Origin of the sequence: Bradyrhizobium sp. DOA1, from assembly GCF_001593325.1 — a bacterium.
Classification (GTDB): Bacteria; Pseudomonadota; Alphaproteobacteria; order Rhizobiales; family Xanthobacteraceae; genus Bradyrhizobium.
On the sequence record NZ_JXJM01000001.1, the window covers coordinates 7,424,553 to 7,481,674 of the forward strand.

Sequence of the window (57,122 nt, forward strand, 5' to 3'; positions counted from 1 at the left end):
GGCGGCAAGCTGGGCCTGCTCGGCTGCTTTCGCGTCGGCTGCGGCCCTGGCCTGCGCGTCCTTCTGGGCGCCGAGGGCGGCGAGGCGGTCGCGCTCGGCCTCGGCCTGTTTTGCCTTCGCGATCGCCGCTGCGTGGGCCTGCTCGGCGCCGATCTTCTCGACCTGGAGCTTGGCAAGGCTCGCATAGAAGCCATCGGGATGCTGGGCGAGGAAGGCATCCCATGCCGCCTTGTTGCCGACCTGGAGCGCGAGCTCGTAGTCGCGGCGGATGTCGGCCTGCGGGTTCGCCACCGGCGCCGCTTGTGCCGCAGCCACCTTGACCGGCACCAGCGGCACGTCCTCGCCGCCAAGCGAGCCATAGACGAACGGCTCCTGCTTGTTGCCGGTCGACTTGAGCACGTCGTCACGCACGAAGCCGAAAGCGCGGCGGACATCGAGGCCCGGCGTCGTCAAATGCTTCGACAGAGCAACCGTAAACGGGCTGTTGACGCCGTCGCCGTCCTGCGCCGTGAAACCGGCCTTGGCCGAATAGGCGATCAACGTGTTGGGGCTGGAGGGTTCGACCTGGGCCAGGCCTCGGCCGAAGCTGCGCGAGGCGACGGTGCGCTTCATCCTTTTGCCGAACGGATTGTCGCGGCAGGCATCCAGGATCACCAGGCGGAGCTGCTTTGCCGGATCGACCGCGACCAGGATGCGATCGAGCGAAAGCGCCTCGTCGTACACGTCGGTGTCGCGCTCGAGCTTGGCGTCGACGGGGATCAGATAGTTGGAGCCTTCGACCTCGATGCCGTGACCGGCATAGTAGACCACGGCGATGTCGGCATCCCGGGTCGAATCTGCGAAGTCGCGCAGCACCCGACGCGTCTCCAGCGCCGACAAATCGTGCCGGGAATCGACGACGTCGAAGCCGGCCTCCTTCAGCGTCTTGGCCATCACAGAACCGTCATTGACGGGGTTCGCCAGCGACGGTGCGTGCTGATAGGCCGAGTTGGCGAGCACCAGGGCGACGCGCTTGCCGGCAAGGGCGGGCTGGGCGCCGAGCAGCAACACGACGGCGAGAAGAAGCGGGCAAAGTCTGAGCAGATTGCGCATGACACGACTTCCGAAGGTTCGGGGGCCTTTCGAGCCCATGGGACCGCTTTAGCAGGATCCGCCACCGGCGCTTGTGATGGAGGTCACGAAGGCGACGCCGACGGCTGGACGAAAGGACCCATTATGTTTGTCGCACCAGCCCGGTTGCGGTTCGCCGACAGGGTCGAGCGAACCGGGCTCCCTCAGACAACCCCGATATGCTCCCGATATTGCGGCAGATCGTCCGTAATCTCATGCCAGGGCGCCTTCGAACCCACGAAAATATGGGCGCTTGGCCGGATCGAGGGGGTATCAACCAGGGTTCCCATGGCGACATGGACCCATTGTCCCTCGCGCACACGGGAATAGAGCAGCGAGCCGCACCGGGCACAATGCGCATTATGGGTGGTATCGTCGCCGAAAATCATCCGCTGGTCGCCGCCCCTGATGATGCGGAGCTTGTCCTGCGCGATGCCGGCGAACGGCTTGAACGCCGCGCCGGTCGTGCGACGGCAGTTCGAGCAGTGGCAGTTCATCGCATAGGAGAACTCGTCGGCGATCTCGAAGCGCACGGCGCGGCAATAGCATTCGCCGATCAGGATACGAACGTTCGAATTTTCTGATCCGGTCATGGCGACGCCTTCACGCAAATGGCAGACACACCCATAGCGCATTTTGACGGGCGCGACTAAGTTCGCCCCAAGCCATAATTCACAAGCCATCATGCAAGAGGATGACCTATGAGCCAGAACCGGTCGAGTGTCGAAGCCGTCGTGCAATCCTATTTCGACGGCCTTTACGAGGGCGATGCCGAAAAACTCGGCGCCATCTTCCATCCCTCCGCCGATCTGCGCTGGGTCGAGAAGGGCGAGCTTCAGGTGCTGACCGTGCCGGACTGGCTCGACCGCGTGCGCAAGCGCCCCTCCGGCAAGGCCGAAGGCAAGCCGCGCGAGGATTTCATCGTCACCATCGATCGCTCCGACGACAAGACCGCCTTCATCAAGGTCCGATGCCAGCTGCCGCCGCGCTATTTCACCGACTATCTGGTCGCGATGAAGCTCGCCGACGGCTGGCAGATCGTGTCGAAATCGTATCGGTATGACCTGAGGGAGTGACGAGGCTCGACGTTCGCCCAATATCTGTCGCGCTCGATGTCCATTCTCCGTCATTGCGAGGAGCTCTTGCGACGAAGCAATCCAAATCCCTCCGCGGGGAGACTCTGGATTGCTTCGTCGCTTCGCTCCTCGCAATGACGACGCGAATGCAACATACGCAATATTTCCTGCCTCAACTCCCTGAAAGTCCTCATGCCGCTCGATCGTCGCTCCCTCCTCGCCTCCCTGTGCTGGATGGCCGCCTCCCCCGTGCTGGCCGCGGATGCGCCGCCGGAATTCGAGGCCTATGAACGCGAGAGCGGCGGGCGGATCGGGGTCCATGCGGAAAACCTGGCCAGCGGCGCGAAGCTCGCCTGGCGCGCCGACGAGCGGTTCGTGATGTGCTCGACATTCAAGGCCTCGCTCGCGGCCTGTATGCTGGCGCGGGTCGATCGCGGCGAGGAGCAGCTTGCCGCTATGATCCCTTACCGGGAAGCCGACCTCCTGGAGTATGCGCCGGTGGCCAGACAAAATCTCGCGGCCGGCGCGATGTCTGTCAGCGAGATGTGCAAGGCGATTGTCGAGCTCAGCGACAACACCTGCGCCAATCTGCTGCTGGCGCGGATCGGTGGCCCGGCCGCGCTCACCGCGTTCTGGCGATCGATCGGCGACACCACCTCGCGGCTCGACCACAACGAGCCCGAGCTCAATCGCTCACGGCCCGGAGATCCCCGGGACACCTCGACGCCGGCGGCCATGGCCGGAAATCTGCGGCGCCTGGTGCTGGCTGAAGCATTGTCGCCGGCCTCACGCGCGCAGCTCACCGACTGGATGGTCAATTGCAAGACCGGTGCGAACCGGCTGCGCGGCGGCCTGCCCGCGAGCTGGAAGATCGGCGACAAGACCGGCTACAACGGCAAGGACGCCGCGGGCGACATCGCGGTGGTATGGCCGAAGCCGGACACGCCGATCCTGATCACGGCCTATGTTCAGGGCGGCGCGCCGAGCGCGGCGCAGATCGCGGCCGTGTTCGCGCGAATCGGACGGATGGTGGCCGATCGGCTGGCGTAAGCCGCGCGCATTGACGTTGCAGGCGCTTCCGGGTCAAGACAGACAATCATGGAAGCCAAATTTCAGACTTTTCTCATCCTGCTGGCCGTGCTGGCGGGTGTGGCGCTGGCCGCGCGCCGCTTCAATGTCGCTCCTGCCATCCTGCTGATGCTGGCCGGCGTCGGCCTCGCCTTCGTGCCGGGCATGCCGTCGGTGGAACTGCCGCCGGCGCTGGTGCTGCTGGTGGTGCTGCCACCGCTGATCTACTCGGCAAGCGTCGCGATGAGCTGGCGCGAGTTCAGGAAGAATCTGCGTCCGATCGTGCTGCTCGCAGTCGGCGCCGTAATCTTCACGGCGGCGATGGTGGCGGCCGCGACGCACTATCTGATCGGCCTGCCCTGGACCTTCGCCTTCCTGCTCGGGGCCATCGTCGCCCCACCCGACGTGGTGGCGCCGCTCGCGATCGCGCGCCGGCTGCACATGCCGCGCCGGATCCTGGTGGTGCTCGAGGGCGAAGGGCTCGCCAACGACGCCACCGCGCTGATCCTCTACCGTTTTGCGCTCGCCGCGATCATGGTTGGGCATTTCTCGCTGCCGCTGGCGGCCGGCGAATTCCTACTCATCATCGCCGGCGAGATCGCCTTCGGCATCGGCATCGGCTGGCTGTCCCTGCGTTTCCGCAAATGGTCCGGGGATCCGCAGGTCGAGCTCACGCTGTCGCTGCTCACACCTTACGTCTCCTTTTGGCTGCCCGAGCATGTCGGCGGCTCCGGCGTGATCGCGACGGTCGCTTGCGGTCTCTATGTGAGCTGGAACGGGCCGCTGCTGATCTCCTCGGCGACGCGCCTGCAAGGCATCTTCTTCTGGGATCTCATCATCTATTTGATCGAGGGCATGCTGTTCCTGCTCACCGGCTTCCAGATGCGCGCGCTCTACGAGAAGTCGAAGTCGTTTCCGCTCGACGACATCCTGATCGCGACCGCCGTGGTCCTGATGATCGTCGTCGTCGCGCGCTTCGCCTGGCTCTATCCCGCGACATATCTGCCGCGGATGCTCAGCAAATCGCTGCGCGAGCGCGATCCGTCGCCGCCATGGCAATGGCCGTTCGTGCTCGCCTTCACCGGGGTACGCGGCGCGGTCTCGCTGGCCGCAGCGCTGGCGCTGCCGTTCACGCTGCCCGGTGGTGAGGCCTTCCCGTATCGCGACCTGATCCTGTTCGTCGCCTTCGGCGTCATCTTCGTCACGCTGGTCGGCGTCGGGCTGACACTGCCACCGGTGGTGCGCTGGCTCGGCGTCGCCGAGGCGGGCCGCAACGAGCATGCCGCCGAGCACGAGGCCGAGATCGCGGCGCGCCGACAAGCCCTCGATGCCGCGCTGAGATCGCTGGACGCACTGAGCGCGGAGAAAGAAGTGTCGGACGAGGTGATGCGGCTGCTCCGCGCCCGCCATGAGATCCGCGTCAACCAGCTGCCCGACGCGCTTGATCCCACCCATCACGACGTCTCGGCCGCCGGCACCACGCTGACCCGCGCGCTGATCGTCGCCGAGCGCAAGTTCATCCACGATCTCCTGCGCGACGGCCAGATCACCGACGAGACGCGGCGGCGGATCGAACGCGATCTCGACCTGGAGGAGGCGAGCCTGGCGAACCGAGAGTATCGCGGCGCGCCGCTGTGACCTCCTTTGTCATTGACGAGTGCCAAACCACTACCGCTTCTCGCAAAACTCCCTCATCGCCGCCGCAACGGCTGCCGCAACTGCCTCCTGCCGCTCCGGCGAGTTCATCTCCATCTCCTCGTCGCGGTTGATGATCGAGCCGGCCTCGAGCAGCACTGCGGCGCTCCGCGTCCGCGAGAGCACGACGAGCCCGTCATAACGATAGACGCCGACATCCCTGTCGAGCAGCTGGCGACGGTAGCGGCCCATCACCGGCAGCGTGTATTGGTTCGCGTAGTTCAGGCCCTGCTCCTTCAACTGCCTGCCGATCATCCGCGCCAGCCTCAGGCTGGTGGTGAAGTGCGGATTTCGTTGCGATACGAACAGCGAGTGGCCCGAAAAGCGGTCGCTGAAATAGCTGTATGCGCCGTCGAATTCCCACCTGTCGAGCAACTTGTCCGGCACCGAATCGTGATGCACCGACAGGAACAGATCGGTCCGGCCGTCATTCGCGGCACTGACGCGCTTGAACAGGCTCGCCTTCGCCTTGCCGTCCGTGACCAGCAGGCGGGCTGCGGCAAACCCTTCGGACTTGAGCTTGGCCGTGATCAGACTTGCGAGACGGAGGTTGAAGCCGAACTCCGGATCGTTGCGTGCGCTCAGCGCACCGTAAGAGTCCGGTGTGTGCCCGACATCGACGACGATCTTGAATTTCGGCATCTCGCATTTGGCCGGAGGCGGTGGCTTTGGCCTGGGTCTTGCGAGCTTTCGCGCGGCGGCAGCTTCGGCGAGGTCGGCCAAGGCGAGCGGCGACAGCAGGATCGACGCAACGAGCGATATGATCCAAATTGCGATGTTGCTGCGCGATTGCCCCAACCGCTACCCCGATGCCGCTACCCCGATGCCGCTACCCCGATGCCGCGATCCGCGATTTGCTTTCGGGAAGATTGACGCGGGAATCGGAAGACGTCAACGCAAGGAACGGTCGTAGGGTGGGCAAAGACGCGCTCTTCGCGCGCTGTGCCCACCATCGTGTTGCGTGCGGGGCGAGATAGTGGGCACGCTTCGCTTTGCCCACCCTACGGCGCTACGGCACCGCCTCCTAAACCGGCCGCTCGCCCTTCACCGTCACCCGCGTGCCCGAGCGCGTGTGCGGCCAGTAGTCCCACATCGCGCGATGCTGGGTGCAGCGGTTGTCCCAGAAGGCGATGGCGTTTTCGGTCCAGCGGAAGCGGCACTGGAACAGCGGGTTCTCGGCGTGCTGGTAGAGATAAGCGAGCATCGCATCGCTCTCGTCGCGGGGGACGCCGTTGATGTGGCGCGTGAAGCCGCGGTTGACGTAGAGCGCCTTTCGGCCGGTCACGGGATGCGTGCGCACCACGGGATGCTCGGCATGCGGATAGCTCGGCCGGTCGGCGACGCCATAATTGGCGTAAAGCCCGCGATAGATCGGCTCGCCGTCATGCAGCGCTGTCAACCCGTCGAGATAGGCCTTCATGCGGTCGGACAGCGCCTCATAGGCCGCGTACATGTTGGCGAACAGCGTGTCGCCGCCACGCGGCGGGCACTGCTTGATGTAGAGGATCGAGCCCATCGGCGGCTCGAGATCGCAGGACACGTCGGAATGCCAGCCCTCGCCATTGGCGCGCGGCGAGTTCTTGTCGGCGTAGATCTTCATCAGCGCGGGATCTTCATCCTCATGCGGCGCGGCAGGATGGAAATGCAGTTCGCCGAACTTGCGGCCGAAGGCGAGATGCTGCTGCGGCGTGATGTGCTGGTCGCGGAAGAAGATCACGAGGTTCTCGGCGAGCGCGCGATGGATCTCGTCCATCTGCCGGTTGGAGCGGCTGTCGCCCTCGACCAGCCTGCCGATGTCGACGCCGGAGATTTCCGCGCCGATGATGGGTGTGAGTTTTTCGACCTGAAGCGTCTCGTAAGGCGCACCGTCATCAGCCGTATGGCGATAGCGCGGGCCCTGCTTGCCGGCGAGTGAGCTCATGGCGTGTCTCCCGATCGTTGTTGATTGGGGACATCGTAGCAATGTAGGGCGGGTTAGCGAAGCGTAACCCGCCACTTCGCCCCCGCAAAAGTAAGGCGGGTTACGCTGCGCTAACCCGCCCTACGATTCCGATGTTGAGGAGACGCCTACTCCGCCGCCGTCACCGGCACCTTGGCGCCCTGGCCGTAACGCTGCTCGATGTAGTCGATCACCAACGCCTTGAAGTCGGCGGAGATCGTCGGTCCGCGCAGGGTGCGGAACTTCTTGCCGTCGACGAACACCGGGGCGGCCGGCGCTTCGCCGGTGCCGGGCAGCGAGATGCCGATATTGGCGTGCTTGGATTCGCCGGGGCCGTTGACGATGCAGCCCATCACCGCGACGTTGAGCTCTTCCACGCCGGGATATTTCGTCTTCCAGTTCGGCATCTCGTCGCGGATGAAATCCTGGATCGAGCGGGCCAGTTCCTGGAACGTGGTCGAGGTGGTGCGGCCGCAGCCGGGGCAGGCCGCAACCAGCGGCACGAAGGTGCGGAAGCCCATGGTCTGGAGCAGCTCCTGGCCGACCTGCACCTCACGGGTGCGGTCGCCGCCGGGCTCCGGCGTCAGCGAGATGCGGATGGTGTCGCCGATGCCCTGCTGCAGCAGGATGCCGAGCGCGGCCGACGACGCCACGATGCCCTTCGAGCCCATGCCGGCTTCGGTGAGGCCGAGATGGATGGCGTAGTCGGAACGGGACGCCAGATCCTGGTAGACCGCGATCAGATCCTGCACCGCCGACACCTTGGCCGACAGGATGATGCGATCCTTGGGCATGCCGAGCTCTTCGGCACGCGCGGCCGACAGGAGCGCCGACTGCACCATGGCCTCGCGCGTCACCGCGCGCACGTCGCGCGGGTTGGGCGAGGCAGCGTTCTCGTCCATCAGCTTGGTGAGCAGCTCCTGGTCGAGCGAGCCCCAATTGGCGCCGATGCGCACCGGCTTGTTGTTCTTGTTGGCGATCTCGATGATGTCGGCGAACTGGCTGTCGCGCTTGTCCTTGAAGCCGACATTGCCGGGATTGATGCGGTACTTGGCGAGCGCCTCGGCGCAGGCGGGATAGGCCGCGAGCAGCTTGTGGCCGATATAATGGAAGTCGCCGATCAGGGGCGTGGTGATGCCGCGCTTGGCGAGGCCGTCGCGGATGTGCGGAACGGCGGCTGCGGCCTCCTCGCGGTCCACGGTGATGCGGACCATTTCGGAGCCGGCGCGCGCGAGCGCTGCGACCTGGGCGATGGTGCCGTCGATGTCGGCGGTGTCGGTGTTGGTCATCGACTGCACGACGATCGGTGCTCCGCCACCGACGGCGACGTTGCCGACCTTGACCTGGGTGGTCCGGTGCCGGGGCGCGGGGCCTGCGATCTCGGAATCGAGGGGGTTTTCGAGCTTGTTCATGGGGTCCAAATATCAGGTTTTGGTGACGTTCAGCAATGCATCGCGCGGCGCCGCAGCCGTCGAGCTGGGACGGTTAACGAGAAAAAGCCCAGCAATTACAAGGACCGCGGCGGCCCCAAATGTCAGGCTCAGGGTATCGTGCATGATGAAATAGCTACCGACCACGCCAAACAAAGGGGTGATGAAGGTAAAAGCCGACAATTTGCTGGCCGAATAGGCCTTCACCAGCGCGAACCAAAGCGTGAACGTGGTTCCGACCACCCAGATCGCCTGGAAGGCCATGAGGCCTACGGACAAGGGCGCGGGCGTGTGGGTGATCGATTCGCCGAACAGCCAGGCTGCGAGTCCCAAAATCGGGATCGAGGTCGCGACCTGATAGCCCAGCGCCTTCTCCGGCGCGGCGAAGCGCAGCCGCGTGCCCTTGGCAACCAAGGTCGTCGCCGCCCACAGCGCCGCGCCGCCGACGATCATGAGGTCGCCCAGCAGCACCCTGGCATCGACATCGGGTTGCGGCACGCCGATGGCGAGTGCGACGCCGGCAAAGCTCACCGCGAGCCCCAGCCATTGCGTCCCGCCAAGCCGCTCGCCGAGCACTTGGTACGAACCCAGCGCGACGAAGAACGGCGCGGTGTAGAGAAACACCACCGCCCGCGACGCTGAGGTGAAGCGCAGGCCCTGGAAGATCAGAACGAACTCGATGCCGAACATCAGCCCGGCAATGAGCCCTGCCTTCCAGGTGCCGTCACGTTCGAAGAATTTGACGCCGCGCAGGGTGCCGATGATGAACAGCACCGGCAGCGCGCCCATCGAGCGGATCGTGGCCTGGAGCATCGGCGGGATGTCCGGCAGCACCAGCTTCACCGCGATCTGGTTGAAGCCCCAGGTCAGGCACAGCATCAGCATCAGGGCGATGGCGCCGGCACTGAGGGGACGGCCGGCGGACGGTATGGCTTGTGGTGAGGACATTTCTTCCCGATGACCGGCTTGGTGCCGTTGTTGCTTCAGGCAGCTTTCTGACAATGTGTGCAGACGCCCGTGATCTCCACCACAGACAGTTTCGGCGCAAAACCGGAACTGCGCGCGGCGGCATTGAGGTCCTTGGCGAAGGACGCCGAGGGAATTTCGCCGACGAGGCCACAACGTTCGCAGATCAGGAACGCCACCGCCGAGGTCGCGTCGTGGTCGTGGGCGGCGCAGGCGAGATAGGCGTTGCGGCTCTCGATGCGGTGCACGAGGCCGTTCGCCATCAGGAAATCGAGCGCGCGATAGACCGTGATCGGCGCCGGCCGCGCCATCGACTTGGCGAGTTCGTCGATCACCTCGTAGGCGCCGAGCGGGCGGTGGCTGGAGAGCAGCGCCTCCAGCACCTGACGGCGGATCGGCGTGAATTTCTGCGCGCGCTGCCGACAGACCGCTTCGGCATGCGCCAACGCATCCGCGGTGCAGCGGCCGTGATCGTGGTCAGGCGCGGGAAAAGCAGGCTTTGCCAAGGTCATGCGGCCTCGCTTCTAGCATTTCGGCAAGGGAACCCAAAGCGCGACCCTGCGGATGGCTGCCAGCCATGCTCTCGCTGCGGGACAGCGTCCCGATATTCCGCCGGGCAATAATCATAAGCTTGCTTATTATATTCCTGGCTCATTGGAGACCAAGCTCATGACCCGTGGGTCTGTCGACCAGAACTTCCTGTTCACGCTCGCCGAGCTCTATCGGCTGCTGCGCGTCTACGCCGACAAGGAGGCGTCGCGCTTCGGCATCACGCGGGCACAATGGGCGGTACTGGCCAAGGTCGAGCGCAGCGAGGGCATGAAGCAATCGGAGCTCGCCGAGCTTCTGGAGGTGCAGCCGATCACGCTGACGCGCCTGATCGACAAGCTCTGCGACAACGACTGGATCGAGCGCCGCAACGACGCCTCGGATCGCCGAGTCAAGCGGCTCTACCTGAAGAAGGCCGGCCGGCAGCTGCTGGGACGGATGAGCGGGCTCAGGTCCGAGATCACCGCCAACGCGCTCGACAGCATCAGCCCGGCCGATGCCCACCGTCTCCTCACCCAGTTGGAAACGATCAAGGAGAACGTGCGGAACGCCACCCAAACCAGCGGCGCGGAACAGGCACGCAAGGAGCAGCGCTATGGCTGATCAAGTCCTCAAGTTCCAGCCCGAGCAGAAGACCGAGAGCGGCAAGCCGACGAAGAAAGCTGGCACCGATCCGCGCCGCCGCCTGGTGGCGGGCCTGCGCCGCTATCGCCGCTTCCTGCTTCTCGTCGTCCTGCCTGTTGTCGTCGTCATCGGCGGCCTCACTTTTTATCTGCATGGCGGCCGCTATGTCGGCACCGACAATGCCTATGTCGGTGCACAGAAGGTACTGGTGACGCCCGACATCTCCGGCAAAATCCAGAAGGTGATCGTGAAAGAAGGCCAGACGGTCAAGCGGGGAGACGAGCTGTTCGAGATCGACCCCGTTCCGTTCCGTCATGCCGTCGAAGAAGCCAAAGCGCAACTCGCGCAGGCCCAGACGACCTACGACAATCTCGTTTCCAACATCAAGATCTACGGCGACATGCTCAACCTCGCGCAGCAGGGCATCGATCTGAAGCAGCGCGACGTCGAGCGCAAGCAGGCGCTGGTGAAGAACAATTACGGCTCCCAGCTCGATCTCGACAACGCGTCGAATGCGCTGGTCACCGCCGGCGCACAAGCCCAATACATCAAGCAGCAGCTCTCCAATGCCAAGACGCAGTTGCTCGGCAACCCCGACCTGCCGCTCGAGCAATTCCCGCCCTACGCTCAGGCGAAAGCCAAGCTGGACGATGCTCAGCGCAACCTTGATCATACCGTGCTGCGCGCGCCGATGGATGGCGTGGCCACGCAGGTCGAGCAGATCCAGCTCGGCCGCTATGTCGTCGCAGGTACGCCGGTGTTCTCCATCATCGACATCGCCCATCCCTGGGTCGACGCCAACCCGAAGGAGAGCGACCTCACCTACGTGACCGAAGGACAGCCGGTCACGCTTGAGGTCGATGCGTTCCCGAACCACGTCTTCAAAGGCAAGATCGGCTCGCTCTCGCCTGGTACCGGGGCCCAGTTCGCGATCCTGCCGCCGCAGAACGCCATGGGCAATTTCGTCAAGGTGGTGCAGCGCGTGCCGATCAGGATCTATTTCGACGAGACCGACGAATATGTGCGGAAGCTGAAAGCCGGCATGAGCGTCTATGCCACCATCGACACCGGCCACCAGCGCTCGCTCGCCGGTCTCTTCGGCCTGTCGGCGGCGGCGAACCAGGACAAGGACTGATCCGATGTCCGGCGCCGATGCCAGCCTGATGGTCCCCGGCCTGCGCCGGAACATGGTGACGATCTGCGCCATGACCGCGACCATCATGCAGGCGCTGGACACCACCATCGCCAACGTTGCCCTGCCCTACATGCAAGGCACGCTGTCGGCCTCGCAGGATCAGATCAACTGGGTGCTGACTTCCTACATCGTCGCCGCCGCCATCATGACCGCGCCGGTGGGTTGGATCTCCAACCGCTTCGGCCGCAAGCGCATCTTCATCATCTGCTCGGCCGGCTTCACCTTCGCTTCCGTGCTGTGCGGACTCGCGCAGGACATCAACCAGATGGTGCTATTCCGGTTGCTCCAGGGGGTGTTCGGCGCGGCCCTGGTGCCGCTGTCGCAATCGGTGATGCTGGACTATTACACGCTCCAGGAACGCGCCAAGGCGATGTCGATCTGGGGCATGGGCGTGATGATGGGCCCGATCATGGGGCCCTCGCTCGGCGCCTGGCTGACCGAGACCTATTCCTGGCACTGGGTGTTCTTCGTCAACCTGCCGTTCGGGGCCATTACGGTGCTTGGCCTCATCGTCTTCATGGACGAGACCAACAAGAATCTCAGCCTCAAATTCGACTGGTTCGGCTTCGCCGCGCTGGCGGTCGCCATCGGCGCGCTTCAGCTCGCGCTCGACCGCGGCGAGCAATTGGGCTGGCTCGAATCCAACGAGATCGTCGCGGAGTTCATCGTCTCCGCCGTCGCGTTCTACTTCTTCCTCGCGCACTCCTTCACGACCTCGACGCCGTTCATCCGCTTCGCGCTGTTCCGGGACCGCAACTTCGTCGGCGGCTGCCTGTTCATGATCGTGATGGGGCTCGTGCTGTTCTCGACCATGGCGCTGGCCTCGCCCTACATGCAGAACGTGATCGGCTATCCCATCATCACCGCCGGCCTGCTGCTGGCGACCCGCGGCATCGGCACCTTCTTCGCCATGATGCTGGTCGGCAGGATGATGCGTTACTTCGAGGCACGCACGCTGATCATCGCCGGCTTGACATTGACCGCTGGCTCGCTATTCCAGATGACCGGCTGGACCGACCTGACGCAGGTGCCGGAGATCGTCACCGTCAGCGTCATCCAGGGCTTTGGCTTCGGGCTCGTCTTCGTCCCGCTCTCGACCGTCGCGTTCCTGACGCTGTCGAACGAGCTGCGCACCGACGGCGCTGCGATGCTGACCTTGATGCGCAACGTCGCGAGTTCGGTCGGCATTTCCGTCGTCATCGCCGAGCTGACGCAGGGAACGCGTCGGACCTATGCGATCCTGTCCGAGCACATCAACCCGTTCAACCACGCGCTGCAGATGCCCGACGTCAGCGGCATGATCAATCTGTCCACCGACACCGGCCGCGCCATGGCCGACAGAATGGTCAGCGTGCAGGCGCAGATCATCGCCTTCGCGCATGATTACCAGCTGGTGATGGTCTTCATCCTCTGCACCATCCCGCTCGCCTTGCTGATCGGCTCCACCAAGGCCACGCTGCGCAAGCAGGCGGCCGGGCCGGAGCACGCGGTGATGGAGTAGTCGCAGATGTCATGCCCCGGCTTGACCGGGGCATCCGGTACGCCGTGGCTTTTCCCACGACTATCTCTGGAATACTGGGTCGCCCGGTCAAGCCGGGCGACGACAGCGAGTTTGCAGAGGGTCTACAACAACTCCTCGCAACCGAGATCGTCCACGGCCGCGAACACCCGCTCCAGATTGTTCCACCAGATCACCGGCGGGATGTTGATGCTCCATTGCCAGACCGGTTTGGTGATGTGCCAGAGCACCGATCGACGATAGTCCTGGTCGAGTGTGCCTCGGGTGTAGCCGGCAACACCGTGCTGCATCAGCGTCTGGTGATAATGGTTGAGCAAAGGCCGCTCGAGCGCCTGCCTGCGCTCCGGATACCACTGTGTGGCCATCATGTAGGCGAGGTCATTCGTCGGCACGTTGATGCGCCACTGGTCGAAGTCGAAGATGCGAACGGTATCCGTGACGCCCGAGCGCGGCAGCAGGAAATTCCAGGTATGGGCATCGCCGTGCGCGATGGTTACGTGGCGATGCGAATGGTAGCGTTGCAGTAGCAGCTCCGCCTTCTCGATAAAGCGCCGGTATAGGATACGCCGCTCCTCGCTGAGGCGGTCACCGAGCAGATCGGCGAAGCGATCATAGTGACCCGCGAAAGTATCCATGAGCTTCGCGCTGTCGTTGGGACTCGCCCAGGTACCGACGGTGTCTCCGAGACCGGAGTGGTCCCACCAAGATGCATGCCACCGGGCGAGCGCCGTGACGATCGCCATTGCCTGATCGCGCGAGGGCGGCAATGGCCAGTCGGCGGCGACCTCGTGGCTGTCGGTGAGGTCCTCGAGCAGGAGATGCCAGGCTTGGCTCTCCTCGTCAAAATGGCCATCGTAGCAGCGCGGCACGATTTGCGACGGCATGTTCGGCGCAAGCCGAGTATAGAAGGCCACTTCCTGCCGACCGGAATTGGCCAGCGACTTGGCATAGGATGAATGTGGCATCTTGAGGATGACGGAGTGCGGGGCGCCAGCGGATTCCCCGACATACCGCAGCCCAAGGCGAACGACGTGCGATACGAGGGCCGGATGCTGATGCAGCACCTTCACCTCGCGCACCGCGCCAGCGTCCAGCACGCCGCCTTTGCGCAAGGCAGCCGTCAATCGGGCGGGCTCAACGACATCAGGCAATTGTGGAATCGTCATAACCACGATGCCCCTGTCCCGCGTCATACTGCACGATCACGTTCCCAGGCACGACCGCGGCCCCTGGACCCGCTCAAGCCGCCGCGGTCGAGTCCCGCACCGTCCTCACCACGACCGACCGCAGCTGCTCGAGATTGTCCGACATGCCGGCGATCGCCTGCCTGACCTCCGCCGCGCGCTCATTCACGGAGGCGGCGTCGCGGCTGACATTACCTATCTTGATCGAAACCTCCTGCGCCGCGGACGCCGATTCGGAGATCGACCGCGTGATCTCCCGTGTTGCGGCATCCTGTTGCTCCATCGCAGTAGCGACCGAGGTCGCGACGCCATCGATCTCGACGATGTGTCCGCCCATGGTCTCGACGGCATCGACCGCGGCCTGCGTCGAGGTCTGGATCTCGGCGATTAGCCGCGCGATCTCCTCGGTGGACTTTGCGGTCTGGTCGGACAGGGATTTCACCTCAGCGGCAACCACCGCGAAGCCGCGGCCGGCCTCGCCGGCGCGCGCCGCTTCGATCGTGGCGTTGAGCGCCAGGAGGTTGGTCTGGCCGGCGATGCCGCCGATGAGGTCGGAGACCTCGGCGATCTTCCTGACCGAACCGGCCAATGCCTGGATGGTCGACCGCGCCTGCTCGCGGCCGGCAACCGCAGATTTGGTAACCGTGCTGGTCCGCGCGACCTGGCTCGCGATCTCGCGGATCGAGGCGCTAAGTTCTTCCGCCGCAGCCGAGACGGTCTGCGAGCTGCCGAGGGCCTGGGTGGAGGCTGCAGCAACAGCCTGCGACTGTGCCGAGAGCGAGCTTGCGATCTCGGACAGGCTGGTGGCGGCCCGCTCCACGCCATGGCTCGCCGCGCTCGCGGTGTCGACCGAGCGGCCGGTCTCGCGCTCGACGGTCTCGGCCATCTGCTGCAGGGCGCCGCGCTTGGCCAGCGCAGCTTCCTGCTCCTGTCGCAACTGCTCCTCGCGCAGGCGGGAATTCTCCATCGCCGCCTGCTTGAACACCACAAGCGCACCCGCCATCGAACCGACCTCGTCCCGGCGGTGCGCGAAAGGAATGTCGGCGGCGAGGTCGCCGGTCGCGAGCTTCTGCATCGTGTCCGTCATGCGCACGATCGGGCGCACCACGCCCAGAGCGACGCCGAGCAGGCCCGCGGCAATGAAGGCGAGCACGGCAGCGGCGACGCCGAGGAGGATGTAGAGCATCGAGCTGTCGCGGTCGGCGGCCAGCTTCTCCATCGCGGCATTCTGCTTGTTGGCGTTCTCGACGATGCTGTCGATGACGGCGCGATGCGCGGTGTAGGCCTCCTTCAGCTGCGCATAGGCGCGCTCGGCAGCGGCCGCATCCTTGGCCTTGAGGGCCGGAAGGAGCTGGTCGGACGCCTTCCAGAATTTCTGCACCTCGGCATCGGATTTCGACACCAGCGCGGTCTTCAGATCGGCTGCGAGGCTGGAGGAGACCCAGAATGCCTTGCGCTCGTCGTAATCCTTGCGGAGCTGGACCAGGCGCTCGCCATGGGCGGCAAGCTGGTCCGGCTCGCGCATGGCGAGGGTGGCCTCGAGATAGGCCTCGATGATGTATTCCGGCGGCGGCAGGATATCGGCGATGAGGTCGTTGCCGAGCTTGATGTCGGAATAGAGCGGGCCTCCGACCTTGAGCTCGCGCAGGGTGTAGAGACTGGTGGAGACGACGGCGGTGAAGCCGATGGCGAGAACGATCCCGAACGCAATGATCGCTGAAGACAACGACAGACGAAATTTCATGAAAATAATCCGGTGTGCGTGTCGAAACCGGAGTGACCCTAAACGAATACGGTAAATACGGAATTGCTTCGCGCCGGAATTGTATCGCGCGAACTCCGCACAACTACGGGAATTGAGCGTCAAGCCATCGATTTGGGTCAGCCAGGCTGACGCACAAGCGTGGCGAGAATGCCTGACGCAACGCAGCGCCTGCCGTCAGTGCACGAAATGAGAAACGCGCGCCCGGTGACCAGGCCGCCGGGCGCGCATTGCCTCACACGTCGAAGAACACCGTTTCGTTGTCGCCCTGGAGCCTGAGATCGAGACGGTAAACCGACTTGCCGGCCTCGCACACCGCCGTCAGCGTGGCGCGGCGGTCGGCCGGCACCAGCGCCAGCACAGGATCGGCGGCGTTCCCGGCCTCGTCGCTGAAATAGATGCGAGTGTAGAGATGCCGCAGCATGCCGCGGGCAAAAACCGCGACCAGGATGTGCGGCGCCTGCGGCTTGCCGTCGGGATCCGGCACCGTCCCGGGCTTGATGGTCTCGAACGCGTAATTGCCGTCCTTGTCGGTGCCGCAGCGGGCGAAGCCGCGGAAGCTCGCATTCGGAAGCGCACGCTTGTCCTGGGGGTCGGCGAAGCGTCCCTGCGCATCCGCCTGCCAGATCTCCAGCATGCAATCGGGCACAGCGATACCGTCACCGTCGAACACGCGGCCCTCGATGCGGATACGGCTGCCGGAGACGTCGGGCGTCAAGGTCGAGTTGGTGAACGCATCGTTCCAGGCATATTCGCCGTTCGGCGTCAGGCCGTATTTGAAGAACGGACCGACCGTCTGCGATGGCGTGATGCCGTTGTCCTTTACGTTGTCCTGCACGTTACTTGGTCTCCATGGGGGTGGCATTCTTGCCGCGCAGCACGATGTCGAAGCGGTAGCACAGCGCCCATTCGGGCTGGGTGTTCTCGAGATCGAAGGAGGAGACCATCCGCGCCCGCGCCTTCTCGTCCGGCACCGAGTTGAAGATCGGGTCAAACGGGAACAGCGGGTCGTTTGGGAAATACATCTGCGTCACGAGGCGCGTCACGAAGGAATGGCCGAACACCGACAAATGGATATGCGCCGGACGCCAGGCATTGTGGTGATTGCCCCAGGGATAGGCGCCGGGCTTGATGCTGACGAAGCGGTAGTAGCCGGCGGCATCGCTGACGGTGCGGCCTGCACCGGTGAAGTTCGGATCGAGCGGCGCAGGGTGCTGGTCGCGAACGTGGACGTAGCGGCCGCAGGCATTGGCCTGCCAGATCTCGACCAGCGTATTGGCAACGCCCCGGCCGTCCTCGTCGCGGACATGGCCGTGCACGATAATGCGCTCGCCGATCGGCTCGCCCGCATGCTGGGTGGTGAGGTCGCTGTCGCCCTCGCGCACGGTCTCGTGGCCGTAGACCGGACCGGTCAGCTCCGACAGCGTGTGGCGCATCGGGATCAAGGGCTTGTTCGGCGCACGCTTGATCGAGCTCTTGTAGTCGGGCGACAGCGGCAGCGGATGCGCCTTGTTGCTGTCCACGGGATAGATGAATGTCATTGGCGAACTCCTCCCCGGCCATTGTCGGTCCGGCCGGTCAACGCTTCCGCCAATCATTATAGGATATAACTAATTGGGGGAAGCGGGTTTGGCGCCCCTTTCGGGGCCCGCGTTGGCACGGGAACGCGTTATTTGATTGGCGGACGCGGCAGCACCGCCTCGCCGGCCTCGAGCCGGTAGGTATGGTCGAGCGAATACCAGGGCCCGGTGACCTCGGGCACGCCCGGATGCGGTGTCTCATGCCGCACGAAATTGCCGATCAGCGCCTGCGTTACTCCGAACTGCACGTCGCTGTCGATGTGGGGATCGTTGGGATCATAGACCTGCGAGATCAGCACCTTGAATCCGGGCTTGAAGATCAGGGCATGCAGATGCGCGGGCCGATACGGGTGCCGGCTTTGCGCCTTCAACAGGCGGCCGACCACGCCATCGGTCGGAATGGGATAGCCGACCATCATCACCGAACGGAAGGAGAAGCGTCCATCCGCGCCGGTCGTCAGCTTGCCGCGCAGGTTCATGTCGGCCTGATCGGGGTCCTGGTTTTCATAGAGTCCGACGGGCGAAGCATGCCAGACGTCGACCTCTGCGCCGGCGACCGGATTGCCGCTCTTGTCGACCACACGGCCGTTGACGAACAGCGGCGCACCCGGGGTCTCGGACCGTACAATCGATCCGCCATTCTCGACACGCGGCGAGTTCAAGCGCCAGAACGGTCCGAGCAGCGATTGGTCGGTTTCGGTATTACCCTGATCGCCGTTGTTCAGCAGACAAACCAGCGGCGAGACGCCGAGCGAACCCGCCATCAGCACGACTTCGTTATGCGTGTCGGTCGTCAGCTTGCCGAGCTCGGCGATCACGGCCGTGGCGTCGCGGAATTCCTTCTCGGTCAAGCGAACGTCGCGAACGAAGCCGTGGAGATGCTTGACCAGCGAGATCATGATCTGGCGCATCCGCGGATCGGTGGTCCGTTCCATCACGGCCAGGGCCGCCGTCGTGACGTCCTGCTCGCGCGCGATGATCATGGTCGCCTCCCGATCGCTCGTCATTCCGGGGCAGCCCGACAGGGCTGAACCCGGAATCTCGAGATCCCGGATTCCGCTCTAACGAGCGGCTCCGGGATGACGGTCCACTTCGTGGACCGTCAATTCACCTTCTCGATCGCCACCGCGACGCCCTGGCCGACGCCGACGCACATGGTGGCGAGCGCAAGCTTGCCGCCGCGCTTTTCCATGCCGTGCACGGCGGTGAGCGCGAGACGGGCACCGCTCATGCCGAGGGGATGGCCGAGCGCGATGGCGCCGCCATGCGGATTGACGAAGTCGGCGTCATCGGCGACGCCGAGCTGGCGCATGCAGGCGATGCCCTGCGAGGCGAAGGCCTCGTTCAGCTCGATCAGGTCGAAATCGCTGATCTTCTTGCCGAGCCGCTCCATCAGCTTGCGGGTCGCCGGCACCGGGCCGATGCCCATGATGCGCGGCGGCACGCCGGCCGAGGCAAGACCGAGGATGCGCGCGCGCGGCGTCAGGCCGTGCTTCTTCACGGCTGCTTCCGAGGCCAGGATCATCGCCGCGGCGCCGTCATTGACGCCGGAGGCGTTGCCGGCGGTGACGGTACCAGGATTGCGCACGATCGGCTTCAGTTTTGCCAGACCTTCCAGCGTGGTCTCGGGGCGCGGATGCTCGTCCTTGTCGATGGTAATGGGGCCGGCCTTGCCGCCGGGAATAGTGATCGGCGTGATCTCCTCGGCGAAGTAGCCGGCGGCGATCGCCTTGCCGGCGCGCTGCTGCGAGCGGATCGCGAAGGCATCCTGGTCGGCGCGCGAGACCTGGAATTCCTCGGCGACGTTCTCGCCGGTCTCGGGCATGGCGTCGACGCCATACTGCGCCTTGAGCAGCGGATTGATGAAACGCCAGCCGATCGTGGTGTCGAAGATCTCGGCCGAGCGCGAGAACGCTTCCTGTGCCTTGCCCATCACGAAGGGCGCGCGGGTCATCGACTCGACGCCACCAGCAATTGCGAGCTCGATCTCGCCGGAGCGGATGGCACGCCCGGCCGCACCGACCGCATCGAGGCCGGAGGCGCAGAGCCGGTTCAGGGTCTGGCCGGGAACCGAATCCGGCAAGCCGGCCAGCAGCAGCGCCATGCGCGCGACGTTGCGGTTGTCCTCGCCGGCCTGGTTGGCGCAGCCGAAGAACACTTCATCCACCTGGGCCCAGTCGAGCTGGGGGTGCCTCGCCATCAGCGCCTTGATCGGGGCAGCGGCGAGATCGTCGGCGCGCACCTTGGCGAGCGAGCCGCCGAAACGGCCGATCGGGGTCCGCACGGCATCGCAGATAAAGACGTCACGCATCGTTGTTCTCCCTGATTGCCGCGATCCGGCCCAATTTCTTCAATGTCGGCGGAGTTTTAGGAGGGCGCCCGCGGCAGGTCAATTGACGGTTTCGCGGGTGGCGTATTCGACTGGATGCGATGAAACTCAGCCGTTATTTCGGGGCGACGCCGTCGCGGACCCGGAATGACAGCGGAAGATGTGGCAGCTGCTTCCGCAATGCGGGACAACGTGGAAAACCTTCCCTTCCCGGCCAAAGCGATAGGAGCAGGTGTCGAAATTTTGTAGGTTGCGCCGCCCATGACGATGCAACAGCCGATACAAGCACCGCCCCCCGACGACGTCCCCGCACAGCCGGCTGAAGCCGCCGCGCGCGTGACGCCGATGATGGAACAGTATCTCGAAATCAAGGCGGCGCATCAGGGCCTCCTGCTGTTCTACCGGATGGGCGACTTCTACGAATTGTTCTTCGAGGACGCCGAGATCGCCTCGCGGACGCTCGGCATCGTCCTGACCAAGCGCGGTAAGCATCAGGGCGCCGACATTCCGATGTGCGGCGTGCCGGTCGAGCGCTCCGAGGACTATCTGCATCGCCTGATCTCGGCCGGCCACCGGGTCGCCGTGTGCGAACAGACCGAGGATCCCGCGGCAGCGAAAGCGCGCGGCAACAAGAGCGTGGTGCGCCGCGGCGTGGTGCGGCTGGTCACGCCGGGCACGCTGACCGAGGACACGCTGCTGGATGCGCGTGCCAACAACTATCTGCTCGCGATCGCGCGGGCGCGCTCCTCCGCGGGCGGCGACCGCTTCGGGCTCGCCTGGATCGACATCTCGACCGCCGAATTCATGGTGACGGAAGCGTCCGGCGGCGAGCTCGCCGCGACGCTGGCACGCATCAATCCGAACGAGGCTGTTGTCACCGACGCGCTCTATAACGACAGCGAACTCGGACAGACCCTGCGCGAGCTGCCGGCGGTGACGCCGCTGACCCGCGACGTGTTCGACGGCGCCACTGCCGAGAAACGGCTGTGCGATTATTTCGCGGTCGCGACCATGGACGGGCTGGCGCAGCTGACGCGGCTTGAGGCCACTGCCGCGGCCGCCGCCGTCACCTATGTCGACCGCACCCAGGTCGGCAAGCACCCGCCGCTGTCGCCGCCCGCGCGCGAAGCTTCGGGTGCCACCATGGCGATCGACCCCGCCACCCGCGCTAATCTCGAACTGACCCGGACGCTCGCCGGCGAACGCCGCGGCTCGCTGCTCGACGCCATCGACTGCACGGTGACATCGGCCGGCTCGCGCCTGCTCGCCCAGCGGCTGGCGGCGCCGCTGACGGATGCGCCGGCGATCGCACGGCGGCTCGATGCCGTCGATGCCTTCGTTGCCGATTCCGCGGCGCGCGAGGACATCCGCAGCATCCTGCGCGGCGCGCCCGATATGTCGCGCGCCTTGGCCCGGCTCTCGGTCGGCCGCGGCGGACCGCGAGATCTCGCAGGTTTGCGCGACGGCATCATCGCCGCCGACCAGGCGCTGGCACGGCTTGGCGAACTGGACCAGCCGCCGCAGGAGATCGCGGCGGTGATGGCGGCGCTGCAACGGCCATCGCGCGAGCTCGCTGCGGAATTTGCCCGTGCGCTGGACGAGCAATTGCCGCTGATCAAGCGCGACGGCGGCTTCGTGCGTCAGGGCTATGAGCCCGCGCTCGACGAAGCGCGCAATTTGCGCGACGCCTCGCGCCTGGTGGTAGCCTCGATGCAGGCCCGCTACGCCGACCAGACCGGCGTGAAGGCGCTGAAGATCCGGCACAACAACGTGCTCGGCTATTTCGTCGAGGTCACCGCCCAGCACGGCGACAAGCTGATGTCGGCGCCGCTGAACGCGACCTTCATCCACCGCCAAACGCTGGCAGGACAGGTGCGCTTCACGACGTCGGAGCTCGGCGAGATCGAGGCCAAGATCGCCAATGCCGGCGACCGCGCACTCGGCCTCGAGCTCGAGATCTTCGAGCGGCTCAGCGCCAAGGCGCTCGAGATCAGCGAAGACTTGCGCGCCGCCGCACACGGCTTTGCGCTGCTCGACGTCGCGACCTCGCTCGCCAAGCTTGCGGTCGACGAAAACTATGTGCGCCCCGAGGTCGATGGCTCGCTCGGCTTTGCTATCGAGGCCGGCCGCCATCCGGTCGTGGAGCAGGCCCTCAAGCGCAATGGTGAGCCGTTCATCGCCAATGCCTGCGATCTCTCGCCGGCGCCCGCGCAGAAGTCGGGCCAGCTCTGGCTCCTCACCGGACCCAACATGGCCGGCAAATCGACTTTCCTGCGCCAGAACGCGCTGATCGCGCTGCTGGCGCAGATCGGCAGCTTCGTGCCGGCAAGCCGCGCGCGCATCGGCATCGTCGACCGGCTGTTCTCACGCGTCGGCGCCGCCGACGATCTCGCCCGCGGCCGCTCCACCTTCATGGTCGAGATGGTCGAGACCGCTGCGATCCTGAACCAGGCCGGCGAGCGCGCGCTGGTGATCCTCGACGAGATCGGCCGCGGCACGGCGACGTTCGATGGACTCTCGATCGCCTGGGCCGCGATCGAGCATCTGCACGAGAGCAATCGCTGCCGGACGCTGTTCGCGACGCATTATCACGAGCTCACCGCGCTCGCGGCAAAACTGCCGCGCATGTTCAATGCGACGGTGCGGGTGAAGGAGTGGCAGGGCAATGTCGTGTTCCTGCACGAGGTGCTGCCGGGTTCGGCCGACCGCTCCTACGGCATCCAGGTGGCGAAGCTCGCCGGCCTGCCGCCGGCCGTGATCACGCGCGCCAAATCGGTGCTCTCCAAGCTGGAAGCACAGGACCGCGGCCAGACCGCGCGGGCGCTGGTCGACGACCTGCCGCTGTTCGCCGTGCCTTCGCGCGCCGCCGCGGAAGCCGCGCCGCCGAGCGAAGCCGAGCTCTTAATGGAAGCCGTGAAGGCGCTGCATCCCGACGAGATGTCGCCGCGCGAAGCGCTAGATGCGCTGTATAAGCTGAAGGCCAAGCTGCCGAAGTAGTGCCAACGAACCTTCTAACGACCAGATCATGATCCCAAGCTGAGGCATGCCATCGCCTGCACTGCCTGTGCTCTCGGCGTCGGCTTGGCCGTGTTCGCCGGGTCCTCGCTGTCAGCGGCCCGCCCTGGCAAACGGCTCGACCAGCTTCAAGCTGGCGGCGAGACGGATGCTGCGCTTGCCGGCGAGCGCGGTCGCTTCCATTTCGGCGCCCTTGTCATCGCAGTGGCCGGAGAAGCCGATGCCCACCTCATAGCCACCGAACAAGGGATGCTCGCTCTTCGCCGGCGTGTGTTCCTGATTGACGAATTCGCCTTTCCAGCGACCGTTTGCAGAAGAATAGGCACCGAGATAATAGAAGAAGGCATCGCCGCCGAGGATGCGGCCGTCGCGCAGCAACATCACGCCGGTATGGCCGCCGCCAATTCCATCCAGCATACGGATGTCGATCGAATAGAGCCCACTGACGATGCCGGCCTCGCCGATCGCGCCGGGCGGCGGAACGTCATCGTCGCCGAGCGGCGTCATCACGGCGCGAAACACCGAGGCGTCCTCGACCACTTCTCCCGCGAAGCGGTAGAGCTTGCCCTGCTGTCGACCGCGAATGCTGATTGTGACGGCGTCGGAACTGACCAGCCTTCTGTGCTGCAGCGACCGGCTGTGACGCTTCGTCCGGAGCCTGGCGACGATTTCGCCGTCCACAATCTCGTAGGTGCCGAAGTGGGCGAAGGCCGTGTTGCCGCCAAGCATTTTTCCGGCATGGGCATACAGCACGCTGCGGCCGGAGCCGTCGTTGATCTCGTACTCGACCTTGTACAATCCCTCCACCACACGCCCCGAACTTGCTCTGTTGCCAGCTTAGCGGGTCTGCCAGCCCCGGTAACTATCTATCCTGACGCAGGGCCGAGGTCTCAAGCGTAGCGTACCGCACCTTACGAAGCGCGGCGAGGCTAATGCACCGCCCGCTTCCGTCGTCCCGTCCACCACAGCGTCAGGTTCCAGCCGATGCAGGTGGCGAGTGCGCAACTCAAACCGATCGACGAGCCGAACTGCGTAACTGCGACGTGCAGCACCGCGATCGCCATCCCGAAGCCGAGCAGGCCCCAGGCGGAGTTGGCGAGCACGGCTGCCGTCGGCGGGCCGCCGATGCGCGGGTGCAGGATCACCATCATGCTGGTGAACACGATCGGGTAGAGCGCGATCACGCCGGAGACACGTGGACCGACCCAGCCCGAGGTCGACACCACGATCGCAACCAGCGTTGCCACCAACGCCGCGCGGAACGGAATGTCGTACCAGCGGCGCGTCACCAGCGGCATCTTCACATGGCGATATTTTGCGAGCAGCGGAATGCAGATGCCGAAGGCGACGACGTTGACGGCCAGCCCCGCGGCAAGCGTCCACTCGAACAGGCGGATGATCGAGGCCAGCACGATCCAGACCCCGACCGCGCTTGCGACACTCACGACAAAGCTCTGCCGCTGCGCCAGCACGACATAGATGAGGCCCATGAAGATCGTCGCCGCGTTGATCGGAAGACTGGCCAGCGCGCCTTGCGCAATGAAGGCGGCGTCATGGTCGATCGCGAGGAAGACATAGGAGGGACCGGCCGACACGGGCAAAGTCGCGACCAGCGCGCCGATCACCGGTCCGGAGCGCTCGGTGATGACCGACGCCGACACGACGAACGCCGCAGCGATCGCCATACGCAGCAGGAGGAGAATGATGAAGTGGAGTTCGGCGGACATTGTTGGCTTCTTACCCTCCCCTGGAGGGGGAAGGTCGGCTCATATTGAGCGCAGCGAAATATGAACCGGGGTGGGGTGACAGTCTCTCGACGGACACAGTGCCCGAGTGGAGAGATCACCCCACCCCGCTCGCGCTGCGCGCGAACGACCCTCCCCCTCCAGGGGAGGGTACAGAGAGTCACATCCGCTGCATCGACACCGAGACCTTCGGGCCGTTCTTGATGGTCTGATAGACCACGCAATAGCGCTCGGTGAGTTTCAGCAACAGATCGAGCTTGTCCTGCGGCGCATCGGTGTCGACCTCGAAGCGGAGGCGGATCTCGGCGAAGCCGACCGGGGTCTCCTTGTCGACGCCGAGCGTGCCGCGGAAGTCGAGATCACCCTCGGCATAAACGTTGCCGGTCTTCAGCGGCACCTCGATCGCGGTCGCCACCGACTTCAGCGTGACGCCGGCACAGGCGACCAGCGCTTCCAGCAGCATGTCACCGGAGCAGAGCTCGAGGCCGGAGCCGCCGGTGGCGGGATGGAGGCCGGCAAGCGCGATAGCACGGCCCGTCTCGACCTTGCAGGCGATGCCTTCGCCCTCGGTCGAACCCTTGGCCTTCAGCGTGATCAGCGCGGCCTTCGGGTCGGTCTTGTAGCGTTCCTTGATCGGGGCCTGCATCTGACGCAGTTCTGCGGCATCCATTGTCGTTCTCTCCCGGGAAAATCGCCTTTCGATGTACCGGCTTACCGAGAAAATGTCACCACCACATGGCCTGCCCGGGACCCTGGGTTGCGTCCCGGTCGGGCACGCTGCGGTCGAGCGAACGGTCGAGAGCCGTCAGCACACTCCGCTTGAAGTTCTCGAAAAGCGGCGAGTTGCGGTCGCGTGGCCGGCCGAGATTGATCTCGATCTGGTCGAACAGCCGGCCCGGCCGCGGCCGCATCACCAGCACGCGATCGGCCAGCACCACCGCCTCATCGACGTCGTGGGTGACGAGGATGAGCGTCGGCCGCGTGTCGGCCCAGAGGTCGAGCAGATGATCCTGGAGATCTCTGCGGGTGAAGGCGTCGAGTGCCGAGAACGGCTCGTCGAGCAGCAGCACCTCGGGCTGCGGCACCAGCGCGCGGGCAATCGCGACGCGCTGCGCCTGTCCGCCGGAGAGCTCGCGCGGCCAGGCCTGCGCCTTGTCAGCGAGCCCGACGCGCGCGAGCGCACGCGCCACTTTCTCGCGCCGCTCCGCCGCGGAGATATCTGCGAGGCCGAAACCGATATTGTCGGCGACACTGAGCCAGGGCAACAGCCGCGGTTCCTGGAAGATGATGCCGATCTTGGCGTGCGGCGAATTGATCGCTTCGCTGTCGAGCGTCACCGTGCCGGAGGAGGCGCGATCGAGACCGGCGATGGCGCGAAGCAAGGTTGACTTGCCGCATCCGGACCCGCCGATGATGGCGATGATCTCGCCCTGGCGGATCTCGGCGGAGAAACGCGCCAGCGCCTGCACGCCATTGGGATAGGTCTTGCTGACCCGGTCGAGTGCCAGCATCGCTCAACTCCCCTTCGCACGCACGAAGGCATCCTGCCAGCGCAGGAAGGGCGCGGCAGCAACCTCGATCAGCCAGTCCGTGAGCTTGCCGAGGATGGCGAAGATCACGATGGCGGCCAGGATCTGCGCAGGCTTGCCGAGCTGCTGGCCGTCGAGCAGGAGATAGCCGAGGCCCTCGGAAGCGCCGATCAGCTCGGCCGCCACCACAAACATCCAGCCGAGGCCAAGACCCACGCGCAAGGATACGACATAGGCCGGCAGCACCGCGGGCAATAGGATGCGGCGGATCATCGCCGGGCCGGACAGACGGAAGGTGCGGCCGACCTCGACGATCTTGCGATCGACCGAGAGGATCGCACCCATCACGCCGAGATAGACCGGAAAAAACACGCCAACCGCGATCAGCGCGATCTTCGAGGTCTCGAAGATGCCGAGCCAGAGGATGAACAGCGGCACCCAGGCGAGCGATGGGATCGCGCGCAGCGCCTGCACGGTCGGATCGAGCAGCCGCCGCGCCAGCGACCAATAACCGGAGATGGCGCCCAGCAGCGTGCCCGCGACGACGCCGAACGCGAAGCCGAGCCCGACGCGCCACAGCGTCGCGGTGATGTGGCGGACAAGCTCGCCGGAGCGGGCCAGCTCGCTGATGGTGGCAAATACGCGCGAGGGCGGCGGCACCAGCCGGCCGTTGGACCAGCCCAGCCACACCACGAGCTCCCAGCCGAGCGCCAGCGTCAGCGGCAGCAGCACGCCCAGCAGCGGCCGCGCATAGCGCGACAGGCGCGAGGGCGCCGCGGCGTTCTCGGCCCTATCAGAGGTTTGTTGCAGGACTGGCGCGTCGGAGATCATGGCCGGTAGGAAGCGCGTCTGGCGCGGGAATGCAACACTACTATTGCCGCGCCTCAGTGGTCGTCCCGGCCTTCGCCGGGACGACAGCCGAGTTTGTTGCGCGCGCCTGCCTCTATCGTACCGACCTCAATTCGTCGGCAGTGGAACCTGGTCGTCGATCAGGGCGTCGAGCGTTGCCTTGACGTCGACCTTGGCGTCGACGACACCCGCCTGCTGCAGCGCGAGGCCGGCGGCGAGGATCGACTCGCGCTGGGGCGCGCCGATGCGGCTGTGGGTCAGCTCGGTGCGTTCCTTGAGCTGCTTGTCGACGACCGCTTCGGGCAGTTTCGTCACCGCGATGAAGGTCTTCTTGAGCTCGTCGTAATTCGCCAGCGAATATTTCCGCGCTTCCTCATAGACCGCGAGGACGCGGCGGGCGGCCTCCGGATGGTCCTTCAGGAACTGCTCGCGCACATTGAGGATGCCCCAGGTGTTGGCGTCGGCCTTGCGGTAGAACAGCTTGGCGCCCTCCTCGACCTCGGCCTGCGCCATCATGGGATCGAGGCCGGCCCAGGCGTCGACGTCGCCGCGGATTAGCGCGGTCTTGCCGTCGGCGTGCTGGAGCAGCACCGGTGTGATGTCCTTTTCGGTGAGGCCGGCGCTGAGCAGCGCGCGCACCAGGAAGATGTGCGGATCGGTGCCGCGCGTGACCGCGACGCGCTTGCCCTTGAGATCAGCAAGGCTCGCAATCTTGGAGTCCTTGCCCGTGACCAGCGCGGTCCATTCAGGGCGCGAATAGACGTAGATCGACTTGATCGGGTTGCCGTTGATGCGGGCGACCAGCGCCGCCGAACCGGCGGTCGAGCCGAAATCAATCGAGCTGGCGTTGAGGAATTCGAGCGCCTTGTTGGAGCCCGCCGACTGCACCCAAGTGACGGTGATGCCGTCCTTGGCGAACTCCTTCTCCAGCAGGCCCTTCTGCTTCAGCACCATCGAGACCGGATTGTAGGTGGCCCAGTCGATGCGGATTTCCTTGAGTGGATCGGCGGCCCGCGCCGCAGGGTTCACGGCAAGAGCCACAGCTCCCGCCAGCAGAATGCGTCGTGTAATCCTGGTCATGCCCAGCCTCCTCAAAAACTTTATTGTTTTTCAATGAGTTATATCTAGAAATCAACGAGAAAATCCGACCCTCGAAAGCGGGATGGCTGAGAACAGATTTGCCCGAAGCAGGGCTTTTCCAGCATGGAACGACTACTGCCAGAGAATGGCGGGTGACAGCGCCTGTCGCCTCTTATATCCGGTGAGACATGGACAGCGTCGCGACCGAGCCAAAGCCACAGACGGATGACCGCTTCGACACTGCGCGGATCACCGCCGCGGTCGACGCGCTCGCCGAAAAGCACGAGGGCCGCGAGGACGCGTTCCGCACCGCCGTCGCGCAACTGCTCAAGGCCGAGCTGATCGCGGCGCGCGCCGCGGCGCAGGCGATCCTGTTGAAGGACCGTCACGGCCGCCGCTGCGCCGAGCGGCTGTGCCACGTGCAGGACGAGATCATCCGCATCCTGTATTCGGCCGCGACCCGCCATCTCTACCGCTCGCCGATCCCGAGCGGCGCCGAGCGCATGGCCGTGGTGGCGACCGGCGGCTATGGCCGCGGCCTGATGGCTCCGGAATCCGACATCGATCTGTTGTTCATCCTGCCTTACAAGCAGACCGCCTGGGGCGAGCAGGTCGCCGAAGCCATCCTCTATTGCCTCTGGGACATGGGGCTGAAGGTCGGCCACGCCACGCGCTCGGTCGATGAGTCGATCCGCCAGGCTCGCGGCGACATGACGATCCGCACCGCCATCCTGGAGACGCGCTTCCTCACCGGCGACAAGCCGCTCTATGACGAGCTGGTCGAACGCTTCGACAAGCAGGTGGTGCAGGGCACCGCGTCCGAATTCGTCACCGCAAAGCTCGCCGAACGCGAGGAACGGCACCGCCGCGGCGGCCAGTCGCGCTATCTGGTCGAGCCCAACGTCAAGGACGGCAAGGGCGCCCTGCGCGACCTGCACACGCTGTTCTGGATCGCGAAGTACGTCTACCGAGTCCGCGACACCGACGAGCTGGTCGAGCGCGGCGTGTTCGACGCCCAGGAATATCGCAGCTTCCGCCGCTGCGCCGATTTCCTCTGGTCGGTGCGCTGCAATCTGCATTTCTATTCCGGCCGCGCCGAGGAGCGCCTCTCCTTCGACCTCCAGCGCGAGATCGCGATCCGGCTCGGCTACACCTCGCATCCCGGCATGCAGGACGTCGAGCGCTTCATGAAGCACTACTTCCTGGTCGCCAAGGAAGTCGGCAACCTCACCGCCATCCTCTGCGCCAAGCTCGAGGACCAGCAGGCCAAGCCCGCACCGGTGCTGAGCCGGATGATGGCGCGGCTGCGGCCCAGCACTGTGAAGCGGCGCGTCCCCGACAGCGACGACTTCATCGTCGACAACAACCGCATCAACGTCGCCGCGCCCGACGTGTTCAAGCACGATCCGGTCAATCTGATCCGCATCTTCCGCCTGGCGCAGAAGAACAACCTCGCCTTCCATCCGGACGCGATGCGCGGCGTGACGCGCTCGCTCAACCTGATCAACGGGCAGCTGCGCGAGAATCCCGAGGCCAACCGGCTGTTCATGGAGATCCTGACCTCCAACGACGCCGAGACCGTGCTGCGGCGGATGAACGAGACCGGCGTGCTCGGCCATTTCATCCGCGCCTTCGGCAAGATCGTCTCGATGATGCAGTTCAACATGTATCATCACTACACCGTCGACGAGCACCTGATCCGCTGCATCGGTTTCCTCCAGGACATCGAGCGCGGCGGCATCGAGGAGTTCGCGCTCGCCAGCGACCTGATGCGCAAGACGCGGCCCGAGCACCGCGCGGTGATCTACATCGCGACGCTGCTGCACGACGTCGCCAAGGGCCGGCCCGAGGATCATTCGATCGCTGGCGCTAAGGTCGCGCGCCGGCTTTGTCCGCGGCTCGGCTTCAGCCCGGCCGACACCGAGCTCGTGGCCTGGCTGATCGAGGAGCATCTGACGATGTCCACGGTCGCGCAGTCGCGCGACCTCTCCGATCGCAAGACCATCGAGAATTTCGCCGCCGTGGTGCAATCTGTCGAGCAGATGAAGCTGCTGACGATTCTCACCACCGCCGACATCCGCGGCGTCGGCCCGGGCGTGTGGAACGGCTGGAAGGCGCAGCTGTTGCGCTCTCTTTATTATGAGACCGAGCCGGTGCTGACCGGCGGCTTCTCGGAGGTCGATCGCGGCAAGCGCCTCTCGGCCGCCTACGCCGAATTCCGCATGGCGTTTGCCGAATGGCCGGAAGACGAGCTCGACGCCTATATCGGCCGGCACTATCCGGCCTATTGGCTCAAGGTCGAGCTGCCGCGCAAGATCCGTCATGCCCGCTTCGTCCGCTCCAGCGAGCAAGCCGGGCACAAGCTGGCGATCAATGTCGGCTTCGACGAGGTGCGCGGCGTCACCGAGCTGACCATCTTCGCCGCCGACCATCCCTGGCTGCTGTCGATCATTGCGGGCGCCTGCGCCTCGGCCGGAGCCAACATCGTCGACGCCCAGATCTACACCACGACCGACGGCCGCGCGCTCGACACGATCTCGATCTCCCGGGAATACGATCGCGACGAGGACGAAGGACGGCGCGCCACGCGCATCGGCGAGATGATCGAGGACGTGCTGGAAGGCAAGCTGCGCCTGCCGGAAGTCGTGGCGCGGCGCACCGTACGCAGCAAGGCGAAGCCCTTCGTGGTCGAGCCGGAGGTGACCATCAACAACCAATGGTCGGATCGCTACACCGTGATCGAGGTCTCCGGCCTTGATCGCCCCGGCTTGCTCTACGAACTGACCACCGCGATCTCGAAGCTCAATCTCAACATCGCCTCGGCCCATGTCGCGACCTTCGGCGAGCGCGCCCGCGACGTGTTCTACGTCACCGATCTCCTGGGCGCACAGATCAACGCCCCGACGCGCCAGGCCGCGATCAAGAGCGCGCTGACCCATGTGATGGCCGGCGACAAGGCGGTTCAGCCGGCGGCATGACAGGGAGCGGCTAAATCTCCACGCCCTCGTGCCGCAGCAGCCAGCGTTTGCGCTCCAGACCCCCACCATATTTCACCAGCGAACCGTCCGCGCCGATCAGGCGATGGCAGGGCAGCACCACGCTGATCGGATTGGAGCCATTGGCGTGGCCGACAGCGCGAATCGCTCTGGGCATGTCGATCTTCGCGGCGAGCGCGCCATAGCTCATCGTGGTGCCGGCGGGGATCTGCGCGAGCGCCTTCCAGACCTTCTGCTGGAACGGCGTGCCGGCGATACGCCATGCGATGCTCGCGAGCTGGCCGAGATCGCCGTCGAAATAGCGCGACAGCGCAGTCCGCATTCCCGTCGGCGCAGGCCGATCCGTCAGCTCCACCGTCCCATGATGCAGGCGCAGCAGCTCGCGCATGCGGTGCTCATAGTCTTCCCAATCGAGCGCGCGCAACGCGCCATCGGCATCGGTGACGAGCAGCGCGATCCCGATCGGCGTCGCCAGGCGGTCGAGACCGTACATTATGGAGGGCTTGGTTGATCGAGCGGACATTGCGGCACCAGGCAATCGAAACACGCCTGTCGCACTTGCCACGCCGGCCGTGCTAACGTCCACCCGAAAGCTGAGGCTTTGGGGGGGCTCAACTTGAATCTGATCGCCAATATCCTGGTGGCGCTGGTCGCCGCATTGCATGGCTTTTTCCTGATCCTGGAGATGTTTCTCTGGGACAAGCCGCCAGGCCTGAAGGTGTTTCGCAACACGCCCGAGAAGGCCGAGATCACGAAGGTGCTGGCCGCCAATCAAGGCCTTTATAACGGCTTCCTCGCCGCCGGCCTGATCTGGGGTCTGGTTCACGGCAATCCCGCCTTCGCATTCCAGATCAAGGTATTCTTCCTGCTTTGCGTGATCGTGGCCGGCGCTTATGGCGCTGCGACCGTCAACTCGCGCATCCTGATGGTGCAGGCGCTGCCGGCAGCGATCGCGCTGGCGGCATTGTTCCTGACCTAAGACGCTTTGACGCTACGGCGCACCGTCGCGCTCCTTGCGCGGAGCTGTGCCTTCCTCCACAATCTTTGGCAGCGATGGCGACCGTTGCAATCAACGGGAAAAGACCATCGGCCGGAAATTCCGTCAGGAGGAACATCCCAAGATGAATAATCGCAGAGCCTTCCTAGCTGCCACGGCAGCGCTCGCCGTCACGTTTTCGGCCAGCCAAGCCCTCGCCCAGAAGAAATACGACACCGGTGCGACCGACACCGAGATCAAGATTGGCCAGACCGTGCCGTTCTCCGGCGCCTATTCCGTCTATGCCAATATCGGCAAGACCCAGGCCGCCTATATCAAGATGATCAACGATCAGGGCGGCATCAACGGCCGCAAGATCAATCTGATCCAGTATGACGACGCCTATTCGCCGCCGAAGACGGTCGAGCAGGTGCGCAAGCTGGTCGAAGGCGACGAGGTGCTGTTCACCTTCCAGCTGATCGGAACCGCGGCCAACGCCGCCGTGCAGAAATATCTCAACGGCAAGAAGATCCCCCAGCTGCTCGCCTCCACAGGCGCCGCGCGATTCAACGATCCGCAGAACTACCCGTGGACCATGGCTTACAATCCCAACTACGTGTCCGAGGGACGGATCTACGCCAAGTACATTCTGGCCAATCATCCCAATGCCAAGATCGGCGTGCTCTACCAGAACGACGACATGGGCCGCGACTATCTCGCGGGCCTCAAGAGCGGCCTCGGCGACAAGGCCAACATGATCGTCGGCGAAGTCTCCTACGAAGTCACCGATCCGACGGTGGATTCACAGGTGGTCAAGCTGAAGTCGATGGGCGTCGACCTGTTCTATGACGCCTCCACGCCCAAGTTCGCAGCGCAGGCCATCAAGAAGCTCGCCGACCTCGGCTGGACCCCGGTGCATATCCTCGACATCAATGCGAGCCCGGTGTCGGCGACACTGAAGCCGGCCGGCCTCGACATCTCCAAGGGCATCATCTCGACCAATTACGGCAAGGACCCCGGCGATCCCCAGTGGAAGGACGATCCGGGCGTGAAGGCCTTCTTCGCGTTCATGGACAAGTATTTCCCGGAAGGCGACAAGCTCAACACCATCAACACCTACGCCTATTCAGTGGCTGAGCTGCTGGTGCAGGTGCTGAAGCAGTGCGGCGACGACCTGACGCGCGAGAACGTGATGAAGCAGGCCGCCAATATCAAGGGCTACACGCCGAGCCTGGCGCTGCCCGGCATCAAGATCAACACCGGGCCGAACGACTATCGCGTCAACAAGCAGATGCAGATGATGAAGTTCAACGGCGAACGCTGGGAGCTGTTCGGACCGATCATCGAGGATTCGGGCCCGTCGGGTTAGGCAGGAACTGATCTCGTAGGGTGGGCAAAGACGCGCGAGCGACGTGCCCACCGTCTTTCCACGATAGACATCGTGGGCACACGCTGGATGCGCATTCGCGCACCCAGCGCTTTGCCCACCCTACGAACCTAACCCACCCTACCAACTACTCCGGTATCTCGCCGAAATTCTTCCCCACCGGCAACACCGCGTGGCGGATCAGCCGCGAATCCTCGACCGCAGCCTGGCGGTGCTTCACGGCCTCGCGATAGACGGGATCGCGGATCATCTCGACGAAGGCGGCAACGCTCGGATATTCGGCGATGAAGCAATGGTCCCAGCGCTCGTCCTGCGGGCCGATCAGCATCAATTCGAACCGGCCCTGCCAGACGATGCGGCCGCCGAGGCGCTCGAACACCGGGCCGCTCTCGCGGCCATAGGCCGCATAGGCTTCCGCGCCGCTCGCCTTGCGGCCATCGGGATAAGCCGCCTCTTTGCGCAAGCGCACCAGATTGAGCATGTGGATCGGACCGGGGCGGTCGTTGTCCCGGAATTGCGCGAAGATCTCCTTGGTCGGATCGATGTGGCCCATGAGCGTTCCCTCTTCTTGTGGCGGCGATCCTAGCTTCGCCGCCGCGGATGCGGAACTGCGGCGGCCGAATGCCCCACCTCCTAATCGCGCGTTAACGCCGGGGTAACCCGGCCTTAAACAGCGACCGCTAGCGTGCGGCGGGGCGGGCTGACCGGGCGTTTTGCGTATGGCGTGGGGAAAGAAAAAGGGTGGGCGCAAGGAGCCGCTGTTCGGCTTGCCCGCAGCGCTTTCCGATCTGCGCCTTAACCCGGCGGACCGCATTCCCGGCGGCGAGGACAAGCCCAAGAAAACAACGAAATCATCCGCCAAGCGCAAGAGCGAGGAGGCCGGCGACGAGCCGCCGCGCGAGCGCAAGGCACAGGCCAGCCGCAGCGGTGCGAAACGCCGCGCGAAGACGCGCGGTGGCTTCGGCCTCGGCCGCCTGGTCTATTGGGGCGCGGTGCTGAGCCTGTGGGGCGTGATCGCCGTGATCGGCGTCGTGATCTATGTCGGCGCCCATCTGCCGCCGATCCAGTCGCTCGAAATCCCCAAGCGCCCGCCGACGATCCAGATCGTTGGCATCGACGGCAGCATGCTGGCGCAGCGCGGCGAGATGGCCGGCGCCAATGTCGCGCTGAAGGACCTGCCGCCCTATCTGCCCAAGGCGTTCATCGCCATCGAGGACCGCCGCTTCTATTCGCATTACGGCATCGATCCGGTCGGCATCCTGCGCGCCCTCGTCACCAACGTGCTCCATCGCGGCGTGTCGCAGGGCGGCTCGACCCTGACGCAGCAGCTCGCGAAAAACCTGTTCCTGACCCAGGAGCGCACCATGCAGCGCAAGCTGCAGGAGGTGGAGCTCGCGATCTGGCTGGAGCGCAAGCATTCCAAGAACGAGATTCTGGAGCTTTACCTGAACCGCGTCTATTTCGGTTCGGGCGCCTACGGCGTCGAAGCTGCGGCGCAACGCTATTTCGGCAAGTCGGCGAAGAACGTGACGGTCGCCGAGGCCGCGATGCTGGCCGGCCTCGTCAAGTCGCCCTCGCGCCTTGCGCCGAACCGCAATCCGGAAGGCGCCGAAGCGCGCGCGCAACTCGTGCTCGCAGCGATGGCGGATGCCAAATTCATCACGGACGAGCAGGCCAAGGCTTCGATCGGCCATCCCTCCTACAACGTGAAGCCGGTCGGCGCCGGCACGATCAACTATGTCGCCGACTGGATCGGCGAGGTGCTGGACGATCTGGTCGGCCAGATCGACGAAAGCATCAAGGTCGAGACTACCATCGATCCCAAGCTGCAGAGCGTGGCGGAAGCCGCCATCATCGACGAGCTCGCCGCCAAGAGCGTGAAGTTCAACGTCAGCCAGGGCGCGCTGGTCGCGATGACGCCGGACGGCGCGGTGCGGGCCATGGTGGGCGGCCGGAACTATTCCGACAGCCAGTACAATCGCGCGGTCACCGCCAAGCGCCAGCCGGGCTCCTCGTTCAAGCCGTTCGTCTATCTCACCGCGCTGGAGCAGGGCCTGACGCCCGACACGATGCGCCAGGACGCCCCGATCGAGGTCAAGGGCTGGCGTCCTGAGAACTACACCCACGAATATTTCGGGTCGGTGACGCTGACGCAGGCGCTCGCGATGTCGCTCAACACGGTCGCGATCCGTCTCGGCCTCGAGGTCGGACCGAAGAACGTGGTGCGCACGGCGCACCGGCTCGGCATCTCCTCCAAGCTCGAGCCCAACGCCTCGATTGCGCTCGGCACCTCCGAAGTCTCCGTCGTCGAGCTGGTCGGCGCCTATGCGCCGTTCGCCAATGGCGGCCTCGCCGTAGCGCCGCATGTCGTCACGCGGATCAGGACGCTGAGCGGCAAGCTGCTCTACATGCGCCAGCCGGAGGAGCGCAACCAGGTCGTCGATCCCCGCTATGTCGGCATGATGAACGCGATGATGCGGGAGACGCTTGTTTCAGGCACGGCCAAGAAGGCCGACATCCCCGGTTGGCCGGCGGCCGGCAAAACCGGCACCAGCCAGGATTATCGCGACGCCTGGTTCATCGGCTACACCGCGAGCCTCGTCACCGGCGTCTGGCTCGGCAATGACGACAACTCGCCGACCAAGAAAGCGACCGGCGGCGGGTTGCCGGTCGAAGTCTGGACGCGCTTCATGAAGACGGCGCATGAGGGCGTGCCGGTGGCGGCGTTGCCGAGCACACCAGGCGGCTGGGGTCTGTCGAACCTCGCGCAAGCGGCCTCGCAGATCTCGCCGCCGACGGCGATCGCACCGGCGCCGCCCAACAACGGCGGCTATCGCCCGCCGCCGCCCACGCGCGCCAACGCCCGACCGGAAGCTGCGGCAGGACTCGACGGCTGGCTGATGGACCGGTTGTTCGGCGGAAACCGATAGCTTCAGGCCAAGGTCTCGCTGAGAATTTCGGTGAGAATTCTTAGGGCCTCACAACAAGCTGCGAAAACAACCCCATGCACAGTAGCCGGTGCTAGCAAAATCAAAGGCTTGCGGAGACAGTCTCGCAGGACTTGAGCCTGCGCTGCCAGGTGCTGTTATCCTTCGGCAAGTCCTGCCTATCGCGGCAAGATCGACCTGGACCGGCGACGCCCCGAAAGCAAAAACATCAGTTCCTTCAAGCGCTCGTCAGCGGCCCGGGATTTGCTCTCATGGGTTGAGCGAGTGCCAGGGAGCTTCCATGATTTCAGGTGTGTCTAACGCGGCGTTGCCTCATCTGCGTCCCGCATCGACGTCCGCTTCGCATGCGAGTTCGGGTCTCCAGCCAATGATGCCCGAGCCGCCAGAGTCGGCGGCGCCCAGCAGCTTCCGGGTCGATGTCTCTCAGGTCAAGCCACTGTTGTCAGCTGCCAAAGCCACATCGGTGGCGGATAATCCGGTTCTGCGCGACCTAATGGCCATGAACTGGCTGAGAACCCACGACAGCAGTGCATCGCAATCGGTCGTTTCGGACGATGCGCCTCAAAACACTTACGCTCAGGTGAAAGTCGACGGAAAGGTGGTCGCCACGGTCTACAATGGCGGCTCCTCGACCATGACCAACGCGGCGTTCGGGAAGATCGGCAAGCTGGAGGATCCGCCCGGCCTGGCTGGACCGGATTTGGCGCAGTGGCGCGCCGACAATTATGCGAGACTGCTAGGCGGCGCCGTCGAGAAGGCGCCCACCCCCATCACGCAGTCGCAATGGACGCCGCGCGAAAGCACGTCCACGACCTACAGCCGCGAGCAACTCGACGCGGCCTTCCAGGCCATGCTGGCCGAGGGGCAGAGGGCCAACGCGCAGCAACAGTCGTCGTATCTGGCGTTACGTGGGCAGGCGGGAGTGAGTGCGGATATCAGCGCGTGAGCCGTTGAGTCACGAGGACGCGGTCTCATTCGGCTGTCATTCCCCGCGAAGGCGGGGAATCCAGTATTCCAGAGACGTCGAGATTCATAGAAGTGCCGCGGCGTACTGGATCGCCCGCCTTCGCGGGCGATGACACTGTCCAAATCGCTATAGCGAAGCTGGACCTCGCCCCCCCTAATCCTCGACCCCGTACCGGTGGAGATCATTGCCGTGTGTGTCGAGCCACTTCTTGGCGCGTTCCATCGAGGGGCAGATCTTGCCGCAGACGCGCCAGAATCGCGCCGAATGGTTCATCTCAACGAGATGGGCGACCTCGTGGGCGGCGAGGTAGTCGAGCACGAAGGGCGGCGCGAGGATCAGGCGCCAGGAGAACGACAGCGAGCCGGCCGAGGTGCAGGAGCCCCAGCGGCTGGACTGGTCGCGGATCGACAGACGCTTGACGCGAACGCCGAGCTCGGCGGCATAGGCCTCCGCCGAACGCTGCAGGTCGCGGCGCGCTTCGCGTTTGAGGAAGTCGCTGACGCGGCGATCGACATGCTCGAGGCCACCGGCAACGCAGAGAATGCGTTCACCGCTGTCGCGGATCTCGGTCCACACCGTGCCGCGGGTGCCTGCGCGATGAACGATGCGATGCGGCGTGCCGCGCAGCGGTATCACCGTGCCCGGCTGGAACGGCGCCGCCTTCGGCAAGCGGCCGAGACGCGCGGCGATCCACGCGCCGTGACGCTGCGCAAAGTCTTTTGCTTCGGCGAGCGTGCCGCGCGGCGGCATGGTGAGGATGGCTTCGCGATCGCTCGGATGAATTCTGAGCGTGTAGCGGCGCGCGCGTCTGTGCCGGCGCAAGCGGATCGCAAAAAACTGCGATCCATGGGTGATGACAAGGGTCTTCGGTTCGTGGGGCCGACGATAAAGGAGTGCGCGGGTGGCCATGTCTGTCAGTCCGGGGGGCAGGAGAGCGCCCGGATTCTGCCATAACCGCCGCCAAGGGAAGCGCTCGGCGCAAAAACAAATCATTTGCCCAATATACAGCGGTCAGGCGTCCGGGAGACCCTACAGACTGGGGTTGGAACCGGCTTTTTTCGCCCCCGCTGGATGCATGCGGCACCCCCAAGGGGTGAGCCCTGACTCACTCCTATGAAGCTACCTAAATACCGCGAATCTGGCGGGAACTTGACCCTCCGGAACCCTCGAAAGCGCCCCGGATTTTCGACGGGAAAGCCGAAAACGCGACTATTCGGCCGCGAGCGCTTGCAACGAAGCAGGATTTGCCGCCGAAACCATGAAGTCATGGATGCGCGGCACGATTTCCGACTTGAAACGCGAGCCGTTGAACACGCCGTAATGTCCGACGCCCTTCTGGACGTAATGAACACGGCGATGATCGGGGATCGAGCTGCACAAAGCGTGCGTTGCTTCGGTCTGACCGAGACCGGAGATGTCGTCGTTCTCGCCTTCGACCGTCATCAACGCGACGCGCGTGACCTTGGAGGGATCGACGCGTGTTCCGCGATGGGTCATCTCGCCCTTCGGCAGCGAGTGCTTCACGAACACGGTGTCGACGGTCTGGAGGTAATACTCGGCGGAGAGGTCCATCACCGCGAGATATTCGTCGTAGAACTCACGATGCTTGTCGACGAGATCGCCGTCGCCTTTCACCAGATTGGCAAAGAGCTGCTTGTGGGCGTCCATGTGCCGGTCGAGATTCATGCTGATGAAGCCGTTGAGCTGCAGGAATCCCGGATAGACGTCGCGCATCATGCCCGGATGCGGGAACGGCACCTTGGTGATGACGTGGTTCCGGAACCAGTCGATGCCGCGCTCCTGGGCGAGATTGTTCACCGCAGTCGGATTGCAGCGGGTGTCGATCGGACCACCCATCAGCGTCATCGAGGTCGGCACGAAAGGATCGCGCCGCGCCTCCATGATCGAGACGGCGGCAACGACGGGCACCGAGGGCTGGCACACCGCCATGACATGGGTGTTGCCGCCGAGAACATGCAGCATCTCGATGACGTAGTCGATGTAATCGTCGAGATCGAAGCGGCCGTCGCTGAGCGGCACCATGCGGGCGTCGGCCCAATCGGTGATGTAGACCTCATGCGCGGGCAGGAAGGCTTCCACCGTGCCGCGGAGCAACGTCGCGTAATGGCCGGACATCGGCGCCACGATCAGCACGCGCGGCTGCGGGCTGCGCAGGGGGCGAGCGAATTTGCGATCGAAATAGAGCAGCCGGCAGAACGGCTTTTCCCAGACCGAGCGGATCTCGACGGGGACGCGGATGCCGTTGACCTCGGTGTCGTTGAGGCCCCATTCCGGCTTGCCGTAGCGGCGCGTGGTGCGCTCGAACAATTCGCAGGCCGCGGCGACCGACTTGCCGACCTCGGTGCGCGCCCATGGATTGAGGGGATTTTGAAACAGGAGCCTGGTCGCATCCGTGACCGCACGTGCCGGATTGAGAGAGGCGTGGGCCATCTCGTACATCCAGTACATCGGCGTCGTCAGAACCGGACTGCCTTCTGCAGCCAGGGGCGGCGCGCCGCCAAACTCACCAATAGGCATCGTTATATTCCTCTTCGCATCGCAACATACTGCCGAATGCGTAATATTGCGTCAATGCATGGTTCCGTACATCTACGTAAGCAGAACGGCAAAAACCGCCTGAATCCACGGGAAAGTGACGTTATTCCCCGCCCGAGAGCAGCGAGCCGTGGCGCTTGGCGCTGCGTAAAAGGGCAAGGAATGCTGCAAAAGATGCAGCCAGGAGGACCGCGTTGATCACCAACGCCTCCAGCATCAGATCGGTCCTGAAGGTCTGCTCGATCAGCAGCGCGCGCATGCCCTCGAACGCATAGGTCGGCGGCAACGCCCACGCGACGTATTGCAGCCAGACCGGCAACACGCTGACGGGATAGTAGACACAGGCGAGCGGCAGGATCGCGAACATCAACGTCCAGACGATGCTCTCGGCACCTAAGCCGTTTCGCAGCACGAGGCCCGACACGAAGATACCGACGGACCAGCTGGTGAAGATCAGATTGCAGAAGAACGCGATCAGCGGCAGGCCGAGGGCGTAGACATTGAAGTGGAACATGAACAGTGCGAGCAGGGTCATCGGGATGATCCCGATCGCAAGCCGGATCAGGCTCATGACCATCAGCGACAGCAGAAACTCGATCGGCTTGAGCGGGCTCATCATGAGATTGCCGATGTTGCGCGCCCACATCTCCTCCAGGAACGAGATCGAGAAGCCGAGCTGCCCGCGGAACAGGATGTCCCAGAGGATGACGGCGCCGATCAGCGTGCCGCCGGCGCGCGCGAAGAAATTGGCGTTCTCGGCGATGTAGACCTGCAGGAAGCCCCAGGTGATGACCTGCAGCGCCGGCCAGTACAGCAGCTCGAGCAGCCGCGGCCAGGACGACATCAGCAGGTACCAATAGCGCAGGATCATCGCGCCGATGCGATGGACGGAGATGCCGCGGTGGAGGGAGGCCGTCATAACGAGGAGCCCTTGCGACGAAGCAATCCAGGCTGCCTCCGCGGAAAGATCCTGGATTGCTTCGCTGCGCTCGCAATGACGAAAGAAGCGCCCGTGGCCCTGCTAGCCGTCACCGCGCCGCCTCCTTCGCACCGTTCACCCGCCCGCGGGCGACGTCGAGAAACACCTCCTCCAGCGTGGTGCGATTGTAGCGGGCCATGATGGCTTCGGGGGTGTCGTCGTCCTCGATGCGGCCGCGCTTCATAATGATGACGCGGTCGCAGAGCCGCTCGACCTCGAGCATGTTGTGCGAGGCGAGGAGGATGGTGGCGTCGTGCTGCTTGCGGTAACGCTCCAGATGCGCTCGCACCCAGTCGGCGGTATCGGGATCGAGCGAGGCGGTCGGCTCGTCGAGCAAGAGCAGCTCGGGCTGGTTGATCAGCGCCTTCGCCAGGGCGACGCGGGTCTTCTGCCCGGCGGAGAGCTTGCCGTTGGCGCGATCGATGAAATCGGTGAGGTCGAGATCCTCGGCGAGCTCCTTGATTCGGTCAGCGAGATTCCTCACCGCATAGAGCTTGCCGAACACGGTGAGATTCTGCCGCACCGTCAGCCGCATCGGCATGTCGACATAGGGGCTCTCGAAATTCATCCGCCCCAGCACGGAGGCGCTCTCCTCCGGCATCCGATGCCCGAGCACCTCGACGCGGCCCGAGGTCGGCAGCACCAGGCCCATGATCATCGCGATGGTCGTGGTCTTGCCCGCGCCGTTGCCCCCGAGCAGCCCGGTGATGCTGCCGCGCGGAAGCGAGAAGGAGATATCGTCGACGGCGCGGGTCTGCTTGTAGACCTTGACGAGATGATCGACCGCAATCGCCGCCGATGGACTGCGATCCGCGACAGTCAGCCGACTTGAAGCCTTGTCATTCTCGGTCATGCTGGCCGTTCTTCTGCTATTGCAGCCGATAGCGCAAGGCTTGTAATCCCGGGGTGGTTCCGCAAGCCCAGTGTTTGTGAATGAGAAGGTGCCGCCCCCTTGGCCGATATGACCGAAATTGCCGATTCCGACTTTCACCACGCGCAGCGGCATATCCGGCTGGACACGATCCTGCGGCTGCGCTGGCTTGCCGTGCTCGGCCAGCTCGCCGCGATCTTCATCGTGGCGCAGGGGCTGGAGTTCGACGTCGAGATCGTCCCCTGTGTCAGCATCATCGCCCTGTCGGCGGCACTCAATCTGGGGCTCCAGACCGCGGCCAATCCGATGCAGCGGCTGGAGCCGATGCAGGCGGCGGGCCTGCTTGCGCTCAACATCGTGGAGCTGGCCGGCCTGTTGTTCTTCACCGGCGGCCTGCAGAACCCGTTCTCGTTCCTGTTCCTCGCGCCCGTGCTGATCTCGGCCACGGCACTGCCGGCCCGCTTCACCTTCGGCCTTGGCGTGCTCGCTGTCGCCTGCGCCTCGATCCTGTTCTTCTACCATTCGCCGCTGCCGTGGGATGCCGACGATCCGCTGGTGCTGCCGCCGGTCTATCTCGTCGGCGTCTGGCTTTCGATCGTGCTCGCGATCGGCGTCACCAGCCTCTACTCCTTCCAGGTGACCGAGGAGGCGCGCAAGCTCGCGGACGCGCTGGCTGCCACCGAGCTGGTGCTGACGCGCGAGCAACATCTGACGCAGCTCGATGGATTGGCTGCCGCGGCCGCGCATGAGCTCGGCACGCCGCTCGCAACTATCTTCCTGATCTCGCGCGAGCTCGAAAAGACGGTGAAGGATGCCAGCATCGCCGCCGACTTGAAGACCTTGCGCGAGCAGACCCAGCGCTGCCGCGACATCCTGAGCAAGATCACCCAGCTATCCTCCACCGGCGCGCCGTTCGATCGCATGAAGCTGTCGGAGCTGATCGAGGAGGTGGTGGCACCGCATCGCGATTTCGGCGTCGAGATTAAGGTGCGGATCGCGGTGGCCGTCGCGGCCGAGCCGGTCGGCTCACGCAATCCGGCCATCCTCTACGGCATCGGCAACATCGTCGAGAACGCGGTCGATTTCGCCCGCACCACCGTCGAGGTTAACGCCTGGTGGAACAAGGATCATATCGAGCTTGTGATTTCCGACGATGGACCCGGCATCCCGCCCGACATCCTCAACCGGATCGGTGAGCCCTACCTGTCGCGGCGGCGCCCCCAGGATGACGGCGGCAGCGAACGGCGCGGCCTCGGGCTCGGCGTGTTCATCGCGCGCACCTTGCTGGAACGCACCGGCGCCAAGGTCTCGTTTACCAACCGGACTTTTCCGGAACACGGCGCGGTGGTCCAGATCACGTGGCCCAGGCAGCGTTTTGAGGCTATCGAGACGCTCGAAGAAACAATAGGATAAGGCGCGGCCTTGCGTCGCACAACGGCGCCGATCGACTATTTGCCGCCTTGGCACCGGCCGATTGCGACGCCATATGTCAATGCGCTGGAGAGAGGACAACACCTTGAACGCCATCGCCGAACTGAACGAACAGACCGACCGCTCGCTACTCATCGTGGAAGACGACAAGCCGTTTCTGGAGCGGCTGTCGCGCGCGATGGAGACACGCGGCTTTGCCGTGACCTCGTGCGATACCGTCTCGGACGGTCTTGCGCAGATCGGCAGATCCGCACCGGCCTTCGCGGTGGTGGACCTCAGGCTCGGCGACGGCAACGGTCTCGACGTGGTCTCAGCGCTGAAGAAGAAGCGCCCGGATGCGCGCGCGATCGTGCTGACCGGCTATGGCAACATCGCCACCGCCGTGACCGCGGTGAAGATGGGCGCGATCGATTATCTCTCCAAGCCGGCCGACGCCGACGACGTCGTCGCGGCGCTGCTGTCGACCAGCGCGGAGAAATCCGAGTTACCGGCGAACCCGATGTCGGCCGACCGCGTCCGCTGGGAGCACATCCAGCGCATCTATGAGATGTGCAACCGCAACGTCTCGGAGACCGCGCGCCGGCTGAACATGCACCGCCGCACGCTGCAGCGCATTCTGGCCAAGCGCGCGCCGCGTTAATCCCGCCGCACTCGTGCCCCGGACGCAGCGCAGCGCTTCTTTAGCGGTGCGCTGCAGCGCCGGGGCCCTAGCTTCATTCTAAATCGCCGCCCTTCTGGATCCCGGCTCTGCGCAGCAACGCTGACGCGTTGCAGCGCGTCCGGGACACGAGACCGCCCTATTCCCAGAAATCCGCGTGGCCTTGCGGATCGACCAGGCGGTTGATCCGCAAGCCCGCCGCCATGGCGAAGCGCACTGTCATCTGCTTGCGGGTGGCGGCGGCGAGCTTGTGCTCGGGCGCCTCGCAATGCATGTGCGCGCCATAGGCATCGGCGACGATCAGGCCGGTGTCTTGAGGGAAGATCTCGCAGGGTAGATCCTGCGTGAAGGCGAAGAACAGCCGGTCGCAATGGGCGCGGTATTCGTGCCATTTCTGATCGGCGCGCAGGTCCTCGACCGACGACTTGATCTCGACGATCCAGATCTCGCCGCGCTCGTTCAGTGCGACCAGATCGGCGCGCCGGCCCGATGGCAGCGGTAGCTCGCTGATGCAGGCGAAGCCGAGCGAGCGCAGCAGCCGCGCCGTGCCGCGCGCGATCGCCAGCGCCGTCTCCGATTGGCGGCGGTCCGGCGGCGGCACGAGCGCGATGTTGCGGGCGGTGTTGTCCATGGCGGAAGGATAACCGATTCCCCGAGAGGCGGACACTCTCTTCGCCTGTCATTCCGGGGCGCGCCGCTTGGCGCGAGCCCGGAATCTATAGCCACAGGAGGAGTTGTAGGCCGAGACGGCAACGTCATCGCAAAACAACTGCCGGGGATAATGGGCCCCGGGCTCGCGACTACGTCGCGCCCCGGCCGACAGCGTGTGTGTGGTGGAACACGGAACCTCCCTCCTCCCTCGTACTTATCACGCAGCCGCCGCACCTCGGCGGAACCACCGAGGCTGCGGGATGATCGACGATCTCTGGTACAAGAACGGCGTGATCTACTGCTTGTCGGTCGGCACCTACATGGATGCCAATGGCGACGGCGTCGGCGATTTCAAGGGCCTGTTGCGGCGGCTCGACTATCTGCACGGGCTCGGCATCACCACGATCTGGCTGATGCCGTTCCAGACCTCGCCGGGGCGGGACGACGGCTACGACATCGCCGATTATTACAGCGTCGATTCCCGCTACGGCACGCTCGGCGACTTCGTCGAATTCACCCATGGCTGCAAGCAGCGCGGCATCCGCGTCATCATCGATCTCGTGGTCAACCACACCTCGGACCAGCATCACTGGTTCAAGGAGGCGCGGCGCGACAAGAACTCGCCCTATCGCGACTGGTATGTCTGGTCCGACAAGAAGCCGGCAGGCGCCGACAAGGGCATGGTGTTTCCCGGCGTGCAGAAAACGACCTGGACGCGCGACAAGGAAGCCGGCGCGTATTACTTCCACCGCTTCTACGATTTCCAGCCCGATCTCAACACCTCGAACCCGCACGTGCAGGCCGAAATCCTGAAGATCATGGGGTTCTGGATCCAGCTCGGCGTCTCCGGCTTCCGCATGGATGCGGTGCCGTTCGTGATCGCGACCAAGGGCGCGAAGGTGAAGAAGCCGGCCGAGCAATACGACATGCTGCGTGCGTTCCGCGAATTCCTGCAATGGCGGCAGGGCGACGCCATCATCCTCGCCGAAGCCAACGTGCTGCCGAAGACGGACATGGAATATTTCGGCCGCGATGCCGACCGCATGCACATGATGTTCAACTTCCACGTCAATCAGCATCTGTTCTACGCGCTGGCCTCGGGCGATTCGCGCCCCCTCGCAAAGGCGCTGAAGGCGACTAAGCCGCGGCCGGCGACGGCGCAATGGGGCCTGTTCCTGCGCAATCACGACGAGCTCGATCTCGGGCGCCTGACCAAGGCGCAGCGCCAGACCGTGTTCAAGAAATTCGGCCCCGACAAGGACATGCAGCTCTACGACCGCGGCATCCGCCGGCGGCTCGCGCCGATGCTGGGCGGCGACCGCCGGCGCCTCGAGCTCGCCTACAGCCTGATGTGCACGCTGCCGGGGACGCCCGTGATCCGCTATGGCGACGAGATCGCGATGGGCGATGACCTCTCGCTGCCCGAGCGCAACTGTGCGCGTACGCCGATGCAATGGTCGACCGAGCCGCATGGCGGCTTCACCAAGAGCGACAAGCCGGACTGCCCCGTCATCGACAAGGGGCCTTACGGGTTCGACCACGTCAACGTCGCCAAGCAGCGGCGCGATCCCAATTCGATGCTGAACTGGACCGAGCGCATCGTGCGCATGCGCAAGGAAGTGCCCGAGGTCGGCTGGGGCGATTTCGCCATCATCCCGCTGCGCGATCCCGCCGTGTTCATCATGCGCTATGACTGGCGCAACAATTCGGTGCTGTTCGTGCACAATCTCGGCGACAAGCCACGCGAGATCGCGTTCTCGGCGGGGCTACCCGGTGATGCCGGCGCGCACCTCATCAATCTGCTGGCGGAAGATCACAGCCACGCCGACAAGCGCGGCCAGCATCACGTCGTGCTCGAGCCATATGGGTATCGCTGGTATCGCGTCGGCGGGCTGGATTATCTGTTGAAGCGGAGCGACATCGACAAGAGCACCGCGGGCAACAAACATCCGGGGTGATGCATCAACACCCTTTGTGGTCGTCCCCGAAGGCGGGGACCATAATCCCAGGAAGTAGTTTGGCGCGAGCTGGCCAACCCCGAGTCTTCGCAAGGCCGCTCCCTGTGAGTATGGGTCCCGGGCTCGCGCTTCGCGCGCCCCAGGACGACGGCTAGGACGACGCGACGATGACCCCTTCGTTCCCGCGTAGATCCAGCACGCCTTCGACCTTCTCCCCCTCGCGATCCAGAAACGTCGACAGCAGGATCTCGCTGCCGAAACGGATGGCGCTGGTGGTCACGGCGATCGGCTCGGGGCCGAGATTGAGCGCCACGACGAGCGCCTTGCCGCCGGCGTCACGGCGATAGATCAGGAGATCGCCTTGCGCCGAGATCGGGTGATAGTCGCCGGCGACCAGCGGCGGCGAAGCCTTCCGCAAGTCGATCAGGCGCCTGTAAAGCGAGAGGATTGAGCGGCTGTCGGCTTCGAGAGTGACGACATTGTCCCTGACATAATGCGCCGGGAGCGGCAACCAGGGTCGCACTGTCGAGAAGCCCGCGAAGTCGGACGCATCCCACTGCATCGGCGTGCGGCAACCGTCGCGACCAACACCGATGCCGGGCACGTTCTTCTCGAAGGGGTCGCGCACGTCCTCCGGCGCGATCGTCACCTGGTGCATGCCGATCTCGTCGCCGTAATACAGTGTCGGCGTGCCGCGCAGGGTCAGCAGCAACATGGCGGCGACGCGGGCTTGCTCGGGGCCGACGCGGCTGGCGACCCGCGGGCGGTCATGATTGCCGAGCACCCAATTCGGCCAGGCGCCGCGGGGCAGCGCCTTCTCGTAATCCTCGATGATTTTCTCGATCGAGCGCGCGCTCCAGAAGGTCGAGAGCAGCGCGAAGTTGAACGGCATCTGGGCGCCGGTGAGGTCGTTGCCGTAATAGGCCATCAGGCGATGCAGCGGCAGATAGATCTCGCCGATCAGGACGCGTGCGCCGAAGCCATCGGTGACGCGCCGCATCTCGGCAATCACGTCATGCACCTCGGGCTGGTCGGTGGAATATTGGGTCAGTATCCTCTCGTTCGGCGGGCGGCCCTCGACATAATGCGGGTTCGGCGGGTTGTCGCGGAATTCGGCGTCCTTGATCAGATGCCAGATCACGTCGACGCGAAAGCCGTCGACGCCCCTCTCCAGCCAGAACCGCATCACATCGAGGATCGCCGTGCGGACATCCGGATTGCGCCAGTTGAGGTCGGGCTGCTGGGCGAGGAAGGCGTGGTAGTAATATTGGCCCGTGGTCTCGTCGAACTGCCACGCGCTGCCGCCGAACTCGGACAACCAATTGTTCGGCACCCCGCCATCCGCCGCCGGATCGCGCCAGATGTACCAGTCGCGCTTGGGATTGTCGCGCGAGGCGCGGCTCTCGATGAACCAGGGATGCTGGTCGGAGGTGTGATTGGGCACGAGGTCGAGGATCAGCTTCAGGCCATTGTCATGGACCGCCGCGATCAGCGCATCGAAATCCGCCATGGTGCCGAACAGCGGCTCGATACCGGTGTAATCGGAGATGTCGTAGCCGAAATCGGCCATGGGCGACGGGAAGATCGGCGACAGCCAGATCGCGTCGACGCCGAGCGATTTGACGTAAGGCAGCCGCTGGAGGATGCCGGCGAGATCGCCAATGCCGTCGCCGTTGGAGTCCTGAAACGAGCGCGGATAGATCTGGTAGAAGATGCCGTCGCGCCACCAAGTCTCGTTGCTTTGAGTCATGCCGAAAGACCACCCAATCTGCGCCCTCGCGCGGGAGAACGCGACAGCATCGCCCCGGTTCAAATTGGCCGGTCAATTGGGACGGCTATGTGACGGTTGTTCCCGCGGCCGTTCCGGCTCGCGGGAGCTGAATCTTTTGCTTGGCGGCCTCGCAAAAATCGGCATTGTGACGCCATGACCGAGCAAAATGACACCCAAGACTCTGGGCAAGCCAAGGCCGGCGCGATCATCGTGCCCGTGACGCTGTTCGAGCAGAACTGCACCATCATCTGGGACGAGCCGACCAAGAAGGCCGTGGTGATCGACCCCGGCGGGGACGTGCCGAAGATCCTGGACGCGATCAAGCAGACCGGCGTCACCGTGGAGAAGATCTGGCTGACGCACGGCCATATCGACCATGTCGGCGGCGCCGCGGATTTGCGCGATGCGCTGAAGGTGCCGATCGAGGGCCCGCATCAGGCGGACAAGTTCCTGCTCGACAACGTGGTCGAGAGCGGCGCGCGCTTCGGCATGACGGGGGTGCGCAATTTTGCGCCGGACCGCTGGCTCGACGAGGGCGAGCGCGTCTCGATCGGCGAGCTGCATTTCGACATCCTGCATTGCCCCGGCCACTCGCCGGGCAGCGTGGTGTTCTTCAACAAGGATTTGCGTTTCGCTCATGTCGGCGACGTGCTGTTCGCCGGCTCGGTCGGCCGCACCGATCTGCCCGGCGGCAATCACGCCACGCTGATCAATTCGATTCTGACAAAACTGCTGCCGCTCGGCGACGACGTCGGCTTCATCTGCGGCCACGGCGCCGGTTCGAGCATCGGCCAGGAGCGGATGACCAATCCGTTCATCACGGGCGAGATGTAGCGGGAGTTTATTGCGGCGTTCCGACTTGCGCGACTCCGCCGCACCAAACTCAGCCGTCGTCCCGGCGGAACCCATAACCACAGGAAGATGTGGTTACGGGGACTCGACGGCTGAGACTTACTTCATCAGCCCCGCGGCGGTCAGTGCGCGCGTGATGATCTGGCCGAGATCGAAGCTGCGGGTGGCCTCGCGCTTGGTGTCAGTGGGCTGTTCGGCGACGGCGGTGCGGATCGAGCGGGCGAGATGCGGCGCGGGTGTCAGCGCCGGCTTTGACGCCACGGGCTTTGCCTCCGCCTTCTTCGCGGCGTCCGGAATCCAGCCGGTGAGGCCGAAGAATTTTGCGATGTGGTAGGACGAGGAGATGCCGGCCTCGATCAGGAATGCGCCTTCCATGCCGTAACGCTGGTCGTTGTCGGCAAGGCCGAGCGGCGTGCCATGCGCCATGTCCGTGATGGCGTAAGACTCGACCAGCGTCTCGCCGTCCTTATTCCACCAGGCCTGGCGCGGATAGCCGTCGACATTGATCTCGGCCATCGGTGCGTCAGGCAGACCATGCAGATCGAGCCATTGCTTGACGATCTCGTTGGCATTGCCGGGATTGACGGTGCGGTCGGCGCTGCCGTGCCACACCGAGATCTTCGGCCAGGGGCCGCGATGATCGGAAGCGTTGCGCACGAGATCGCCGAGCTCGCGCGCGAGACGCGTTGGCGAATGGAACATGCCGTCCAGCGCTTCGCGCAAATTCGAGGCGATGCCGTAAGGAAGCCCGGCAATCACTGCGCCGGCCGCAAAGACCTCCGGATAGGTCGCGAGCATCACCGACGTCATGCCGCCGCCGGCGGACAGGCCGGTGATGAAGATGCGCCTGGGGTCGATGCGATGCGCCTCAACCATATGCGCGATCATCTCGCGGATCGAACGCGCCTCGCCGGAGTCGCGCGCCGTGTCTTCGGGATTGAACCAGTTGAAGCAGGTGTTGCCGTTATTGATGCGCTGCTGCTCGGGCATCACCAGCGCGAAGCCGTAGTGCTGCGCCAGCGTCGACCATCCCGCGCCGAGATCGTAACCGGCCGCGGTCTGGCCGCAGCCATGCAGCACGACGACCAGCGCACGCGGCGTCTGGAGCTGCGCCGGCACGAAGGCGAACATGCGCAAGGCGCCGGGATTGACACCGAAATCCGTGACCTCTTGCAGCGGGCTGGAGGAATCCGCGCTGCGGCCGAGCTCGGCAAAGCGCAGACCGTCCAGCTTGGGCAGACGTCTCAACAGATCGATATTTCGGGCTAGCGACACGGCAAATTCCTGGTGGGCGACGTTCAACGTCCAGCCAAACCAGATAGTTGCTGCATTGCGAAATAAAAAGACCGTGCGCTGTCAATCTGGTGAAATTCGCGGGATTTCCCGCGAAAATCCGCAGATATTAACCGCAATGCTTCAAAATCCTGCAGAGGCGCGACGCTTCCACGCCAGAAATGCGGCACAGATCACGATGAATGTCACAAACAGTGCGAGCGAGACGAAAAAGGCTGCGCGTGCTGATTGCGGCCACTCCGGCCGCATTTCCGGTCGGTGCGTGCGCTTCTTCATTCAATCGAAGATCTCTTCGCCTCTCCGCGAGTCGGATGTCACTTGAGCGACGCCTCTCGACACGTCATTGCGAGGAGCACTTGCGACGAAGCAATCCAGAGTCTCTCCGCAGAGATATCCTGGATTGCTTCGCTGCGCTCGCAATGACGGCGTGGCACCATCGGGACACTGAACGACATCCGCCTTCGCTGAGGCTCCTCCTCACCCGGCCCTCTCGCCGCAAGCAGGGAAAAGGCGGAAGCACCTCGCCACGCCGCATGCCCGCATTCCGCAACACGGGACATCGCGCGATTGCGTTCGTGCCGTCCGGCACGTAGCCTCATCGTCTCAACAAACAGAAAATCAAGCCGGAGAGACCGCCATGGCACGCCTGAAGTTCGGAGCCTTTCTTGCCCCGCATCACCCGATCGGGGAGCATCCGATGCTCCAGTTCCGGCGCGATCTCGACCTGGTCGAGCAACTCGACGCGCTCGGCTACGACGAGTTCTGGTGCGGCGAGCATCACTCCTCCGGCTGGGAGATGATCGCATCGCCCGAGATGTTCTTGGCCGCGGCGGGCGAGCGCACCAAGCGGATCAAGCTCGGCACCGGCGTGGTGTCGCTGCCGTATCACCATCCCTTCAACGTCGCCCAGCGCATGGTGCAGCTCGACCACATGACCGGCGGCCGCGCCATCTTCGGCTCCGGCCCGGGCGCGCTGGCGTCGGACGCGCACACGCTCGGCATCGACCCCATGACGCAGCGCGACCGCCAGGACGAGGCGATCGGCGTGATCCGCCGTCTCTTCAATGGCGAACGCGTCACCGCCAAGAGCGACTGGTTCACCATGAACGACGCCGCATTGCAGATCCTGCCCTTGCAGGAGGAGATGCCGTTCGTGGTGGCTTCGCAGATCTCGCCGTCAGGCATGACGCTCGCCGGCAAGTACGGCATCGGCATCATCTCGCTGGGCTCGATGACGACGCAGGGGCTGATGTCGCTGCAACAGCAATGGCAGTTCGCCGAGGACGCTGCGAAGAAGCACGGCACCACGGTGAGCCGCGCCGACTGGCGCGTGCTGTTGACCTTCCACATCGCCGAGACCCGCGAGCAGGCGCGCCGCGAGGCCGGCGCCGGGCTGATGCGCTGGCACAACGAATATAATGTCGGCACGCTGCAGCGGCCGGGCCTCACCGCGTTCTCCTCGCCCGATGAGGCCGTGGACAAGACCGCCTTCGTCGAAGGTGCGGCGTCCACCATCGGCACACCCGACGATCTCGTCAAAACCATCAAGAACGTGATGCAGGTGTCCGGCGGCGTCGGCGCCATCATCGGCTTCGTGCACGACTGGGCCAACCCGGAGAACACCCGCCGCAGCTGGGACATGGTGGCGCGCTACGTCGTGCCGGAGATCAACGGCTATATCGACGGCCTGCGCAAGTCGCAAAAATTCGTGATCGAAAATCGTGCGATCTTCGAGCGCGCGGGACAGGCGGTGATGGCCAAGATCATGGAGAACGAAAAGGCCGCGGAGGCGCTGAAGGTCACGGGCCCCGGCCGCGTCGCCATTCCCGCCGTCAACGCGCCGGATCTGCAGAAGGAAGCGGGGAAGCGATAGGCTGCGAAGCTATCTCGTCGTCCCGGCCTGGTGCGCAATTGCTCGCTAGGCCGGGACGACCGTAGGTGACAATATTGTGCGCGATACGTTCACCGCATCGGCGTAGTCGGATGTGCTATGCTGGCCGGGGTCCGCCAATCGGAGCAATCGTCATGTCGATGCAGAATATGGCCGCCTCTGCGCTTCAGTACACCGCGCCCAAACGCAACGAGCTGACCCACATCCCTGGCGACGAGGGTTGGCCGATCATCGGCAAGACGTTTCAGGTGCTGGCCGACCCCAAGGGCCATATCGAGAGGAACGGCGCCAAATACGGTCTGGTCTACCGCACCCACATTTTCGGCGAGACCAACATCGTACTGCTCGGGCCCGAAGCCAATGAGCTCGTGCTGTTCGACCAGCAGAAACTGTTCTCCTCGACGCATGGCTGGAACAAGGTGCTCGGCCTGTTGTTTCCGCGCGGGCTGATGCTGCTCGATTTCGACGAGCACCGGCTGCATCGCAAGGCGCTGTCGGTCGCGTTCAAATCCGGGCCGATGAAATCCTACCTGTCCGATCTCGATCGCGGCATTTCCGCGCGCGTTGCGCAATGGAAGACCAAGCAAGGCGAGATGCTGCTCTATCCGGCGATGAATCAGCTCACGCTCGATCTCGCTGCGGCCTCGTTCCTCGGCGCCGATATCGGGCCTGAGGTCGATGAGATCAACCGCGCCTTCGTCGACATGGTCGCCGCTGCCGTCGCGCCGGTCCGCCGTCCCCTGCCGGGCACCCAGATGGCGCGCGGCGTGAAGGGCCGCAAGCGAATCGTCGCCTATTTCCGCGAGCAGATTCCGCTCCGGCGCGGCAATCACGGCGGCGACGATCTGTTCTCGCAGCTCTGCCGCGCCACCCACGAGGACGGCGCGCTGCTTTCGGAGCAGGACATCATCGACCATATGAGCTTCCTGATGATGGCGGCGCACGACACGCTGACCTCGTCACTGACCTCCTTCATCGGCGAACTCGCCGCCAATCCGGACTGGCAGGACAGGCTGCGGGCGGAAGTGCTCGCGCTCGGGCTCGCCCCGGATGTGCCGAGCAGCTTCGACGATCTCGAAAAGATGCCGCTGACCGAGATGGCGTTCAAGGAAGCGCTGCGACTCAAGCCGCCGGTGCCCTCGATGCCGCGCCGCGCGATGCGCGATTTCAGCTTCAAGGGTTTTGCGATTCCCGCCGGCACCGCGGTCGGCATCAATCCGCTCCACACCCATCACATGAAGGAGATCTGGCCCGAGCCTGACCGTTTCGATCCGCTGCGCTTCACCGAGGACGCCCAGCGCAACCGCCACCGCTTCGCCTTCGTGCCGTTCGGCGGCGGCGCGCATATGTGCCTCGGCCTGCACTTCGCCTATATGCAGGCGAAATGCTTTGCGCGGCACTTCCTGCAGAACATCGAGGTGTCGCTAGAACCGGGCTATAAGCCGGACTGGCAGATGTGGCCGATCCCGAAGCCGAAGGACGGGTTGCGGGTGAGGCTGAAGGCGGTTTAGGCGTTCAACTCTCGTGTCCCGGACGCGCGTAGCGCGAGCCGGGACCCAAAAAGCCCAGGGCAAGTCGCGAATAGATGGGCCCCGGCTCTGCGGAGCGGCACTTCGCGCCGCGCCGCGTCCGGGGCACGAGACCTGTCCGCTGCGCGCCCCAATCGAACGCCTTGCGCAGTCTCGTAGGGTGGGCAAAGCGAAGCGTGCGCACCATGCCTCCCCGGACTCGAACACCGATCGTGGGCACGGCGCGCGAAGAGCGCGCCTTTGCCCACCCTACGGCACCGTCGCCGAAGCTTCTACGCCCCCTGATCAAACGCCTTGCGCAGGGCCACATAGCCCTGCTGCTGCTGGCTCCAATTGCGACCGCCGGTCATGGCGCCGTCGACGACGAGGTCGTGGCCGTTGATGAAGCTGGATTCGTCGCTGGCCAGGAAGACCGCGGCCTGCGCGATGTCGTCGGGAAGACCGGCGCGCGGGATCGGCTGCGCGGTCTTGTAGACTTCGCGCATCACCGCCGGGGTCTTCTCGGCAGCGTCGGTCGAGAGCCCCAGCGCCTTGCCGAAAATGCCGGTCGCGATCGCGCCGGGCGAGATCGCGTTGACGCGCACATTGGACTCGCCGAGCTCCATCGCCACGCATTTGGTGAGATGGATCACCGCCGCCTTGGCCGCGCTGTAAACCATCGAGGACGAGAACCCGGCGAGACGGCCGGCGATGCTGCCATTGTTGATGATGCTGCCGGAACCTTGGCTCTTCATGTGAGGCGCGGCGTGCTTCATGCCGAGCATGACGCTGCGCACCAGCGTCGCCATCGCCGCGTCGAACCGCTCGACCTCCAGGCCTTCGATCCCGCCGGTCTGCGCCGGGCCGCCGGCATTGTTGAAAAGGCAGTCGATCCTGCCGAACTTGTCCACGGCGAGCGCGATCAGCGCCTGCATCTGCGCTTCGACCGTGACATCGGTCTGGCGGAAGACGCAATTGGCTCCGAGCTGCTTCGCCAGCGCCTCGCCTTCCGGGACGCGGCGACCCGCGATCACAATTTTGGCACCTTCAGCAACGAAGACTTCCGCGGTACGCAACCCAATTCCGCTCGTCGCGCCGGTGATGACCGCAACCTTGCCGTCCAGCCTGCCCATGGAATGTTCCCGTTTCGAATGATTTGATTTTCAGATGGCGGACACTGACAGATGATGGCGCCGCGACGGCCACTATTCCCGCCGGCCCGCGGCAAGGCAAGCTTTGCTTGCGCTTCCGGCATGCGTAACATCCGCCACCAACGCTCGACCTTCAGACGGGCGTCGCGACCGGGCTGGGCATGGGGAAGCTGATCGACGAGTTCCGCAAAGGCTGGCAGGGTGTGGCGCCGCCATCACTCGGTCTGAGCATCGCCTTCGCGGTCGCGTGCCTGCTGGTCGCGACACTGACACGCTGGGGTCTCGCCCATGTGCGGCCCGACGTCTATTTCACCCCCTACTTTCCCGCCGTGTTCTTTGCCGCCGCCTTCGGCGGCTTCAGGATCGGCATTGCGACGGCTCTGGTCGGCGGCGTGCTCGGCGTGATCGTCAATTTCGGCGACGCCTTCGCCGATCGCGCCCGGTTTGCCCTGCTGACGCTCTATTGGGTGGTTTGCGCGCTCACCATCTGGGGCGTCGAGCACTATCGCACGCTGCTGATCGAGCAGCGCCGGATTTCAAAGCGCCTGATCGAGGAGGAAGACTATCGCAAGCTGCTGGTCGACGAACTCCAGCACCGGCTGAAGAACAAGCTGTCGACGGTGCACGCCGTGCTGCACCAGGTGCTGCACGACCAACCGCAGGTCTGGTCCCGGATCGATCCGAGGCTGCGTTCGCTGGCCGCAACCGACGATCTGATCTCGCGCATCGACAAGGCGGGCTGCGACATCCGCGATCTCCTGATCTCGGAGCTCGGGCCTTACGGCCATGTCCGCTTCACGCTCAACGGCGAGCGGCTGTTCCTGCCGCCGAAGCTCGCGGTGACGCTGTCGCTGATGTTTCACGAGCTCGCCACCAACGCGGGCAAGTATGGCGCGTTCTCTGCGCCGCGCGGATTGCTGCAGGTGTCCTGGACCATCACCGGCGATCGCCTCACCATCACCTGGGACGAAACCGAGGGACCGAGCATCGGTGAGGTGTCGGCTCCGGGCTTCGGCACCAAATTGCTGAAGTCGGCGCTCTCGGCCTTCGACGGCAAGACCGAGCTCTCCTATCTGGCCACCGGCCTGCATTGCATCATGCAATGCCGCATCCCTCCGAACGGTTAGCGGCGCGACCACTCGGGACCCCTCGCAAGTTGTCGTCATGCCCCGGCTTGTCCCGCCATGACGTCGACACAAGCGAAAGAGAACCGCGCGTAGTTTCACTCGGCGCATTGACGCCCTGTTAATGACGATCGTCGACCCGCGTCGCATCGCCGCAAATTTCAGCCAAAACACCCCCGTATTTCTTCGGAGCCCTTAACCAAACTTAAGAGGGAACCGAGCAAGATCGCGTGCATTGCAAACGCGCGCTGAAACAAGAAAATTCATGCCTTCTATGAACGACAACGACCATTCCGGCGCGAGCGAAGGCGAACTCGGATTTCTCAAGGAAATCGTTAGAATGCTGCCGGCCGGCCTGACCGTGCAGGACGCGCATGGCGAGCTTCTGCTGGTTAACGATGCCGCGGCCGCCCAGCTCGGCATCGACGGCAGCCGCCCCTCTCCCGATCTGACGCCGCGCCGCGAAGCCTGCCGACGGGCGCTGAGCGCCGGCCAGGCCGTCGTCACCGAGGAAGCGCTTCACGACGGCGCGTCGCGCCAGGTGCTGCTCACGACCCACCGCCCGGTCCGCGTCGCTGGCCGCGAGCTGCTGATCTCGGCGTCCTCCGACATCACGGAGCAAAAGAACTTCGAGGACCAGCTGTTTCGCTCGGCCTATTTCGACGAGCTGACCGGGCTGCCCTCCCGCCGCGTGATCGAGCACCGCGCCAACGGCCTGCTCGCCCGCGATCGCGACGGTGAGCGCTTCGCGCTGGCCTTTCTCGACATCGACAATTTCAAGCACATCAACGACTATTACGGCCATGCCGTCGGCGATGCGCTGCTGGTCGAGCTGTCGAAGCGGCTCGGACGTGACTTGCGCGATTCCGACATGCTCTCGCGCATCTCCGGGGACGAATTCCTGCTGCTG

51 protein-coding genes (1 of these 51 only partly in view) are annotated in these 57,122 nt (G+C 64.6%); 21 read left to right on the forward strand and 30 right to left on the reverse strand.

The window, feature by feature from the left end; genetic code table 11:
* On the reverse strand, positions 1-1,092 hold a 1,092-nt coding region (locus SE91_RS34330), incomplete at its 3' end, for a caspase family protein (RefSeq protein ID WP_197489553.1).
* Between the two features lie 182 nt (positions 1,093-1,274).
* Positions 1,275-1,703 (reverse strand): GFA family protein, encoded by a 429-nt coding sequence (locus tag SE91_RS34335; RefSeq protein ID WP_061850782.1) that lies wholly within the window; start codon positions 1,701-1,703, stop codon positions 1,275-1,277.
* A 108-nt stretch (positions 1,704-1,811) separates the two neighbouring features.
* On the opposite strand from SE91_RS34335, the gene SE91_RS34340 reads away from it, so the two are divergent.
* The 3 genes from SE91_RS34340 to SE91_RS34350 all read left to right on the forward strand — a co-directional run bounded on the left by SE91_RS34340 (position 1,812) and on the right by SE91_RS34350 (position 4,892).
* A complete protein-coding gene (locus SE91_RS34340) occupies positions 1,812-2,186 on the forward strand; it encodes a nuclear transport factor 2 family protein (protein WP_008540543.1) in 375 nt (124 codons plus the stop codon).
* A gap of 192 nt (positions 2,187-2,378) precedes the next feature.
* Positions 2,379-3,236 (forward strand): class A beta-lactamase, encoded by an 858-nt coding sequence (gene bla / locus SE91_RS34345; RefSeq protein ID WP_061850783.1) that lies wholly within the window; start codon positions 2,379-2,381, stop codon positions 3,234-3,236.
* A gap of 48 nt (positions 3,237-3,284) precedes the next feature.
* The gene (locus SE91_RS34350) at positions 3,285-4,892 is read left to right on the forward strand and encodes a Na+/H+ antiporter (protein ID WP_061850784.1); all 1,608 of its coding nucleotides are present in this window, start codon (positions 3,285-3,287) and stop codon (positions 4,890-4,892) included.
* 30 nt (positions 4,893-4,922) lie between these two features.
* On the opposite strand, the gene SE91_RS34355 is transcribed toward SE91_RS34350, so the two are convergent.
* The gene (locus SE91_RS34355; protein WP_156489915.1) at positions 4,923-5,591 is read right to left on the reverse strand and encodes an N-acetylmuramoyl-L-alanine amidase; all 669 of its coding nucleotides are present in this window, start codon (positions 5,589-5,591) and stop codon (positions 4,923-4,925) included.
* Here SE91_RS34355 and SE91_RS37965 point away from each other — a divergent pair.
* Positions 5,578-5,862, forward strand: coding sequence for a hypothetical protein (locus tag SE91_RS37965; protein WP_156489916.1), 285 nt, complete (start codon positions 5,578-5,580; stop codon positions 5,860-5,862). The genes SE91_RS34355 and SE91_RS37965 overlap by 14 nt on opposite strands.
* 111 nt (positions 5,863-5,973) lie before the next feature.
* Here the strand turns inward: SE91_RS37965 and SE91_RS34360 are convergent, their stop codons facing one another.
* The 4 genes from SE91_RS34360 to SE91_RS34375 all read right to left on the reverse strand — a co-directional run bounded on the left by SE91_RS34360 (position 5,974) and on the right by SE91_RS34375 (position 9,796).
* A complete protein-coding gene (locus SE91_RS34360; protein WP_008540532.1) occupies positions 5,974-6,870 on the reverse strand; it encodes a TauD/TfdA dioxygenase family protein in 897 nt (298 codons plus the stop codon).
* Between the two features lie 146 nt (positions 6,871-7,016).
* Complete coding sequence (gene ispG, locus SE91_RS34365) at positions 7,017-8,300, reverse strand: flavodoxin-dependent (E)-4-hydroxy-3-methylbut-2-enyl-diphosphate synthase (protein WP_061850786.1); 1,284 nt, start codon at positions 8,298-8,300, stop codon at positions 7,017-7,019.
* Positions 8,301-8,312: 12 nt separating this feature from the next.
* Positions 8,313-9,266 (reverse strand): DMT family transporter, encoded by a 954-nt coding sequence (locus tag SE91_RS34370; RefSeq protein ID WP_060737383.1) that lies wholly within the window; start codon positions 9,264-9,266, stop codon positions 8,313-8,315.
* A gap of 35 nt (positions 9,267-9,301) precedes the next feature.
* The gene (locus SE91_RS34375) at positions 9,302-9,796 is read right to left on the reverse strand and encodes a Fur family transcriptional regulator (protein WP_008540524.1); all 495 of its coding nucleotides are present in this window, start codon (positions 9,794-9,796) and stop codon (positions 9,302-9,304) included.
* A gap of 157 nt (positions 9,797-9,953) precedes the next feature.
* Between SE91_RS34375 and SE91_RS34380 the strand changes: the two genes are divergently transcribed.
* Genes SE91_RS34380 through SE91_RS34390 form a run of 3 tightly spaced genes read left to right on the forward strand, consistent with a single transcriptional unit; the run spans position 9,954 to position 13,153 of the window.
* Positions 9,954-10,436 (forward strand): MarR family winged helix-turn-helix transcriptional regulator, encoded by a 483-nt coding sequence (locus SE91_RS34380; protein ID WP_061851467.1) that lies wholly within the window; start codon positions 9,954-9,956, stop codon positions 10,434-10,436.
* The gene (locus SE91_RS34385; protein WP_008540519.1) at positions 10,429-11,592 is read left to right on the forward strand and encodes an HlyD family secretion protein; all 1,164 of its coding nucleotides are present in this window, start codon (positions 10,429-10,431) and stop codon (positions 11,590-11,592) included. Before SE91_RS34380 ends, SE91_RS34385 begins: the two co-directional genes overlap by 8 nt.
* A 4-nt stretch (positions 11,593-11,596) precedes the next feature.
* Positions 11,597-13,153, forward strand: a complete 1,557-nt coding sequence (locus SE91_RS34390; protein ID WP_008540517.1) for an MDR family MFS transporter — start codon at positions 11,597-11,599, stop codon at positions 13,151-13,153.
* A 122-nt stretch (positions 13,154-13,275) separates the two neighbouring features.
* Here the strand turns inward: SE91_RS34390 and SE91_RS34395 are convergent, their stop codons facing one another.
* The 6 genes from SE91_RS34395 to pcaF all read right to left on the reverse strand — a co-directional run bounded on the left by SE91_RS34395 (position 13,276) and on the right by pcaF (position 20,008).
* A complete protein-coding gene (locus SE91_RS34395) occupies positions 13,276-14,364 on the reverse strand; it encodes a phosphotransferase (RefSeq protein ID WP_061850787.1) in 1,089 nt (362 codons plus the stop codon).
* 46 nt (positions 14,365-14,410) lie between these two features.
* Positions 14,411-16,099 (reverse strand): methyl-accepting chemotaxis protein, encoded by a 1,689-nt coding sequence (locus SE91_RS34400; RefSeq protein WP_061850788.1) that lies wholly within the window; start codon positions 16,097-16,099, stop codon positions 14,411-14,413.
* Between the two features lie 253 nt (positions 16,100-16,352).
* The gene (gene pcaG, locus SE91_RS34405) at positions 16,353-16,955 is read right to left on the reverse strand and encodes a protocatechuate 3,4-dioxygenase subunit alpha (RefSeq protein ID WP_156489917.1); all 603 of its coding nucleotides are present in this window, start codon (positions 16,953-16,955) and stop codon (positions 16,353-16,355) included.
* Between the two features lies 1 nt (position 16,956).
* Positions 16,957-17,658: a protocatechuate 3,4-dioxygenase subunit beta gene (gene pcaH, locus SE91_RS34410; protein WP_061850790.1), complete on the reverse strand. Its 702-nt coding sequence runs from the start codon at positions 17,656-17,658 to the stop codon at positions 16,957-16,959.
* A 128-nt stretch (positions 17,659-17,786) separates the two neighbouring features.
* Positions 17,787-18,680, reverse strand: coding sequence for a dioxygenase family protein (locus tag SE91_RS34415; protein ID WP_061851468.1), 894 nt, complete (start codon positions 18,678-18,680; stop codon positions 17,787-17,789).
* Positions 18,681-18,799: 119 nt separating this feature from the next.
* Positions 18,800-20,008: a 3-oxoadipyl-CoA thiolase gene (gene pcaF / locus SE91_RS34420; protein ID WP_061850791.1), complete on the reverse strand. Its 1,209-nt coding sequence runs from the start codon at positions 20,006-20,008 to the stop codon at positions 18,800-18,802.
* Between the two features lie 279 nt (positions 20,009-20,287).
* Here pcaF and mutS point away from each other — a divergent pair, with 279 nt between their 5' ends.
* Entirely contained in the window at positions 20,288-23,023 is a 2,736-nt protein-coding gene (gene mutS, locus SE91_RS34425) for a DNA mismatch repair protein MutS (RefSeq protein ID WP_061850792.1), read from the forward strand.
* 111 nt (positions 23,024-23,134) lie between these two features.
* Here mutS and SE91_RS34430 read toward each other — a convergent pair whose 3' ends face one another.
* The 6 genes from SE91_RS34430 to SE91_RS34455 form a co-directional block, all read right to left on the reverse strand.
* On the reverse strand, positions 23,135-23,851 hold the full coding sequence (locus tag SE91_RS34430) for a hypothetical protein (RefSeq protein ID WP_060737388.1): 717 nt from the start codon (positions 23,849-23,851) through the stop codon (positions 23,135-23,137).
* 119 nt (positions 23,852-23,970) lie between these two features.
* Positions 23,971-24,768 carry a hypothetical protein gene (locus SE91_RS34435; RefSeq protein WP_008540461.1) on the reverse strand — a complete coding sequence of 266 codons (798 nt, stop codon included), beginning with the start codon at positions 24,766-24,768 and terminating at the stop codon, positions 23,971-23,973.
* 178 nt (positions 24,769-24,946) lie between these two features.
* A complete protein-coding gene (locus SE91_RS34440) occupies positions 24,947-25,456 on the reverse strand; it encodes an OsmC family protein (RefSeq protein ID WP_060737389.1) in 510 nt (169 codons plus the stop codon).
* Positions 25,457-25,511: 55 nt separating this feature from the next.
* Entirely contained in the window at positions 25,512-26,297 is a 786-nt protein-coding gene (locus tag SE91_RS34445) for an ABC transporter ATP-binding protein (protein ID WP_008540449.1), read from the reverse strand.
* A gap of 3 nt (positions 26,298-26,300) precedes the next feature.
* Positions 26,301-27,146: an ABC transporter permease gene (locus SE91_RS34450; protein WP_061850793.1), complete on the reverse strand. Its 846-nt coding sequence runs from the start codon at positions 27,144-27,146 to the stop codon at positions 26,301-26,303.
* A gap of 126 nt (positions 27,147-27,272) precedes the next feature.
* Positions 27,273-28,244, reverse strand: a complete 972-nt coding sequence (locus tag SE91_RS34455; RefSeq protein WP_061850794.1) for an aliphatic sulfonate ABC transporter substrate-binding protein — start codon at positions 28,242-28,244, stop codon at positions 27,273-27,275.
* A gap of 188 nt (positions 28,245-28,432) precedes the next feature.
* On the opposite strand from SE91_RS34455, the gene SE91_RS34460 reads away from it, so the two are divergent.
* Positions 28,433-31,222 (forward strand): [protein-PII] uridylyltransferase, encoded by a 2,790-nt coding sequence (locus SE91_RS34460; protein WP_061850795.1) that lies wholly within the window; start codon positions 28,433-28,435, stop codon positions 31,220-31,222.
* Positions 31,223-31,232: 10 nt separating this feature from the next.
* Here SE91_RS34460 and SE91_RS34465 read toward each other — a convergent pair whose 3' ends face one another.
* Entirely contained in the window at positions 31,233-31,763 is a 531-nt protein-coding gene (locus tag SE91_RS34465; protein ID WP_061850796.1) for a methylated-DNA--[protein]-cysteine S-methyltransferase, read from the reverse strand.
* 99 nt (positions 31,764-31,862) lie between these two features.
* On the opposite strand from SE91_RS34465, the gene SE91_RS34470 reads away from it, so the two are divergent.
* Together SE91_RS34470 and SE91_RS34475 are read left to right on the forward strand one after the other, a co-directional pair.
* Positions 31,863-32,219, forward strand: coding sequence for a DUF1304 domain-containing protein (locus tag SE91_RS34470; protein ID WP_082813947.1), 357 nt, complete (start codon positions 31,863-31,865; stop codon positions 32,217-32,219).
* Positions 32,220-32,361: 142 nt separating this feature from the next.
* Positions 32,362-33,585, forward strand: coding sequence for an ABC transporter substrate-binding protein (locus tag SE91_RS34475; RefSeq protein WP_061851469.1), 1,224 nt, complete (start codon positions 32,362-32,364; stop codon positions 33,583-33,585).
* A 145-nt stretch (positions 33,586-33,730) separates the two neighbouring features.
* Here the strand turns inward: SE91_RS34475 and SE91_RS34480 are convergent, their stop codons facing one another.
* Entirely contained in the window at positions 33,731-34,156 is a 426-nt protein-coding gene (locus SE91_RS34480) for a DUF1330 domain-containing protein (protein WP_060737395.1), read from the reverse strand.
* A 166-nt stretch (positions 34,157-34,322) separates the two neighbouring features.
* Between SE91_RS34480 and SE91_RS34485 the strand changes: the two genes are divergently transcribed.
* A complete protein-coding gene (locus tag SE91_RS34485; protein ID WP_061850798.1) occupies positions 34,323-36,533 on the forward strand; it encodes a transglycosylase domain-containing protein in 2,211 nt (736 codons plus the stop codon).
* Positions 36,534-36,831: 298 nt separating this feature from the next.
* Complete coding sequence (locus tag SE91_RS34490; RefSeq protein WP_061850799.1) at positions 36,832-37,497, forward strand: hypothetical protein; 666 nt, start codon at positions 36,832-36,834, stop codon at positions 37,495-37,497.
* Between the two features lie 174 nt (positions 37,498-37,671).
* On the opposite strand, the gene SE91_RS34495 is transcribed toward SE91_RS34490, so the two are convergent.
* From SE91_RS34495 to SE91_RS34510, 4 genes are all read right to left on the reverse strand, one after another.
* Complete coding sequence (locus tag SE91_RS34495) at positions 37,672-38,511, reverse strand: M48 family metallopeptidase (protein ID WP_060737398.1); 840 nt, start codon at positions 38,509-38,511, stop codon at positions 37,672-37,674.
* Positions 38,512-38,727: 216 nt separating this feature from the next.
* Positions 38,728-40,056, reverse strand: a complete 1,329-nt coding sequence (locus SE91_RS34500; RefSeq protein WP_060737399.1) for a polyhydroxyalkanoate depolymerase — start codon at positions 40,054-40,056, stop codon at positions 38,728-38,730.
* 121 nt (positions 40,057-40,177) lie between these two features.
* Complete coding sequence (locus SE91_RS34505; protein ID WP_061850800.1) at positions 40,178-40,993, reverse strand: ABC transporter permease; 816 nt, start codon at positions 40,991-40,993, stop codon at positions 40,178-40,180.
* Positions 40,994-41,102: 109 nt separating this feature from the next.
* Positions 41,103-41,906 (reverse strand): ABC transporter ATP-binding protein, encoded by an 804-nt coding sequence (locus SE91_RS34510; protein ID WP_061850801.1) that lies wholly within the window; start codon positions 41,904-41,906, stop codon positions 41,103-41,105.
* Between the two features lie 108 nt (positions 41,907-42,014).
* On the opposite strand from SE91_RS34510, the gene SE91_RS34515 reads away from it, so the two are divergent.
* Both SE91_RS34515 and SE91_RS34520 read left to right on the forward strand, forming a co-directional pair.
* A complete protein-coding gene (locus SE91_RS34515) occupies positions 42,015-43,337 on the forward strand; it encodes an ActS/PrrB/RegB family redox-sensitive histidine kinase (RefSeq protein WP_060737400.1) in 1,323 nt (440 codons plus the stop codon).
* Positions 43,338-43,440: 103 nt separating this feature from the next.
* Positions 43,441-43,995: an ActR/PrrA/RegA family redox response regulator transcription factor gene (locus tag SE91_RS34520; protein ID WP_060738027.1), complete on the forward strand. Its 555-nt coding sequence runs from the start codon at positions 43,441-43,443 to the stop codon at positions 43,993-43,995.
* Positions 43,996-44,152: 157 nt separating this feature from the next.
* Here the strand turns inward: SE91_RS34520 and SE91_RS34525 are convergent, their stop codons facing one another.
* Positions 44,153-44,644, reverse strand: a complete 492-nt coding sequence (locus SE91_RS34525) for an MmcB family DNA repair protein (protein WP_061850802.1) — start codon at positions 44,642-44,644, stop codon at positions 44,153-44,155.
* Positions 44,645-44,924: 280 nt separating this feature from the next.
* Here SE91_RS34525 and SE91_RS34530 point away from each other — a divergent pair, with 280 nt between their 5' ends.
* The gene (locus SE91_RS34530) at positions 44,925-46,622 is read left to right on the forward strand and encodes an alpha-amylase family protein (RefSeq protein ID WP_061850803.1); all 1,698 of its coding nucleotides are present in this window, start codon (positions 44,925-44,927) and stop codon (positions 46,620-46,622) included.
* 151 nt (positions 46,623-46,773) lie between these two features.
* Here SE91_RS34530 and SE91_RS34535 read toward each other — a convergent pair whose 3' ends face one another.
* Entirely contained in the window at positions 46,774-48,372 is a 1,599-nt protein-coding gene (locus SE91_RS34535) for an alpha-amylase family glycosyl hydrolase (protein WP_061850804.1), read from the reverse strand.
* A 174-nt stretch (positions 48,373-48,546) separates the two neighbouring features.
* Between SE91_RS34535 and SE91_RS34540 the strand changes: the two genes are divergently transcribed.
* Positions 48,547-49,227: an MBL fold metallo-hydrolase gene (locus SE91_RS34540; RefSeq protein ID WP_061850805.1), complete on the forward strand. Its 681-nt coding sequence runs from the start codon at positions 48,547-48,549 to the stop codon at positions 49,225-49,227.
* Positions 49,228-49,344: 117 nt separating this feature from the next.
* Here the strand turns inward: SE91_RS34540 and SE91_RS34545 are convergent, their stop codons facing one another.
* Together SE91_RS34545 and SE91_RS36755 are read right to left on the reverse strand one after the other, a co-directional pair.
* Complete coding sequence (locus SE91_RS34545; RefSeq protein WP_061851470.1) at positions 49,345-50,520, reverse strand: extracellular catalytic domain type 1 short-chain-length polyhydroxyalkanoate depolymerase; 1,176 nt, start codon at positions 50,518-50,520, stop codon at positions 49,345-49,347.
* Positions 50,521-50,661: 141 nt separating this feature from the next.
* Entirely contained in the window at positions 50,662-50,814 is a 153-nt protein-coding gene (locus SE91_RS36755) for a hypothetical protein (RefSeq protein WP_156489920.1), read from the reverse strand.
* Between the two features lie 361 nt (positions 50,815-51,175).
* Between SE91_RS36755 and SE91_RS34550 the strand changes: the two genes are divergently transcribed.
* Both SE91_RS34550 and SE91_RS34555 read left to right on the forward strand, forming a co-directional pair.
* Positions 51,176-52,411 (forward strand): LLM class flavin-dependent oxidoreductase, encoded by a 1,236-nt coding sequence (locus SE91_RS34550; protein WP_061850806.1) that lies wholly within the window; start codon positions 51,176-51,178, stop codon positions 52,409-52,411.
* Between the two features lie 152 nt (positions 52,412-52,563).
* A complete protein-coding gene (locus SE91_RS34555) occupies positions 52,564-53,940 on the forward strand; it encodes a cytochrome P450 (RefSeq protein ID WP_061850807.1) in 1,377 nt (458 codons plus the stop codon).
* Between the two features lie 290 nt (positions 53,941-54,230).
* On the opposite strand, the gene SE91_RS34560 is transcribed toward SE91_RS34555, so the two are convergent.
* Positions 54,231-55,070: an SDR family NAD(P)-dependent oxidoreductase gene (locus SE91_RS34560; protein WP_060737406.1), complete on the reverse strand. Its 840-nt coding sequence runs from the start codon at positions 55,068-55,070 to the stop codon at positions 54,231-54,233.
* A gap of 179 nt (positions 55,071-55,249) precedes the next feature.
* Here SE91_RS34560 and SE91_RS34565 point away from each other — a divergent pair, with 179 nt between their 5' ends.
* Together SE91_RS34565 and SE91_RS34570 are read left to right on the forward strand one after the other, a co-directional pair.
* Positions 55,250-56,215, forward strand: a complete 966-nt coding sequence (locus SE91_RS34565; protein ID WP_061850808.1) for a sensor histidine kinase — start codon at positions 55,250-55,252, stop codon at positions 56,213-56,215.
* 271 nt (positions 56,216-56,486) lie between these two features.
* Positions 56,487-57,122, forward strand: partial view of a putative bifunctional diguanylate cyclase/phosphodiesterase gene (locus SE91_RS34570; protein ID WP_061850809.1) — the 5' end (the start) only. It continues 1,101 nt past the right edge of the window; only the first 636 of its 1,737 coding nucleotides appear in the window; the start codon lies at positions 56,487-56,489; its stop codon lies beyond the right edge, outside the window.

What these genes read in the sequence shown, in the direction of transcription:
- SE91_RS34335 (WP_061850782.1), bottom strand. Translation starts at nt 1,703, where the DNA reads ATGACCGGATCAGAAAATTCGAACGTTCGTATCCTGATCGGCGAATGC.
- SE91_RS34340 (WP_008540543.1), top strand. Translation starts at nt 1,812, where the DNA reads ATGAGCCAGAACCGGTCGAGTGTCGAAGCCGTCGTGCAATCCTATTTC.
- bla (WP_061850783.1), top strand. Translation starts at nt 2,379, where the DNA reads ATGCCGCTCGATCGTCGCTCCCTCCTCGCCTCCCTGTGCTGGATGGCC.
- SE91_RS34350 (WP_061850784.1), top strand. Translation starts at nt 3,285, where the DNA reads ATGGAAGCCAAATTTCAGACTTTTCTCATCCTGCTGGCCGTGCTGGCG.
- SE91_RS34355 (WP_156489915.1), bottom strand. Translation starts at nt 5,591, where the DNA reads ATGCCGAAATTCAAGATCGTCGTCGATGTCGGGCACACACCGGACTCT.
- SE91_RS34360 (WP_008540532.1), bottom strand. Translation starts at nt 6,870, where the DNA reads ATGAGCTCACTCGCCGGCAAGCAGGGCCCGCGCTATCGCCATACGGCT.
- ispG (WP_061850786.1), bottom strand. Translation starts at nt 8,300, where the DNA reads ATGAACAAGCTCGAAAACCCCCTCGATTCCGAGATCGCAGGCCCCGCG.
- SE91_RS34370 (WP_060737383.1), bottom strand. Translation starts at nt 9,266, where the DNA reads ATGTCCTCACCACAAGCCATACCGTCCGCCGGCCGTCCCCTCAGTGCC.
- SE91_RS34375 (WP_008540524.1), bottom strand. Translation starts at nt 9,796, where the DNA reads ATGACCTTGGCAAAGCCTGCTTTTCCCGCGCCTGACCACGATCACGGC.
- SE91_RS34380 (WP_061851467.1), top strand. Translation starts at nt 9,954, where the DNA reads ATGACCCGTGGGTCTGTCGACCAGAACTTCCTGTTCACGCTCGCCGAG.
- SE91_RS34385 (WP_008540519.1), top strand. Translation starts at nt 10,429, where the DNA reads ATGGCTGATCAAGTCCTCAAGTTCCAGCCCGAGCAGAAGACCGAGAGC.
- SE91_RS34390 (WP_008540517.1), top strand. Translation starts at nt 11,597, where the DNA reads ATGTCCGGCGCCGATGCCAGCCTGATGGTCCCCGGCCTGCGCCGGAAC.
- SE91_RS34395 (WP_061850787.1), bottom strand. Translation starts at nt 14,364, where the DNA reads ATGACGCGGGACAGGGGCATCGTGGTTATGACGATTCCACAATTGCCT.
- SE91_RS34400 (WP_061850788.1), bottom strand. Translation starts at nt 16,099, where the DNA reads ATGAAATTTCGTCTGTCGTTGTCTTCAGCGATCATTGCGTTCGGGATC.
- pcaH (WP_061850790.1), bottom strand. Translation starts at nt 17,658, where the DNA reads ATGACATTCATCTATCCCGTGGACAGCAACAAGGCGCATCCGCTGCCG.
- SE91_RS34415 (WP_061851468.1), bottom strand. Translation starts at nt 18,680, where the DNA reads ATGATCATCGCGCGCGAGCAGGACGTCACGACGGCGGCCCTGGCCGTG.
- pcaF (WP_061850791.1), bottom strand. Translation starts at nt 20,008, where the DNA reads ATGCGTGACGTCTTTATCTGCGATGCCGTGCGGACCCCGATCGGCCGT.
- mutS (WP_061850792.1), top strand. Translation starts at nt 20,288, where the DNA reads ATGACGATGCAACAGCCGATACAAGCACCGCCCCCCGACGACGTCCCC.
- SE91_RS34435 (WP_008540461.1), bottom strand. Translation starts at nt 24,768, where the DNA reads ATGTCCGCCGAACTCCACTTCATCATTCTCCTCCTGCTGCGTATGGCG.
- SE91_RS34440 (WP_060737389.1), bottom strand. Translation starts at nt 25,456, where the DNA reads ATGGATGCCGCAGAACTGCGTCAGATGCAGGCCCCGATCAAGGAACGC.
- SE91_RS34445 (WP_008540449.1), bottom strand. Translation starts at nt 26,297, where the DNA reads ATGCTGGCACTCGACCGGGTCAGCAAGACCTATCCCAATGGCGTGCAG.
- SE91_RS34450 (WP_061850793.1), bottom strand. Translation starts at nt 27,146, where the DNA reads ATGATCTCCGACGCGCCAGTCCTGCAACAAACCTCTGATAGGGCCGAG.
- SE91_RS34455 (WP_061850794.1), bottom strand. Translation starts at nt 28,244, where the DNA reads ATGACCAGGATTACACGACGCATTCTGCTGGCGGGAGCTGTGGCTCTT.
- SE91_RS34460 (WP_061850795.1), top strand. Translation starts at nt 28,433, where the DNA reads ATGGACAGCGTCGCGACCGAGCCAAAGCCACAGACGGATGACCGCTTC.
- SE91_RS34465 (WP_061850796.1), bottom strand. Translation starts at nt 31,763, where the DNA reads ATGTCCGCTCGATCAACCAAGCCCTCCATAATGTACGGTCTCGACCGC.
- SE91_RS34475 (WP_061851469.1), top strand. Translation starts at nt 32,362, where the DNA reads ATGAATAATCGCAGAGCCTTCCTAGCTGCCACGGCAGCGCTCGCCGTC.
- SE91_RS34480 (WP_060737395.1), bottom strand. Translation starts at nt 34,156, where the DNA reads ATGGGCCACATCGATCCGACCAAGGAGATCTTCGCGCAATTCCGGGAC.
- SE91_RS34485 (WP_061850798.1), top strand. Translation starts at nt 34,323, where the DNA reads ATGGCGTGGGGAAAGAAAAAGGGTGGGCGCAAGGAGCCGCTGTTCGGC.
- SE91_RS34490 (WP_061850799.1), top strand. Translation starts at nt 36,832, where the DNA reads ATGATTTCAGGTGTGTCTAACGCGGCGTTGCCTCATCTGCGTCCCGCA.
- SE91_RS34495 (WP_060737398.1), bottom strand. Translation starts at nt 38,511, where the DNA reads ATGATTTGTTTTTGCGCCGAGCGCTTCCCTTGGCGGCGGTTATGGCAG.
- SE91_RS34500 (WP_060737399.1), bottom strand. Translation starts at nt 40,056, where the DNA reads ATGCCTATTGGTGAGTTTGGCGGCGCGCCGCCCCTGGCTGCAGAAGGC.
- SE91_RS34505 (WP_061850800.1), bottom strand. Translation starts at nt 40,993, where the DNA reads ATGACGGCCTCCCTCCACCGCGGCATCTCCGTCCATCGCATCGGCGCG.
- SE91_RS34510 (WP_061850801.1), bottom strand. Translation starts at nt 41,906, where the DNA reads ATGACCGAGAATGACAAGGCTTCAAGTCGGCTGACTGTCGCGGATCGC.
- SE91_RS34515 (WP_060737400.1), top strand. Translation starts at nt 42,015, where the DNA reads ATGACCGAAATTGCCGATTCCGACTTTCACCACGCGCAGCGGCATATC.
- SE91_RS34525 (WP_061850802.1), bottom strand. Translation starts at nt 44,644, where the DNA reads ATGGACAACACCGCCCGCAACATCGCGCTCGTGCCGCCGCCGGACCGC.
- SE91_RS34530 (WP_061850803.1), top strand. Translation starts at nt 44,925, where the DNA reads ATGATCGACGATCTCTGGTACAAGAACGGCGTGATCTACTGCTTGTCG.
- SE91_RS34535 (WP_061850804.1), bottom strand. Translation starts at nt 48,372, where the DNA reads ATGACTCAAAGCAACGAGACTTGGTGGCGCGACGGCATCTTCTACCAG.
- SE91_RS34540 (WP_061850805.1), top strand. Translation starts at nt 48,547, where the DNA reads ATGACCGAGCAAAATGACACCCAAGACTCTGGGCAAGCCAAGGCCGGC.
- SE91_RS36755 (WP_156489920.1), bottom strand. Translation starts at nt 50,814, where the DNA reads ATGAAGAAGCGCACGCACCGACCGGAAATGCGGCCGGAGTGGCCGCAA.
- SE91_RS34550 (WP_061850806.1), top strand. Translation starts at nt 51,176, where the DNA reads ATGGCACGCCTGAAGTTCGGAGCCTTTCTTGCCCCGCATCACCCGATC.
- SE91_RS34555 (WP_061850807.1), top strand. Translation starts at nt 52,564, where the DNA reads ATGTCGATGCAGAATATGGCCGCCTCTGCGCTTCAGTACACCGCGCCC.
- SE91_RS34560 (WP_060737406.1), bottom strand. Translation starts at nt 55,070, where the DNA reads ATGGGCAGGCTGGACGGCAAGGTTGCGGTCATCACCGGCGCGACGAGC.
- SE91_RS34565 (WP_061850808.1), top strand. Translation starts at nt 55,250, where the DNA reads ATGGGGAAGCTGATCGACGAGTTCCGCAAAGGCTGGCAGGGTGTGGCG.